34 protein-coding genes, 1 tRNA gene and 3 pseudogenes (1 of these 38 running past the window's edge) are annotated in these 57,671 nt (G+C 67.7%); 23 read left to right on the top strand and 15 right to left on the bottom strand.

Annotation, left to right across the window (positions count from 1 at the left end; genetic code table 11):
- The 3 genes from ACJ8AT_RS20675 to ACJ8AT_RS20665 all read left to right on the top strand — a co-directional run.
- Positions 1 to 171, top strand: the 3' end of a protein-coding gene (locus ACJ8AT_RS20675) for a CheR family methyltransferase (RefSeq protein WP_407739499.1). 723 nt of this gene lie to the left of the window's left edge; only the last 171 of its 894 coding nucleotides appear in the window; its start codon lies off the left edge, out of view; it ends in the stop codon at positions 169 to 171.
- Between the two features lie 126 nt (positions 172 to 297).
- A complete protein-coding gene (locus ACJ8AT_RS20670) occupies positions 298 to 837 on the top strand; it encodes a hypothetical protein (RefSeq protein WP_407739498.1) in 540 nt (179 codons plus the stop codon).
- Between the two features lie 161 nt (positions 838 to 998).
- Positions 999 to 3,368: an FdhF/YdeP family oxidoreductase gene (locus ACJ8AT_RS20665; RefSeq protein ID WP_407739497.1), complete on the top strand. Its 2,370-nt coding sequence runs from the start codon at positions 999 to 1,001 to the stop codon at positions 3,366 to 3,368.
- A 59-nt stretch (positions 3,369 to 3,427) separates the two neighbouring features.
- Here ACJ8AT_RS20665 and ACJ8AT_RS20660 read toward each other — a convergent pair whose 3' ends face one another.
- The 3 genes from ACJ8AT_RS20660 to ACJ8AT_RS20650 form a co-directional block, all read right to left on the bottom strand.
- Positions 3,428 to 4,270 carry a BON domain-containing protein gene (locus tag ACJ8AT_RS20660; RefSeq protein ID WP_407739496.1) on the bottom strand — a complete coding sequence of 281 codons (843 nt, stop codon included), beginning with the start codon at positions 4,268 to 4,270 and terminating at the stop codon, positions 3,428 to 3,430.
- A 318-nt stretch (positions 4,271 to 4,588) separates the two neighbouring features.
- On the bottom strand, positions 4,589 to 5,974 hold the full coding sequence (locus tag ACJ8AT_RS20655; protein ID WP_407739495.1) for an MBL fold metallo-hydrolase RNA specificity domain-containing protein: 1,386 nt from the start codon (positions 5,972 to 5,974) through the stop codon (positions 4,589 to 4,591).
- A gap of 9 nt (positions 5,975 to 5,983) precedes the next feature.
- A complete protein-coding gene (locus tag ACJ8AT_RS20650) occupies positions 5,984 to 6,214 on the bottom strand; it encodes a helix-turn-helix domain-containing protein (RefSeq protein ID WP_407739494.1) in 231 nt (76 codons plus the stop codon).
- Between the two features lie 153 nt (positions 6,215 to 6,367).
- Between ACJ8AT_RS20650 and ACJ8AT_RS20645 the strand changes: the two genes are divergently transcribed.
- From ACJ8AT_RS20645 to ACJ8AT_RS20610, 8 genes are all read left to right on the top strand, one after another.
- Positions 6,368 to 7,597, top strand: a complete 1,230-nt coding sequence (locus ACJ8AT_RS20645) for a serine/threonine protein kinase (RefSeq protein ID WP_407739493.1) — start codon at positions 6,368 to 6,370, stop codon at positions 7,595 to 7,597.
- Between the two features lie 119 nt (positions 7,598 to 7,716).
- Positions 7,717 to 8,124, top strand: coding sequence for a (deoxy)nucleoside triphosphate pyrophosphohydrolase (locus tag ACJ8AT_RS20640; RefSeq protein WP_407739492.1), 408 nt, complete (start codon positions 7,717 to 7,719; stop codon positions 8,122 to 8,124).
- 1 nt (position 8,125) lies between these two features.
- On the top strand, positions 8,126 to 9,061 hold the full coding sequence (locus ACJ8AT_RS20635; RefSeq protein ID WP_407739491.1) for a hypothetical protein: 936 nt from the start codon (positions 8,126 to 8,128) through the stop codon (positions 9,059 to 9,061).
- A gap of 134 nt (positions 9,062 to 9,195) precedes the next feature.
- Complete coding sequence (gene ftsH / locus ACJ8AT_RS20630) at positions 9,196 to 11,247, top strand: ATP-dependent zinc metalloprotease FtsH (protein WP_407739504.1); 2,052 nt, start codon at positions 9,196 to 9,198, stop codon at positions 11,245 to 11,247.
- Between the two features lie 94 nt (positions 11,248 to 11,341).
- Positions 11,342 to 11,587, top strand: a complete 246-nt coding sequence (locus ACJ8AT_RS20625; RefSeq protein ID WP_407739490.1) for a hypothetical protein — start codon at positions 11,342 to 11,344, stop codon at positions 11,585 to 11,587.
- 102 nt (positions 11,588 to 11,689) lie between these two features.
- The gene (locus tag ACJ8AT_RS20620) at positions 11,690 to 12,313 is read left to right on the top strand and encodes a nucleotide exchange factor GrpE (protein WP_407739489.1); all 624 of its coding nucleotides are present in this window, start codon (positions 11,690 to 11,692) and stop codon (positions 12,311 to 12,313) included.
- A gap of 52 nt (positions 12,314 to 12,365) precedes the next feature.
- The gene (locus tag ACJ8AT_RS20615) at positions 12,366 to 13,805 is read left to right on the top strand and encodes a trypsin-like peptidase domain-containing protein (RefSeq protein ID WP_407739488.1); all 1,440 of its coding nucleotides are present in this window, start codon (positions 12,366 to 12,368) and stop codon (positions 13,803 to 13,805) included.
- A 36-nt stretch (positions 13,806 to 13,841) separates the two neighbouring features.
- On the top strand, positions 13,842 to 16,559 hold the full coding sequence (locus ACJ8AT_RS20610) for a carboxypeptidase regulatory-like domain-containing protein (protein WP_407739487.1): 2,718 nt from the start codon (positions 13,842 to 13,844) through the stop codon (positions 16,557 to 16,559).
- Positions 16,560 to 16,581: 22 nt separating this feature from the next.
- Here ACJ8AT_RS20610 and ACJ8AT_RS20605 read toward each other — a convergent pair whose 3' ends face one another.
- Complete coding sequence (locus ACJ8AT_RS20605) at positions 16,582 to 17,220, bottom strand: DUF6066 family protein (RefSeq protein WP_407739486.1); 639 nt, start codon at positions 17,218 to 17,220, stop codon at positions 16,582 to 16,584.
- Between the two features lie 163 nt (positions 17,221 to 17,383).
- On the opposite strand from ACJ8AT_RS20605, the gene ACJ8AT_RS20600 reads away from it, so the two are divergent.
- Entirely contained in the window at positions 17,384 to 17,731 is a 348-nt protein-coding gene (locus ACJ8AT_RS20600; RefSeq protein WP_407739485.1) for a PilZ domain-containing protein, read from the top strand.
- Positions 17,732 to 17,810: 79 nt separating this feature from the next.
- Here ACJ8AT_RS20600 and ACJ8AT_RS20595 read toward each other — a convergent pair whose 3' ends face one another.
- Positions 17,811 to 19,361, bottom strand: coding sequence for a Glu/Leu/Phe/Val family dehydrogenase (locus ACJ8AT_RS20595; RefSeq protein ID WP_407739484.1), 1,551 nt, complete (start codon positions 19,359 to 19,361; stop codon positions 17,811 to 17,813).
- Between the two features lie 239 nt (positions 19,362 to 19,600).
- Here ACJ8AT_RS20595 and ACJ8AT_RS20590 point away from each other — a divergent pair.
- A tRNA-Thr gene (locus tag ACJ8AT_RS20590) sits at positions 19,601 to 19,676 on the top strand.
- 76 nt (positions 19,677 to 19,752) lie between these two features.
- On the opposite strand, the gene ACJ8AT_RS20585 is transcribed toward ACJ8AT_RS20590, so the two are convergent.
- The 3 genes from ACJ8AT_RS20585 to ACJ8AT_RS20575 form a co-directional block, all read right to left on the bottom strand.
- Positions 19,753 to 20,163, bottom strand: a complete 411-nt coding sequence (locus ACJ8AT_RS20585; RefSeq protein ID WP_407739483.1) for a response regulator — start codon at positions 20,161 to 20,163, stop codon at positions 19,753 to 19,755.
- A 16-nt stretch (positions 20,164 to 20,179) separates the two neighbouring features.
- Positions 20,180 to 21,979 carry a PAS domain-containing protein gene (locus ACJ8AT_RS20580; protein WP_407739482.1) on the bottom strand — a complete coding sequence of 600 codons (1,800 nt, stop codon included), beginning with the start codon at positions 21,977 to 21,979 and terminating at the stop codon, positions 20,180 to 20,182.
- Positions 21,980 to 22,122: 143 nt separating this feature from the next.
- The gene (locus ACJ8AT_RS20575; protein ID WP_407739503.1) at positions 22,123 to 32,244 is read right to left on the bottom strand and encodes an amino acid adenylation domain-containing protein; all 10,122 of its coding nucleotides are present in this window, start codon (positions 32,242 to 32,244) and stop codon (positions 22,123 to 22,125) included.
- A 343-nt stretch (positions 32,245 to 32,587) separates the two neighbouring features.
- Here ACJ8AT_RS20575 and ACJ8AT_RS20570 point away from each other — a divergent pair, with 343 nt between their 5' ends.
- The 6 genes and pseudogenes from ACJ8AT_RS20570 to ACJ8AT_RS20545 all read left to right on the top strand — a co-directional run bounded on the left by ACJ8AT_RS20570 (position 32,588) and on the right by ACJ8AT_RS20545 (position 38,892).
- Complete coding sequence (locus tag ACJ8AT_RS20570; protein ID WP_407739481.1) at positions 32,588 to 33,766, top strand: sensor histidine kinase; 1,179 nt, start codon at positions 32,588 to 32,590, stop codon at positions 33,764 to 33,766.
- Positions 33,763 to 34,305 (top strand): annotated as a pseudogene (locus ACJ8AT_RS20565) (histidine kinase dimerization/phospho-acceptor domain-containing protein); the annotation flags it as partial. The gene ACJ8AT_RS20570 and the pseudogene ACJ8AT_RS20565, both read left to right, overlap by 4 nt.
- Before the next feature lie 31 nt (positions 34,306 to 34,336).
- A pseudogene (locus tag ACJ8AT_RS20560) lies at positions 34,337 to 34,408 on the top strand (hypothetical protein); the annotation flags it as partial.
- The gene (locus tag ACJ8AT_RS20555; protein ID WP_407739502.1) at positions 34,375 to 34,845 is read left to right on the top strand and encodes a two-component system response regulator; all 471 of its coding nucleotides are present in this window, start codon (positions 34,375 to 34,377) and stop codon (positions 34,843 to 34,845) included. The pseudogene ACJ8AT_RS20560 and the gene ACJ8AT_RS20555, both read left to right, overlap by 34 nt.
- Entirely contained in the window at positions 34,829 to 37,891 is a 3,063-nt protein-coding gene (locus tag ACJ8AT_RS20550) for a patatin-like phospholipase family protein (protein WP_407739480.1), read from the top strand. The genes ACJ8AT_RS20555 and ACJ8AT_RS20550 overlap by 17 nt, the downstream gene beginning before the upstream one ends.
- A gap of 95 nt (positions 37,892 to 37,986) precedes the next feature.
- Positions 37,987 to 38,892 carry an SMP-30/gluconolactonase/LRE family protein gene (locus ACJ8AT_RS20545; protein ID WP_407739479.1) on the top strand — a complete coding sequence of 302 codons (906 nt, stop codon included), beginning with the start codon at positions 37,987 to 37,989 and terminating at the stop codon, positions 38,890 to 38,892.
- A gap of 2 nt (positions 38,893 to 38,894) precedes the next feature.
- On the opposite strand, the gene ACJ8AT_RS20540 is transcribed toward ACJ8AT_RS20545, so the two are convergent.
- Entirely contained in the window at positions 38,895 to 40,877 is a 1,983-nt protein-coding gene (locus ACJ8AT_RS20540; protein ID WP_407739478.1) for a cyclic nucleotide-binding and patatin-like phospholipase domain-containing protein, read from the bottom strand.
- A 492-nt stretch (positions 40,878 to 41,369) separates the two neighbouring features.
- Here ACJ8AT_RS20540 and ACJ8AT_RS20535 point away from each other — a divergent pair, with 492 nt between their 5' ends.
- The 3 genes from ACJ8AT_RS20535 to ACJ8AT_RS20525 are packed head-to-tail and all read left to right on the top strand — an operon-like array spanning position 41,370 to position 43,860.
- Positions 41,370 to 42,263 (top strand): 3-oxoacyl-ACP synthase III family protein, encoded by an 894-nt coding sequence (locus ACJ8AT_RS20535; RefSeq protein ID WP_407739477.1) that lies wholly within the window; start codon positions 41,370 to 41,372, stop codon positions 42,261 to 42,263.
- Positions 42,260 to 43,021 (top strand): lysophospholipid acyltransferase family protein, encoded by a 762-nt coding sequence (locus tag ACJ8AT_RS20530; protein WP_407739476.1) that lies wholly within the window; start codon positions 42,260 to 42,262, stop codon positions 43,019 to 43,021. The genes ACJ8AT_RS20535 and ACJ8AT_RS20530 overlap by 4 nt, the downstream gene beginning before the upstream one ends.
- Positions 43,018 to 43,860: an SDR family NAD(P)-dependent oxidoreductase gene (locus ACJ8AT_RS20525; RefSeq protein WP_407739475.1), complete on the top strand. Its 843-nt coding sequence runs from the start codon at positions 43,018 to 43,020 to the stop codon at positions 43,858 to 43,860. Before ACJ8AT_RS20530 ends, ACJ8AT_RS20525 begins: the two co-directional genes overlap by 4 nt.
- A gap of 6 nt (positions 43,861 to 43,866) precedes the next feature.
- Here ACJ8AT_RS20525 and ACJ8AT_RS20520 read toward each other — a convergent pair whose 3' ends face one another.
- The 6 genes from ACJ8AT_RS20520 to ACJ8AT_RS20495 all read right to left on the bottom strand — a co-directional run bounded on the left by ACJ8AT_RS20520 (position 43,867) and on the right by ACJ8AT_RS20495 (position 56,236).
- Positions 43,867 to 44,736 (bottom strand): methyltransferase domain-containing protein, encoded by an 870-nt coding sequence (locus tag ACJ8AT_RS20520; protein WP_407739474.1) that lies wholly within the window; start codon positions 44,734 to 44,736, stop codon positions 43,867 to 43,869.
- A gap of 56 nt (positions 44,737 to 44,792) precedes the next feature.
- Positions 44,793 to 50,129 carry an AAA family ATPase gene (locus ACJ8AT_RS20515; protein WP_407739473.1) on the bottom strand — a complete coding sequence of 1,779 codons (5,337 nt, stop codon included), beginning with the start codon at positions 50,127 to 50,129 and terminating at the stop codon, positions 44,793 to 44,795.
- A 65-nt stretch (positions 50,130 to 50,194) separates the two neighbouring features.
- Complete coding sequence (locus tag ACJ8AT_RS20510) at positions 50,195 to 50,845, bottom strand: Coq4 family protein (protein WP_407739472.1); 651 nt, start codon at positions 50,843 to 50,845, stop codon at positions 50,195 to 50,197.
- Positions 50,846 to 50,909: 64 nt separating this feature from the next.
- Positions 50,910 to 52,526, bottom strand: a complete 1,617-nt coding sequence (hutH, locus tag ACJ8AT_RS20505; protein ID WP_407739471.1) for a histidine ammonia-lyase — start codon at positions 52,524 to 52,526, stop codon at positions 50,910 to 50,912.
- 43 nt (positions 52,527 to 52,569) lie between these two features.
- The gene (locus tag ACJ8AT_RS20500) at positions 52,570 to 54,315 is read right to left on the bottom strand and encodes a feruloyl-CoA synthase (protein ID WP_407739470.1); all 1,746 of its coding nucleotides are present in this window, start codon (positions 54,313 to 54,315) and stop codon (positions 52,570 to 52,572) included.
- A gap of 166 nt (positions 54,316 to 54,481) precedes the next feature.
- Positions 54,482 to 56,236 carry a sigma-54-dependent transcriptional regulator gene (locus ACJ8AT_RS20495; RefSeq protein WP_407739469.1) on the bottom strand — a complete coding sequence of 585 codons (1,755 nt, stop codon included), beginning with the start codon at positions 56,234 to 56,236 and terminating at the stop codon, positions 54,482 to 54,484.
- A gap of 167 nt (positions 56,237 to 56,403) precedes the next feature.
- Between ACJ8AT_RS20495 and ACJ8AT_RS20490 the strand changes: the two are divergent.
- Positions 56,404 to 57,671: pseudogene (locus ACJ8AT_RS20490) on the top strand (hypothetical protein); the annotation flags it as partial.

Raw genomic sequence — 57,671 nt, 5'->3', positions numbered from 1 at the left:
GTCTTCATCTACTTCGATGCCGCCTCCAAGGCCCGGGCCCTCGAGCGGCTCGTGGAGCACCTCTGCCCCCAGGGGTTCCTCTTCGTGGGCCATGCCGAGAGCCTCGGCGCCGTGACCCAGCGCGTCCGCCTCCTCCAGTCCACCATCTACACCCCGGGCTCCGCTGGGTAGGCGGCTTTTGCCTGCTTCACACGTCCCACGTGAAATGCAGGTTGGGCTTGATGCTCCTGTAAAATTCGGTTACCATCGAATTGTTCAACGTCGGGAATTGAGTCCCCCCGCTCACAGGAGCCCCGGATGAAGCCTCTTCCGCTGCTGTCCCTCTGCCTGCTTGTCACCCTTGGGGTTGGTTGTAGCAATCCGTCCCAGGAGAACGCACCGGCTCCTACCGCGAAGACGCAGCTCAAGAAGCGCTCTCAAGCGTTGACCAACGTCTCGCTGGTGGAGGTCGCGGTCAGCCCCGCGGTGCAGGCCGCCGCGGGCGGCAATGCCACCGTGCGCGCCTTCGAGATCAGCTCGGCAGACGGCAGCTTCACCCGGGACGACGTGGTGGCGGCGGCGTTGGAGCAGGGCGCCTCGGATCCGGTGAACCTGCCCTGGCATGCGGGCGTCACGCGGGACCGGCTGGAGACGCTCTCGACGCTGCGGTACCTGAACAATCTGATGCCGGCCATCGAGGCCGAGGTGGGCACGGGCGAGGAGTTCCAGTCCGGCTACTACCACTGGTTCCAGCAGCGTGCGGAGGACTCGTGCGGTCTGGGCGATCTCTACATCCCGGTCTTCGAGCAGTCGCGCAAGGTGTACGTCATCGAGGCCACGGGCTCTACCGAGTGCTGAGCCGCTGGCTCTGACATCCGATCCTGGCGAGTTGCAGAACGATCGCCAGGGCAACAAGCGTGCGAGAGGAGGACTTGCAGAGCATTGGGTCTTGGAGGCGGGCACTATAGCCTCAGTGCTCGAAGCGGGCATGGGTGCCCGCACCTTCAGGAGTGGTAGCCATGGCGGACGCGCGGAGCAGGGAACAGGGAGCGCCGGAGCAGCCCGCTCGGTCTTCGGTGTCGCTCGCCCAGGGGCTCCCCAGCGCGCAGCCGCCCGTGGAACCCAAACCCCCGGACGTGGGCCCCGTGCAGGAGGTGGCCGGCGGAGTGCCCGCGGTGCTGGCCTCCATCCAGCACGCCTGGGGCGAGATGGGGCCGATTCGCGGCACCCAACTGCTGCTCCAGTTGAACCAGAAGGATGGCTTCGACTGCCCCGGCTGCGCCTGGCCGGATCCCGACGGCGAGCGCTCCGTGGCGGAGTTCTGTGAGAACGGGGCCAAGGCGGTGGCGGAGGAGGGCACCCAAGCGCGTGTGACGCCGGAGTTCTTCCGCCGGTACAGCGTGGCGGAGTTGGCCCAGCAGCCGGATCTGTGGCTGGGCAAGCAGGGGCGGCTTACGCACCCCATGGTGCTGCGCGAGGACTCCACGCACTACGAGCCCCTCTCGTGGGACGAGGCCTTCGCGCTGGTGGCGGAGGAGCTGAACGCGCTCGGCTCGCCGGACGAGGCGTGCTTCTACACCTCCGGGCGCACGAGCAACGAGGCCGCGTTTCTCTACCAGCTCTTCGTGCGGCAGTTCGGGACCAACAACCTGCCGGACTGCTCGAATCTGTGCCACGAGTCCAGCGGCGCGGCGCTCAAGGAGACCCTCGGCATCGGCAAGGGCACGGTGACCTTGGAGGACTTCGAGAAGGCCGAGGCCATCTTCGTCATCGGCCAGAACCCGGGCACCAACCACCCCCGCATGCTCACGTCGCTGCAGGCGGCGGCGCGCCGAGGGTGCCAGATCGTCAGCATCAACCCGCTGCCGGAGACGGGGCTCAACCGCTTCAAGCACCCTCAGGAGCTGATCCAGCTCATCGGCCCGGGCACGGCCATCAACCGCCTGTGGCTGCCGGTGCGCATCAACGGGGATGTGGCGCTGCTCAAGGGGCTGGGCAAGGCGCTGCTGGAGGAGGAGGCGCGGCGGCCGGGCCGGGTGCTGGACAAGCAGTTCATCCAGCAGCGGACCACGGGCTTCGAGGAGTACGTGCAAGCGTTGCGCGCCGTCTCATGGGACGAGGTGGTGGAGCAGAGCGGCGTGGCGCAGGAGCAGATCCGCGCCGCGGCGGAGATCCTGGCGAGCTCGGAGCGGATCATCTTCTGCTGGGCGATGGGGCTCACCCAGCACCAGAACGCGGTGGCCAACATCCAGGAGATCGTCAACGTGGCGCTGCTGCGAGGCAGCGTCGGCAAGCCGGGCGCGGGGTTGTGCCCGGTGCGCGGCCACAGCAACGTCCAGGGCGATCGGACCATGGGCATCGTGGAGAAGCCGAGCCCCGCGTTCCTGGACTCCCTGCAGCGGGAGTTCCGCTTCGAGCCTCCCCGGGCGCACGGCCTGGACACGGTGGCCACGATCCGGGGCATGCACGAGGGCAAGGTGAAGGTGCTCTTTGCCCTGGGCGGCAACTTCCTGTCGGCCACGCCGGACACCGAGTTCACCGCCGAGGCCCTGCGCCGCACGCGCCTCACCGCGCACGTGTCCACCAAGCTGAACCGGGCGCACCTGGTTCACGGGCGGCGTGCGCTGATCCTCCCGTGCCTTGGCCGCACCGAGCGGGACGTGAGGGCGAGCGGGGCGCAGTTCGTCACGGTGGAGAACTCGATGGGCGTGGTGCACGCCTCGCGTGGCGCGGTGGAGCCCGCCTCCGAGCACCTGCGCAGCGAGCCGGACATCGTCGCGGGGCTGGCGCGGGCCGTGCTCGGCTCGAAGAGCCAGGTGGACTGGCAGGGGCTGGTGGAGGACTACGATCGCATCCGGGAGTGCATCTCCCGCGTCGTCCCCGGCTTCGAGCGCTTCAACCCGCGCGTCCGCGAGCCCGGCGGCTTCTACCTGCCCAACGGGCCGCGCGAGGGGCACTTCACCACGCCGGACAGCAAGGCGCACTTCACGGTCCACCCGCTGCCGCGAATCGAGCTAGGCCCTGGCCAGCTCCTGATGATGACCATCCGCAGCCACGATCAGTACAACACCACGCTGTACGGGCTGGATGACCGCTACCGAGGCATCCGCAACGGGCGGCGGGTGGTGCTGCTGAACCCGGAGGACCTGCGTGCGCTCGGGCTCACCGAGGGACAGGTGGTGGACCTGACGAGCCACTTCCGGGGTGAGACGCGCGTGGCGCGGCGCTTCGTGGTGGTGCCGTATCGGATTCCCCGCCGGTGCGCGGCGACGTACTTCCCCGAGACCAACGTGCTGGTGGCGATCGACAACTTCGCGGAGAAGAGCCGCACGCCGGCCTCCAAGTCCGTGGTCATCAGCGTGACGCCCTCGGATGGGGCGAGGAGCTGAGCCTTCAGCCCGCGTGAGGGGAGGGCGCTGCCACCGTGGACAGCGCCCTCGGATTCACCTCACGAGTGCAGCGACGTGTCCCCTGGCTGCGGCGCGGACGTCTGCTCCTGGTCCTTCGCCCGTCGCTCCTGGTCTCGTCCCTGCTGGCTCTGCGCCTGAGGCCGATCCTTGAGGTTCTGGGTCTGCGGGAGCTGCTCGGGACGTGCCTCGGCGCGAACCTGATCGGCGCGCTCGAGCCGCAGCGCGTTGGTGATGTCCTTCACCCCGAGCACGGACTCGGCGAGCGCCTCGATGGCGCGCTTCTCATCCCGGCTCTTCACCGTGCCCTGGAGCGTGACTTCACCGGCTCGCACGATGACGTCGACGTTCTCGGCGTTCATCCAGCTCACCATCAGCCGGTCGCAGATGTCCTCGCGGATGCGGTCATCCGAGCGCTGGTAACCCTTCGGCCCTCGCCCCGAGGGCTGCGGCGAGCCCGCGCGGTAGGTATCTCCCATGAAGCCGCCGTGGCCCATCTCCCGGTCCGAGCTGGTCCGGCGAGTCATGCTCGTGCCGTAGCCCAGCCGAGGAGACTCCATGTTCTCGATCCCCGGGCCGTGGCCGTAGTGCGGCTCATAGTCTCGTGGGTGGCGGTGCTCGTGGTAGCGCTCCCGAAGCTCGGACAGGTCGTCCAGATCATGCAGGCCCGTGAGGTTGTAGTGACGGTGCCGCCCCTCCCGATCAATCACCTCGCCGAACCCTCGACCGCTCGGGCTGGCGCGCAGATCCTCTCGATCCCTGTCGCGGTAGCCATGATCCTCCCGCTCGCGATCGAAGTCCGCGTACTGGCGCACGTCCCGGCCCGTGTCGCGGAAGCGCTCCTCGCTCCCTCGGCCGCCGCGAACGAAGCGCTCTTCGTCCACGCTGTGAAGGCGCTCACCTCGGCCCAGGCGCTCGGCTCCCTCCAGATCTCCTCGCTCCCAGTCACGGCCCAGGTGTTCGCCGCCTCCGTAGCCTCGTTCGTCCGAGCCCCGGTAGATGTCAGCCCGTCGCTCGATCCGCCGCTCCCTCTCTGGGTCCCGCCGTTCACCTCTGTATTGGTCCCGTTCGTCGCGCTTGTCCGCCATCACAGCCTCCCAAGAGCTTGCACGCAGCCCGCTCATGAAAGGTCGTGACCCCAAGGACGCCCGGCAACGCTCCCTCGATTGCCCGAGGGGGAGCCGGGAGGGCTCAGGTGAAGCTCACCGAGCCAGCTCGACGCGCTCCAGGTGGTGGGGCACGGCGGCCTTCCACCCCTGGGCCTCGACGCGGGCCTTGAGCGCCTGGAGCGCATCCGGCTCACCGTGGACCAGCAGCGTCTGACGGGGTGGGGACTCGAAGCCCTTCATCCAGCGCAGCGTCTCGGTCCAGTCCGCGTGCGCGGAGAAGCCGCTCACCACGCGGATCTCCGCCTCCACCGGGATCAGCTGCCCGTGGATCTTGAGCTCCTTCTCCCCGTCCAGCAGGCGCCGTCCGCGCGTGCCCTCGGACTGGTAGCCCACGAAGAGCACGGTGTTGCGCGCGTCTGGCAGCCGGTGCTTGAGGTGGTGCAGCACGCGCCCGCCCGTGGCCATCCCCGACGCCGAGATGATGATCCCCGGCCCCTCGATCAGGTTGAGCCGCTTGCTGTCATTCGGCGAGGTGACGAAGTGCGTACGCCGTGTGGCCAGCGGCGTCTTCCCACGCGCCAACAGCTCCTTCATCGCCAGGTCGTGCTCCTCGGGGTGCGCCAGGTAGATGGGCGTCGCGTCACACGCCATGGGCGAGTCCACGTACACATCCACCTCGGGGATGCGGCGGGCCTCCTCCAGGTTGCGCAGGTGATACAGCAGCTCCTGGGTGCGCCCGATGGCGAAGGCGGGGATGATCACCATGCCCCGGCGATCGAACGCGCGCTTCACCGCGTTGCACAGCGCCTCCTCCGGCTGGGTTTCACCGTGCTCCCGGTTGCCGTAGGTGCTCTCCACCACCAGCGTGGTGGCCGACTTCACGCCCTGTGGATCCCTCAGGATGGGCGCGTTGTAGCGGCCCAGATCCCCGCTGAACACCACGCGCTGGCCCGTGCTCTTCAGGTCGAACACGCACACCGCCGAGCCGAGGATGTGGCCCGCTCGGTAGAAGGTGAGGGTGATGCCCGGGAGGATCTCCTTGGAGCGCTCGTAGCTGAACGTCTCCATCAGCTTCACCGCGCGCTCGGCGTCCTCCACCCCGTAGAGCGGCAGCGCCGGTTGGTGCCGGGAGAAGTGCTCCTTGTTGGCGTAGCGCGCCTCTTCCTCCTGCAGGTGCGCCGAGTCCGGCAGCAGCAGCGCCGACAAGTCCCGCGTCCCGGACGTGCAGTAGACCGGGCCGTCGTAGCCCGCATGCACCACGCGCGGCAGCCCGCCCGTATGATCGATGTGAGCGTGCGTCAGGACGATCGCATGCAGGCTCGGCACCGGGACGGGCAGGGGCTCCCAGTTGAGCTGCCGCAGCTCCTTCTTTCCCTGAAACAGTCCGCAGTCGACGAGCACGCGCCGGCCCTCATGCTCCAGCAGGAACTTCGAGCCCGTGACGGTGCCCGCGGCACCGAGGAATTGAATGGAGGCCATGGGCCAATCCTAGTCGCGCACGTCCCTCAAGTCCGGAAGTGTGTCCGGATCGAGCTTCAGCGCGATGCAGATCCGCGTCAGCGTGGAGATGCTGGGCAGCAGCCGGCCGCGCTCGATGCCACCGTAGGTCATCGGGTGCAGCTCGATCTGGTGGGCCACCTCTTCCTGAGTCAGCCCCGTCTTTTCCCGAGCCGCTCGGATGGCGGCCCCGAGGGCGATGGCCCGCTGTCTCTGGCTCATGAGGCGCCCAGCCTATGCCAGGACGGCGCGGCGCGTCTTTCACTCGTTCTTCCACTCCCGGGCTACTCTCGACGTAGAGTCGCCGAAAATTTACCCTTTGGGTTGTCCGTGGGGCGCGTCCCCACCCTTCCGAATGAAATGAGGAGCCCCTTCATGCCGAGCACCCCCTCGGACCGCACTCCGGCCTCAGGTCCTGTGCTCCTGCAGTCTGGCCGCACCACGTATGAGCTCATCCGTCCGCTGGAGCAGACCTGGCACGGAGAGCTGCTGCTCGCCCGCAGGCGCTTCGACACGAACACTGGGGACTATGTCGTGCTCAAGCGCCTGGCGCGCGACTGCCGCGAGGAGGACTACCGCCGGCTCATGGAGGAGGTGGCCATCACCTCGTGGCTGCGGCACCCCGGCATCGCAGGCATGCATGATCTCGAGGGCACCGCGGGAGATCCCTACCTCGTGCTGGAGTACGTGGAGGGGCACCGGCTGGATGCCATCCTCGAGTTCTCGGCCCAGGCGGGCAAGCCGCTGTCCGAGGCGTTCGCGTGCTACCTGGGGGCCGAAGTGGCCGCCGCGCTTCACCACGCGCATATGCTCACCACCGAGAAGGGGCGCTGGCTGCGGCTGGTCCACCGCAACGTGTCGCCGCGCACCATCATGGTGGGCACCCGGGGCGAGGTGAAGCTCACCGACTTCGGGGCCGTGTGGGCCTCGCTCCCGGAGCGCCAGCCCACCGAGGATGACGTGCTGCCCGGCAACCTCGCCTATGCCTCGCCCGAGCTGACGCGCAAGGGGTCGATCGACGGGCGCAGCGATCAGTTCTCGCTGGCCGCGGTGATGCTGCACCTGCTCACCGGCCGGCCGCTGATCGAGGGCTCGGATCGCGTCACCCAGGAGCTGAGCGAGCTCCGCCGGCGCGTGGATGAGGCGACGGCGTTGGGCCGCGGAGACAGGGCCGCGGCCGCGCTCGTGCTGGAGCTCCGGGCGCAGATCCGCAAGCTCACCTGGGGCTTCGTGGAGAAGATCCGGGAGCTCACCACGGGGGATGTCGAGGAGGCGACGCGCAACCTGTCCACGGGGCTGCGTCCCATCCTCCGCCGCGCCCTGGCGCCACGCCGCACGGATCGCTACACCTCGTGCGAGGAGTTCAGCCACGAGCTGCGCCTGCACCTGTGGCGCATCGGACAGCTCTATGGCCGCCAAGAGGCCGAGCGCGAGGTCGCGGCCCTGGTTCGCGCCACGGCACGGGGCAAGGCGAAGGGCTCGCACGCCCGAGGGGCCACCTCCGCGGAGGGGCCCCGCCCGTCGCGAGGAGGCCGAGGGCAGTCGGGCCGCCGAGGGGCCTCCTCGGGGGAGGGGCGCCGCAAGAAAGAGTCTCCTTCCCGGTAGGCCGCAGGGCAGGCAGGGCTGGCACCCCTGGCGGACCGTGTGCAGCCTTGTCGGTGATTGGCGACGGGCGGGCGCTTGTGTTAGGCCGCCCCTCCCCCTCCGATGAGACAGGAGAACGTATGGGTCGCCGTCAGATCCGCGTGGTCGGCGCGATGCTGCAGAACGACGCAGGGCGCTACCTCATCACCCAGCGCCCGCCGAAGGCGTCGCTGCCGCTGCTCTGGGAGTTCCCCGGCGGTCGCGTGGAAGAGGGCGAGTCCGATGCCCAGGCGCTCGCGCGGGAGATCCGCGAGGAGATGGGCGTCGACGTCACCGTGCTCGAGCAGGCCATGCACACGCACCACGAGTATCCGAAGTACGACATCGACTTCCGCGTCTTCCACTGCCGCCTGAAGGACGCCAAGGCCACCATCCAGCACCTGCGCGTGCACGATCACCGCTGGGTGGCGCTCGAAGAGATGGCGCAGTACCAGTTCCCCGACGCGGACGCGAAGACGCTGGCGAAGCTGCTCAACCTGGAAGGTTGACGTGCGGCGCCTGGCCCCGGTTCTGCTCGCGGGCCTGTGGTGTGCCTGCTCGAGTCCCAAGCCCGTCACGGCGCAGCAGCAGGTTCCGCCAGATGCGGGAGGGCTCTATCCCCCCGCCACCAGTGTGCCCGGCTGCACCCTCTATGGTGATGCGCGGCAGACGGGCACCGTGCCCGCCGGGCTGAGCGAGCTGTCCGGGCTGGCCGCCAGCGCTCGGCACCCAGGCGTCTTCTGGGCCCATAACGACTCGGACAACGCCTTCCGGCTGTATGCGATGGAGGACAGCGGGAAGATCCGCGCCACCTTCACGCTGACGGGCGCCACGGCGAAGGACCTCGAGGACATCGCCGTGGGCCCATGCGAGCCCCGGGCCGAGGCTCCGCCGTGCGTCTACCTGGCGGACATTGGAGACAACTTCCAGCAGCGGGAGCAGGTCCGCCTCTTCCGGCTCGCGGAGCCCGAGCAGCTCGCGGACGCCTCCCTGCCGGTCGAGACGCTGGCGTTCACCTACCCGGACGGCCCCCACAACGCCGAGTCCCTGATCATCGACGCCCGCACGGGCCGGCTGGCCGTGATCACCAAGACCCCGGACTCGCTGGGGGACGTGTACGCGCTGGACGGCCTGCGCCCCAACGAGCAGGTGAAGGCGAAGAAGCTGGGCACGCTCCATGCGCCGCAGGATGTCGATCGGTTGACGACGGGCGCGGACTTGAACCCCTCGGGCGAGCGGCTGCTGCTGCGCACCTATACGCGAGTCTGGGAGGTGCGGCGCCCGCAGGCCCAGCGCCTGGAGGATCTGATCGCGGGGCAGGTGGCCGAAGTACCCAGCGCCAGCCAGGCCCAGGCGGAGGCCATTGCCTTCACTCCGGGTGGGCGTGGCTATCTGCTGGGCTCCGAGTTCGCGGGCCAACCTTTATATCGGACAGAGTGCCGATGAACCGGCGTTCTGATGACAACAACACGCAGGGTACGTCGGGTTGACGGGCTGGCGGTGGTGACCATCTTTGCCCGGCAGGTGTGACGCCTCGCCACATGGGAGCGAGGCTTGGGGGAGGGGCGAGCGTGCCGACGATGAAGCAGCAGGATCCAACACCTTCTGGAGGGACTGGCCCCCGCGCCAGGAAGCCCGAGAAGCCAACGACGCCGGGCAAGGGGTTCAAGCTGGGCTCACCCATCGGCTACATCCTGCTGTTGGTGCTGGGCTTCCTGCTGTTCCGTAACGTCTTCCAGGATGCGGGCGTTCGCCGGGTCACCTACAGCGAGTTCCGCCAGAAGGTGGAGAGCGATCAGTTCAACAAGGTGCAGATCTCTCCCGAGTGGGTGAAGGGCTTCCTCAAGGCGGGCTCCACGCAGCCCGCGCCGCAGCCGGGCCAGGAGCGGGCGCTGCGCGGGGAGCTCAATGAGCTGCCGTTGATGGCCTACAAGGTTCCCGGGGACGACAAGCTCGTGGATCTGCTCGAGCAGAAGGGCATCGCGTACGAGGCGGTGCCCCAGTCCGGCCTGTCCGAGATGGTGTGGATCTGGCTGGTCCCCATGGGGCTGGTGCTCCTGTTCTGGAGCTTCATGATGCGCCGGGTGACGGGCGGCATCGGCCAGGGCCCGCAGAGCGTGATGAGCTTCGGCAAGACACGCGCGAAGGTGCAGGCCGAGGCTGACACCGGCGTGGGCTTCAAGGACGTGGCCGGCGTGGACGAGGCCGTGGACGAGCTGCGCGAGATCGTCGAGTTCCTCAAGACGCCGGAGAAGTTCCGCCGCCTGGGGGGCCGCATCCCCAAGGGCGTGCTGTTGGTGGGCCCGCCGGGCACCGGCAAGACGCTGCTGGCCCGCGCCGTGGCCGGTGAGGCGGGCGTGCCGTTCTTCAGCCTCTCCGGCTCCGAGTTCGTGGAGATGTTCGTGGGCGTGGGTGCCGCGCGAGTCCGGGACTTGTTCGCTCAGGCCAACGCCAAGGCGCCGTGCATCATCTTCATCGACGAGCTGGACGCCATCGGCAAGAGCCGCAACGCGGGCGTGGCTGGCGGCCATGACGAGCGCGAGCAGACGCTCAACCAGCTGCTGGCGGAGATGGACGGCTTCGATGGGCGCACGGGCCTGATCATCCTCGCGGCCACCAACCGGCCGGAGATCCTGGACAGCGCGCTGATGCGCCCGGGCCGCTTCGATCGCCAGGTGCTGGTGGACCGGCCGGACAAGCGGGGCCGCGAGCAGGTGCTGGTGATCCACTCGCGCAACGTGAAGCTGGGGCCGGACGTGGACCTCAAGGGCATCGCCGCGCGCACGCCGGGCTTCGCGGGCGCGGACCTGGCCAACGTGGTGAACGAGGCGGCGCTGCTGGCCGCCCGGCGCAACCGCGACTTCGTGATGCGCGCGGACTTCGAGGAGGCCATCGAGCGCGTGGTGGCGGGCCTGGAGAAGAAGAACCGCCGCATGAACGAGCGCGAGAAGGAGATCGTCGCGCACCACGAGGCCGGCCACGCCGTGGTGGGCTGGATGCTGCCTCACGCCGAGCGGGTGACGAAGGTCTCCATCATCCCTCGAGGCCTCGCCGCGCTGGGCTACACCATGTCCCTGCCGCTGGAGGACCGCTACCTCATGTCGCTGGAGGAGCTGCGCGACAAGATGGCCGGGATGATGGGCGGCCGCGCCGCGGAGGAGCTCTTCATCGGGGAGATCTCCACCGGCGCCTCCAACGACATCAAGCAGGCCACGGAGATCGCCCGGCTGATGGTGCGCGACTACGGCATGAGCTCGCTGGGGCCGGTGGCGCTCGGCAGCGATTCGGGCGCGGCCTTCCTGCGCTCGGCGGGCCTGCCCGAGTCCCGGTCCTACTCCGAGCAGACGGCGCGCTTGGTGGATGATGAGGTCCGCAAGCTCGTGAGCGAGGCGCTCGACCGGGCCCGCGAGGTGCTCAACACCAACCGCGACAAGGTGCATGCCCTGGCCGCGCGCCTGCTCGCCATCGAGGTGGTGGAGGAGGAGGCCATGGTGGCCCTGCTGGGGCCCAAGGTGCTCGCCGATCGCGGGCTCATCCACCCGGAGGCACGCCAGGTTGTCGCCGCTCACCCTGCCGGCGAGCAGGAAGGGAATCCTACTACCCAGCACGCCAGCAGCTCCTCTGACGTCTGAGCGCCTGCTTCCCTCGGGGGCAGGCGTCGGAACGGCCCGCGTCCTGCAGCGTCAAAAAGAAGAATTACCTTTGGACGAACAGGAGGCGGCGGTCGTGGAGAACAGGATCGGAAAGAGCTACATGGCCCGGAAGGAGCTCTTCGCGAAGGGGTTGCGCGACGGGCGGCTGACGGTGCAGGAAATCGAGACTGCGCTGCCTGCTGGGACGCTCACAGCAGCCGAGCGGTGGTTGCTGTACTACTCGCTCCGCGCCGCCCAGGTGGAGATCATCGACGAGGTGACTGGCCAGGTGGACCACGGGTTCCTTCCCGAAGAGGAGCCCGCTCCCTCCGAGCACTAATCCCAGGTCGCGCGTTGACAGACCTGGGACGGCGGTTACGTTCGGTCTGTTCAGGGATGTAGGAAGTGGACCACACCCACCACGGCGCGTACTCCCGCGTCAATGGATCGACGCAGGTTCGACATGGACGGCAATCCCCGTACTCCGGAAAGCACCCAGGATCAGGCTCGCCCCGCTGAGGCGGCGGCTTCGCAGCAGGCCCAGGCCGAAGGCGCGGCGCCCGAGGGGGCGGCGGATGCGGAGCGCCAGCGCTTGGAGGCCGAGCTGGAGGCCACCCGCCGCCGGGTGGATGAGCTGGCGCGGGCCTACCAGGCGGTGAACAAGGACCGCGAGGAGTTCAAGCAGCGGCTCACCCGCGAGCGCGAGCGGATGATGGACGTGGAGCGCGGCAACGTGGCCGTCTCGCTCCTGGAGGCCATCGACGAGCTGGATCGCTGCCTCACCATGAGCGGGCAGGAGGCCAGCTCGTCGCTGGGGCAGGGCGTGAAGATGATCCGCGACGGGCTGCTCTCCAAGGTCCAGTCCCTGGGCATCGAGCGCCTCCAGCTGGTGGGGCAGCCGTTTGATCCCAACACGGCCGAGGCCTCCGACATGGAGATCACCCCCCAGCCGGAGGAGGATCAGCGGGTGGTCGCCGAGGTGCGGGCGGGCTACCGCATGAAGGACCGGATCATCCGCCCGGCCCGGGTCAAGGTGGCCAAGTACGTGCCCCCAGCTCAGGCTTGACCGGCTGCCCGGTGGGAAATAGGCGAGGGGGGTGTCTGTTGCCTCCGTCGCCATGTCCCGTTTGATGTACTCCTTCGGCTCGCCTCGCTGCCTGTTGCTGCTCACCCTGGTGCTCGCCACCTCGGCGAGCGCCGACTCGGGGCTGGAGGCCTGGCTCCAGGCCCGGGCTCGCGAACAGGCGGCCTACCTCAACGCTCAGGGGGAGAAGACCCCAGGGAGCTCCGGGGCGCTCGGGCTGTGGCGCGAGCGCAAGGCGGGGGACCCGGGCATTCCTCACTTCGTCGCACCCACCTCGCTGGCTCCGTTGATCCACGCGGTGGAGGCGGGCGTCGTCAACATCACCACGGTGAATGCACCGGACCGGATGGGGGCCTCGGGGCGCTCGACGGGCTCGGGCTTCGTGCTCACGCCGGATGGGCTGGTGGTGACGAACAACCACGTGGTGGCCAAGGCCCAGCAGATCGTCGTGCGGCTGGCGGACGGGCGCGAGTTCGACGCCGAGGTGGTGGGGCGGGACGCGTCCACGGACGTGGCGCTGCTGCGCCTGGGGGATGTGGGGCCAGCGAACCTGCCGGCGGTGTACCTGGGCGACTCGGATCGGCTCGAGGTGGGGGACTGGGTGGCCGCGATCGGCAACCCGTTCGGGCTGGATCACTCGGTGTCGCACGGGATGATCTCCGCCAAGGAGCGGGTGCTGGGCGTGGGGGTGTTCGATGACTTCATCCAGACGGACGCGCTGATCAACCCGGGCAACTCCGGCGGCCCGCTCTTCAACATGCGCGGCGAGGTGGTGGGGGTGAACACCGCCATCATGAGCCAGGGGCAGGGGATTGGCTTCGCGGTGCCCATCAACATGGTGAAGGATCTGCTGCCCAACCTGCGCGAGAACGGCCGGCTGGAGCGCGGGTGGCTCGGGGTGTACATCGACGATGCGGTCCCGGTCGAGGATGGGCGCCCCCTGATGGTGAAGGAGGTCTTCCGCCGCAGCCCCGCCGCCAACGCGGGCATCCGCCCGGGGGATCGCGTGGTGGCCGTGAACGGCAAGCCCATTGGCTCGTACTTGCAGTTGATGCGCAAGGTGGCGCTGCTGGCGCCCGGCACCGAGACGAAGCTGACGCTGATGCGCGGCACCGAGACGAAGGAGGTGTCGGTGAAGCTGGCCGCGCGCCCGGCGCAGGAGACGCTGCAGGCGCTGGACAGCCCGGGCAACGTGGACGAGCTGGGGCTGGTGCTGAGGGATCTCTCGCCGGATGTGGCCAGTCAGATGGGATACGAGCCCTACGCGGGGGCGCTGGTGACGGGCATCGTCCCGCGCAGCCCGGCGGAGCAGGCGGGCCTGACTGTCGGAGACATCGTCACCGAGGTGAACCGCCACCGGGTGAAGGACGTGGCGGGCGTGCGCAGCGCGCTGGAGAAGGGCGGGGCGGGCTCCCATGTGCTGCTGCGTGTGCAGCGTGGCGATGTGCAACAGTACGTGGCGCTCTCCCCCTGAGCCCTGGCGCCTGGCGCCGCGTTCCTGTGAATCGATATGCGCAAGCTCATCATCGCGGCGATCCTGGTGGCAGTGGGGCTGGTGCTCGTATTCCTTTGGCGCCAGGCAGGCTCCGATGGGGCCTCGTCCGCGGGCCCTGCGCAGACTGCTGAGTCGAGACAGGCACCGGCGGGGCGGGGCGGCACGGCGCCGCAGAACGAGAGCCCCGAGGACCTCGGCGCGCGAGGCGGTGCGGACGCGGGCAGCACTCCGGCGCTGGCAAAGGCTCCCACCGAGCAGGACGGAGTGCTGGAGGTGGAGGTGTTCGCGGGCGAGCGGCCCGTGCCCGGCGCCAACGTGCGGTTGTACTGGCGCGGCGCGCGAGATCCGAACCTCGGCGAAATCTCGTGGCGGCTGGCGAGCGCGGGCATCACGGATGCGCAGGGGCACGCACGGCTCGCCTCGAGGCCCGGGGGCTACCTGGCCGCGGTGCACGCACAGGGCTACGCGCCGCTGCTGCGCGACGTGGTGCGCCCGTACGGCGAGGCGCGCACAGCCCTGCGCCTGAGCGTGGAGACGGGCCAGTCCCTCACGGGCCGCACGGTGGCGAAGGGCTCGGAGGAGCCGGTGCCGCTGGTGGAGCTCGTCCTCACGGCGCACGGCCACAAGCTGGAGACCTTCCAGCGCGCGGAGGCCCCCGCCGAGGAGCGGGTGTACGCCTCGAGCGACGAGCGGGGAAACTTCCGCGTGGAGGGGCTGGCGGCGGGAGAGTACGCGCTGGAGGCGCACGCGCCGGGACATGCACAAGCCTTCCTGCGGAGCGTGAAGGTGCCCGCGACGGGGCTCACGGTGGCCTTGCAGGAGGCCGCCGTCATCGAGGGCTTCGTGGTGGATGCGCAGGGCACCCCCGCCTCGGGCGCCGAGGTCCAGGTGAGCGGGCACGTGCCCCAGGTGGCCACCACCGGCCAGGGCGGCGGGTTCTCCGTCGAGGTGGAGCCCGGGCAGTACACCGTGTCCGCGCGGCGTGGCGACGAGGCGGGCTCGCTGGACAGGCCCGTGAGCGTGGCGGCGGGGAAGACGGTGCGGGATGTCCGGGTGAAGCTCGGCCAGGGCGCGGTACTGGAGGGCCGCGTGGTGGCGCGGTCCACGGGAGCGGCAGTCTCTGGAGCCAGTGTCGACGTCAGCCCCTATGGCAACAACGGGGACTCCGGACGCGCGGTGACGGACGGCTCGGGCCACTTCTCCGTGGGAGGCCTGGCCCCCGGCAGTTACGATCTCGTCGTGAGTGCCCCGGGCTTCTCGACCGTGCAGCGGCGGGCGCTGACGGTGTCCTCGGGCGATCGCTTCCCGCTGGAGCTCCAGCTCGCGGGCACCGGCGCGGTGGAGGGCCAGGTGAAGGACGGCGCGGGCCAGCCGCTTCAGGACGTGCAGGTGTCAGGAGGCAGCACCTGGGGGGGCTCGCTCGGCGAGACCATGGCCCAGTCCCGCACCGATGCCGAGGGCCACTATCGGATTGAGGGGCTGGCCGCAGGCTCCTTGTCGCTCTCCGCCACGAGGCAGGGCGCGACGCTCGGGGCGCGTCAGCGGGTGGAGGTGAAGGAGGGCGGCACGGCCCACGCGGACTTCACGCTGGAGGAAACCGGCACCGTGGAGGGCGTGGTACGTCCGGCCACCGGGAGCTTGCCCGCCGATCTGCTGACCGTGATGACCTTCCCGATCGGAGGCATGCGCTTCCGTATCGGCGGAGCGGACCTGTCTCAGACCCAGGTGGATGCAGCCGGCAACTTCCGGATGATGCTGCCGCCGGGCCGGTACTCGCTGCATGTGGTGCCCAAGGAGAGGGACCGCGGAGTGCCTCGAGCGCGGGAGATGAACTCGGTTCAGGTGGAGGCGGGGAAGACCGCCCACGTGGAGCTGACCTGGGAGGACGAACAACCCTCGGCTGACACGATCCAAGGCGTCGTCCTCGAGCCGGATGGCACGCCTTCTCCCAACACCTTCGTGACGGTGTCCGCCGACGTGGGGCGAGGCCCGCGCAACATGGCCGAGACGGACGGTGAGGGGCACTTCTCCGTCGCCCTGCCTCCCAACCCCACGCCCAACGCCCCCACGGGCAGCCTGAAGGTGAGAGCCAGCAACGGGGGGCGCAGCGGCGAGGTCCAGGGCGTGAAGCCGGGAGAGCGCGAAGTCGTGGTGAAGCTCCAGCCCGCGGCCTCGGTGCGCGGCCGGGTGGTGCGCGCCAGCGGGGGCGCTCCCGTGCAGGGCTTCACCCTCTCCGTCGAGCTCCAGCGCTATGGCCCCTTCATGCTGGGCGGCAGCTCCTGGGAGTTCCCCGGCGATCGCTTCGAGCTGCCAGACGTGCCCACCGAGCCCTTGAACCTGGTGGTGCGCACGGCGGACGGAGCACGCGGAGAGGCCACGGCGTCTCCGGCTTCGGGAGCCACGGCGGAGGTGGAGATCTCCGTGAAGTCCGCGGCGGGCGTACGCGGCCGCTTGGTGGATGCCACCACGAAGGCGCCGATCACCGAGGCCCTCGTGATGGTGGAAGGCGAGAACCCTCGCACCTTGGACGATGAGGTGGCAGCCGATGGGCACTTTGCCTTGCAGGGGCTGAGTCCAGGCGAGCACACGCTGCTCATCATGGCCCGCCCCCGAGGCATGGAGCGCCGGCCGGTGACGCTGGTGGAAGGGCAGGTGCTGGATCTGGGGGACATCGCCCTCAGCGCCGCGCCCCGGCCTCCTCCCGGCTTCGAGGAGCACGCGGTCCCCCGGTGAGCCTGCCGCCGCGGCGCGGGCGCTACTTCTTCTTCTTGTTCGCGTCCTTGCCGTCCAGCCAGAGCCCCAGCTCCTGGCCGGTGCGCCCCTCCGTGAGGAGGATGGCCTCCACGCGGGCGGACACGCCGAACGACTTGCCGCCGCCGGGCTTGGACAGGCTCCAGATGTCCAGCGGCGTGAAGACGACCTGCACGCGGATGCCCCTGGACGAGAACAGCCGCGCGAACATGCCGCCGTTCCACCCCTCGGGCGTGGTGCCGGACACGCTCAGCAGCGGGAGGATGGGGTTGCCCTGCGCGTCCGCCTTCTTCGGCGTGCCGTGCGTCAGCGCGTACTTCCCGGCCGGGAAGAAGGGCAGGATGTTGATGATGTAGTCGCCCGAGAGCGGCTGGTACGGGCCGGGGGACACCATCGTCGCCACATCCTCGGTGATGATCATGTAGAGCTTCTTGCCCTTGTACGTCTTGCGGAACTCATCCGCCTTGGTGCGGCAGTCCTGGCTGGCGAGCATGTCTCCGCACTCGCCGATGTAGCGGTTGAGGAAGGCGCTCAGGCCTCCCAGCGGCTCGGCGGCGTCTCGCAGCCGGGCAAAGCGTTGATCCACATCCGCCAGGGCGATCGCGGGCAGCAGCAGGGCAAGGGTGACGAGGCATCGGTTCACGGTGGACAGGCTCCCGGGAAGGGTGGGCGGCGGATCGTGGCCACTCCCCAGCCCTTCCGCCACACCTTTGCCAAGGGTACGTGGAGGTAGCGAGGAGTAGATATTTTGACTACATGAAACCACCATGTAGTTTGTGGGCCTCACCTCTTGGAGGCACCACCGAGTGAACGAGCGCCGGGCACATCTTCGGTTCGACAAGGTCTTCACCGTGTACCTGAGCACGCAGGACGGGATGACACGCGGTATCGGGCGCAACATCAGCGCGCGGGGCTTGTTCGTGGAGACGCGCGAGCCGCTGCCGCTGGGAGAGAAGCTGAAGATCACCTTCGCGGGCGAGGACGGCACGGAGATGACGTGCCTGTGCGAGGTCCGCTACCAGGTGGCGCTGTCGTACGGGAAGCAGGACGGGCGCGAGGGCAACAGCCGGGGCGTGGGCCTGCGGATCGTCGCGTACGAGACACAGGACGACGCGCCGCTGCTGCTGGTGGATCGCGAGCGGGTGATGCACTGAGCAGGCGGTGGAAACACGAAGGGCCCGGCTCCGCGAGGGAGACCGGGCCCTGGGGCTCACGCCGGGAGGCGCGGGCGGGTTACTGCGAGAAGCCCTCGAGCAGGTAGTGGGCCTCGATGCGCTTGAGCGCGAGGATCATCGCGGCGCAGCGCGGGTCCACCGTCTTGCCGACGCAGTAGCTGCGGCTGTCGTGCATCTCCGTCTTGCGCGGCTGGTTGCGGGAGATGTCGCGGATGATGCGGTAGTTGCGCTTCATCGCCTTCTCGAGGCGCTGATCCACCTCGGTCTCGCTCCAGCGCTCCATGCGCTTGTTCTGGATCCACTCGTAGTAGCTCACCGTCACGCCGCCGGCGTTGGCGATGATGTCCGGGATGAGATCAATGCCGCGCTTCTGCAGCACGCGGTCGGCCTCGGGAGTGGTGGGGCCGTTGGCGCCCTCGGCGATGAGCTTGACCTTGAGGCGCTCGGCCACATCGGCGGTGATCTCGCCACCGAGCGCGGCGGGGATGAGCATGTCCGCCTGGATGTCCCAGAGGTCCTTCTTCTCGATCCGCTGGGCGCCGGGGAAGCCGGCCACGCTCTTCTTGAGGTTCTTCGGATCGTTGACGTAGGCCATGAGGGAGGGCACGTCGATGCCGTCCCCGTTGAAGATGGAGCCGTCCGCGTCGTTGACGGCCAGCAGGCGGGCGCCCATCTGCGCGAGGATCGCGGCGCCGTGGCTGCCCACGTTGCCGAAGCCCTGGAGGGTGAACGTCTTGCCCTTCACCGTCTCGCCTCGGTCGGCGAAGTAGTCCTCGATGCAGTAGGCGACGCCCTGGCCGGTGGCCTTCACGCGGCCCTCGGAGCCGCCGATGCGCACGTCCTTGCCGGTGACGATGCCGCGCATGTTGTGGCGCTCGCGCTCACCGTCCGAGTACTCGCGGAGCATGAGGGCCATGATGTCCCCGTTGGTGCCCACGTCCGGGGCGGGGATGTCGATGTTGGGGCCGATCAGGCTCTTGAGCTTGTACATGAAGCGCAGGGTGATGTTCTCCAGCTCCTCGCGGCCGTACTGGCGCGGATCGATCTGGATGCCACCCTTGCCGCCGCCGAACGGAACCTCGGAGATGGCCGTCTTCCAGGTCATCTCCGCGGCCAGGGCCTTGAAGAGATCCAGAGACACCTCGCGGTGGTAGCGGATACCGCCCTTGTAGGGGCCGCGGGCCTGGTTGTGCTGGACGCGGTAGGCCTTGAAGCGCTGGGACTCGCCGGGGACCAGCTGGTACACGCCGCCGTCCGGCAGGCGCAGGTGGCCGCGGCGGATGGAGACGTCCGAGCCGAGCAGGGCGCGCCCATTGAGGATGATCTTCCCATCGGCCAGGCGCTCAAGTCCCTCGGGGTTGCGGACCTGGGTGACGGAGAGATCAGAGAAGGCCTTGGCCTCCTCGGGGGCGAGCGGGACCAGCCGGTCCTTAAGCTTGGTGGTGACGTAGAAGATGTGCTCGTAGTCAGGCTCTTCCAGCTCCAGCTTGACGCGCTTGTCGAGTCCGATGATGTCGGCGGCGCGGTGGAAGATCTCCATCGCCTCCGTGTAGATGGTGCGCTTGGGAGAGGGCGCGGGGGCGCGCATGAAGTTCTCTTCGCTAGCCATGTGCTGACGTGCTCCTTGCGTGAGGCGAAGGGGGTAAAGCCGGTGCCCTTATGCTCACAGGCTCTTTGGGGAATCAACCTGCGGCCGGGCCCCCTTCTTATGGAAAACAGGAGAAATCTCGGGCACTTAGCCGACGCACTGTGTCACGAGTGACCGCACGACCGGTCGGTAGGCGAGAGGGCTGGAAGAAAAGGCGTTGCCCCCCCTGGGGGTGCGTGGTATTCGCCCCTCCATGTCGTGCCGACATAGCTCAGTCGGTAGAGCAACTGATTCGTAATCAGTAGGTCCCCAGTTCAAATCTGGGTGTCGGCTCCAAAGAAAACAGGTACTTAGAGGGTCGGTTGCGAGAGCAGCCGGCCCTTTTTCTTGGGCCTGTCTGGCCCCCGGGGGCTCAGGGCATCTCCACCAGCATCCAGTACTTGTTGAGGGCCAGCATCAACTCCACGAAGGAGTTGAAGGTCACCGGCTTGAGCAGGTAGCCCGCCACGTTGAGCTCGAAGCTCTCCATCCGGTCTTTGTCGTCGTTGGAGGTGGTGAGCACCACCACCGGGCTCGTGCGCAGCGCGGGATCCGCGCGCAAGGCCCGCAGGAACTCGATGCCATTCATCTTCGGCATGTTGATGTCCAGCAGGATGAGCCGGTTCTGCCCGGGCACCGCGCCGCTCCTCAGCATCTCCAGCGCCTCGACGCCATTGCCCGCGACGTAGAGGGGATTGCTGATGTTGTTCTTCTTGAAGGACCGCTGGACATTCATCACGTCCACTTCGTCGTCTTCCACGAGCAGGATGTTCAGGGTTCGCATGATTCAGGTTCTCAGTTCATTTCTTCGGGGTGGATCGGGGCCAGGTGAAGAAGAAGGTGGCTCCCTGGCCTGCCGCGGACTCCACCCGCACGGATCCTCCGCGGGTCTCCACGATCTTCTGGACCACGGACAGGCCAATGCCTGTCCCCTCGATCTCATCCCGCGCCTTCAGCGTCTGGAAGATGCCCCAGATTCGCTCGTGGTACTCGGGAGCGATCCCGGGGCCATTGTCGGAGACGGAGAACTCCCAGCCATTGCTCGTCTCCGTGCCGCGCACCCTCACGAGCGCATCCGGGCGCTGGGCGTGCTTGAGCCCGTTGCCCATGAGGTTGAGGAAGACCTGCTGAAGGGGCACCCGCTCGCAGTGCAGCACGGGCATCGGGGTTTCCACCCGGATGGAGGCGGGAGGCGTTGGGGACAGCAGCTCGATCGTCTCAGTCAGGAGCGCTCCCACGTCGACGCTCTCGGCCTGGGCATGCGCCCGGCCGGCACGGCTGTAGGCGAGGATGCCGTTGATGAGCGCCTCCATCCGGTGGACTCGTCCCGTCAGCAACCGCATCTGCTGGCGGGTCTCGTCGGTCATGATGTCCTTCAGGTCATCCCCAATCCATTGCGCCAGGTTGGTGATGCCCCGCAGGGGGGCCTTGAGATCGTGGCTCGCGACATAGGCGAACTGATCGAGCTCCCGGTTGCTGCGCTCGAGCGCGGCAATGAGCCGATCGCGCTCGGCCTCGGCGCGCTTGCGGTGCGAGATATCCAGGATCACGATCACCACACCCACGCTGTGGCCATCCGGTGTGCGCACGGGCGCCGTGCACGCCAGCCAGGTGCCCACCTCGTCGGAGGCCTGTGACTTGCCGGTGCTCTCGAAGGTGATCGTCTCTCCCGTGGTGAGGACCTTGCGGAAGAGGTCTTCTGGATGGGGGTCCAGGTTCGGGAACAGCTCGCGCGGCGTGTGCCCGAGGTGGGCCTCGACAGCCAGGCCGTTCATGTCCGCCAGGGGGCGGTTGATGCGCACGTAGCGCAGCTGCTCGTCGAAGAGCGCCATGCCCGCGGGGACGGCATCGAAGAAGGTATCAAGCGCCGCGCGCACCTGCTCCGACTTGCGGCGCTCCTCCTCCGCCCCCTCGACGGCGGCTCGGCTCTCCTGGATATCCATGCTGCAGCCGAGCCAGGAGAGGATGCGGCCTTCGGCATCGCGCAACGGGAAGCCTCGAGTGCGGTGCCAGATCCAGGCTCCATCGTGCCGCCGGTACCGGCACTCCAGCTCGTAGGGCTCGCCGGTGGCCAGGTGGTGGCGCCTTTTTTGGAGAAGGCCGGGGAGATCCTCCGGATGGATGACTTGCTGCCACGAATCGGGGTCCGTCTGGCTCGGAGAGCGGCCCGTGAACCGGTACCAGAACCGGTTGAGGTACTCGGGCGTGCCGTCCGGCTTCATGGTCCAGAAGATCAGCGGCAGGTTCTCGAACAGCGCGCGGAACCGGGCGAGCTCCGTCTCGAGTTGCCGCATCCGTTCCCGCGGCGCCTGATCCTGCTCGACCGGCATGAGCGTCACGGCCACATGAGGCGGGCCGCCCTCACGAGTCAGCAGTGGCTGGGCGCTGACTCGCAGCAGGGCCTCACCCACGGCGAGGTTCTGGGAGGCGGCCCGTCCCGTCTGCTGGGCCTGCCGGACCAGGGACAGGGCGGGGTTGCCCGAGGAGAGGGGGAGCTCCTCATACGCACGGCCGAGGAGCGCCTGGGGTTTCTCTCCGAGCAACAGAGCGAACTCGGTGCTGCACTCGGTCAGCCGCCCAGAGGAGTCAAAGATCGCCATTCCTTCTTGAGCGGGCGGGCCGCTGGGGGACGAGAGCGCTGCCGGAAGGGTCATGCCGCGGGACCTTATTACAGGCAGGTCCCGCGCGCCTTTCCCGGGCCGCGGCCCGGCTGATCAGGAAAGACTTGAGAATCGCTCAATCCCTAGCGAACTCCTTCACCGGTTCGTGCTCCCTCGCTGGGCAGGTAGGGCCTCTCTCCCCCCTCCACGAGGTTCTGGCGTATGAGGCGGGCCACAGCCGCGACATGGGCTGGCTCCATCATGGTGAAGTGATTGCCGGGAACGCCGTGCATGGAGAATCCACCGTCTGTGTGGTCCATCCACCAGCGCTCGGCGTGGCGATCCAACATCTCATTTCGCTCCCGGGCGCGGAGATAGACCAGGGGGAGCTGGCTGCGTTTGGGCGCGTAGGCGGCCAAGGCATGGGCGTGCACCAGGAGGAGCTCCCGGAAGGGGGAGTCTTTTGCGACGGCGCTCGCGAAACCCTCCCAGGCCGCGGGGGCCCGCTCGCGGAAAGGATCCACCAGGCGCAGCAGATCCTCGGGGTGGTTGACCTGGAGTTGGCTCAGGGGCAGAGGCGGCGTGTCCATGAGCACCACGGAAGAGACCTCCAGGCCTCGCTGGACGAGCTGGCGGGCCATTTCGTAGGCCACGGCACCTCCAGAGGAATGCCCGCCCAGCTGGAAAGGCCCTTGGGGCTGGCGCTCCAGCAGCTCGGCGATGTTATACGCGGCCATGGTCGGCACGTCGGGATGGATGGGTTCGCCCGGCTCGATGCCCGAGGCTCGGAAGGCATACACCGGCTGCTGAGGACCGAGCTGTCGGGCCAGACTCATGTATGTGTAGACCGTGCCACCAATGGGCTGGACCAGGTAGAGGGGAGGGGTTTTGGCATCCCCAGCCTGAAGGCAGACCAACAGGCGTCCCCGCGGCGCGGCCGGCACCTTGGGCGAGGCTGTGGAGGCTGTGAGCGTTGCCCAGACCGCCTCCACCAGCTGAGCAAACCTGGGGTTCTCTACCAGCGCGTGGACAGGCAGTGCCACGCCGAGCCGCTCTTTCAGCCGGGTGCGAAGCTGCAAGGCAATGAGCGAGGATCCGCCGACGTCGATGAAGTGATCATTCGGCCGGATGGAATGGACGCCGAGCACTTCGCTCCAGAGTTTCGCCACGGCCTGCTCGATCGCGCCTCGGCCAGTAGGGGGAGCCTTCATGATGGGAACGGGGGGAGGCTGGACGCTCTGGGAGTCTGGTTCGGAAGCCACGGGTGAGCCCCGTGCCGCGGAAGGCGGGCGCGGTCTCCCCAAGGGTTGCTCGGCGGCTGCCACCGCGAGGAGGTGCTCGCGCCCCTCGAACGGGTAGGTAGGCAGGGGCACGCGCTGCCGCCGCTCTGCGCGAGAGAAGGCTGCCCAGTCGACTTCGCCTCCCACACACCAGAGCTTCCCCACCGCGCCCAGCAGGGATTCCAGATCGCCGCGGTCAGCGTGGACAGTGGACAAGGTACTCGTCACCAGGCGTGCCTTCCCTGCCTGCGGATGGAAGCGCGTCAGGGAGGACAGCACCCTGCCTGGCCCCACCTCGATGAGCACGGGCGCTGGCAGCGCCAGCAAGGTCGAGAGCCCGTCGGCGAACCGCACCGTTCCTCGCAGGTGGCGGGCCCAGTAAGAGGGATCGAGCGCATCCGCCTCGCTCATCCAGGTGCCCGTGAGGTTGGAGACGAGCGGGATGGCAGGGGCCTGGAACTTCATCGAGGCCGCGCGCTCCGTGAGGCGGGCCGCGAAGGGTTCCACCAGCGGCGAGTGGGAGGCTCCCGCCAGCGACAGACGCTGGGTCTCGACGCCCCCAGCGCGCAGCGTCGCCTCCATCCGCTCGATCTCCTCCTTGCGGCCCGCGACCACGCAGTGAGCGGGCCCATTAACCGCCGCGAGAGAGACTCCCTGGGCCCATTTGCCAGAGAGCGCCGCCTCTGGCAGCGGCACGCTCAACATGGCGGACTCGGGCATCGTGTCACACAGCCGCCCGCGCAGGGCCACCAGGGCCACCGCGTCCTCGAGCGACAGCACGCCGGCGAGCGTGGCGGCTGTGTATTCGCCCAGGCTGTGTCCGGTCAGCGCGGAGGGACGCAGCCCCCAGGAGAGCAGCAGCTGCGCCAGCGCGTACTCGGTGCAGAAGATGGAGGCCATGTTGAGCGAAGGGCGCAGGAGCTGGGACGTGGCCTCGGCGTGCTGCGCCTCCTCGGCGAACAGCAGCGGGCGCAGGTCGCACCCCAGCTCCCGGCCAAAGAGACTGGCACAGCGGTCGAGCGCCTCTCGGTAGACGGGCTCGCCCTGGTAGAGCTCTCGCCCCATCCCCACGTGTTGGGTGCCCCCGCCCGGGAACATGAAGATCACCTGGGGCGGCTGCGGCTGGACGGCTCCATCGAAGACCTTCGCGCTCTCGCGTGAAGCCAGCGCGGAGGCCGCGGCCTCATGGCTCTCGCAGACCACGACCCGGCGGTGCTCGAAGGCCGCTCGTCCCTGCTGGAGGGTGAACGCCACATCCGGCAGCGGCAGCGCTGGCTGTTGCCGCAAGTGCTCGCTCAGCCTGTCGGTGGCCGTCTCGAGCGCCGTGGCGGTGCGGCCGGACAACGTCAGCAACTGCCAGGAGCGCGAAGGGCCAGACGGCGGGCGCGGGGGAGCCTCTTCCAGGATGGCATGGGCATTGGTTCCACCGATGCCGAAGGCGCTCACGGCGGCGCGGCGCGGGCGCTCTCCACGCGGCCATGGGAGCGGCTGGGCATTCACGAAGAAGGGACTGTCCTCGAGCGCGAGCTCCGGGTTGGGGCGGTGGAAGTGCCGGGTGGCGGGGATGAGCTGGTGCTCGAGGGAGAGGGCCACCTTGAGCAGGCCTGCCACCCCAGCCGCCGCGTCCAGGTGTCCCAGGTTGCTCTTGAGCGAGCCGAGGGCGCAGGACTGCTTCGGGACCGGGGCACGGTTGAACGCCTTCGTGAGGGCCGCGACCTCGATGGGATCTCCCAGCGGTGTGCCCGTCCCGTGCGCTTCGACGTAGCTCAGGGTCTCAGGGGTCACTCCCGCCGCGTCCTGGGCTTTGACGATGACCTCGGCCTGTCCCTCGATGCTGGGGGCGGTGTAGCCGATCTTCTGTGCGCCGTCGTTGTTGATGGCCGAGCCGAGGATGACGGCATGGATGGTGTCGCCATTCGCCAGCGCGTCCTCCAGCCGCTTGAGCACCACCACGGCCACTCCACTGCTGGGAACAGTCCCTCGGGCCTGCTCATCGAAGGGGCGGCAAGAGCCATCGGGAGAGAGGATCCCGCCCTCCTCGTAGGGATAGCCAGAGGGGCCAAGCGAGAACAGCGACACACCGCCGGCCAGCGCCATGTCGCACTGGCGGGACAGAAGATTCTGGCAGGCCAGGTGGATGGCAACGAGCGAAGTCGAGCAGGCCGTCTGCAAGCTCAGCGCGGGGCCACGCAGTCCCAGCTTGTAGGCCACCCGCGTCGCCAGGAAGTCGTTGCCATTGCCGACAATCGCCCGATAGTCGCTCGAGCTGCCCTGCGCGGGAGCCAGCGAGGCCACTTGCTGCAACCAGTAGCGCGGCACCCCCGCGCCGCCGAACACGCCGATGCCGCCAGGGTAGCGGCGTGGGTCGTAGCCGCTGTCCTCCAGGGCCTCCCAGCAGCTCTCGAGGAAGAGGCGCTGCTGAGGATCGGTGAGCTGTGCCTCCTGGGGTGAGTACCCGAAGAAGGCGGCATCGAAGCGGGCGGCATCCTCGAGCATGCCCAGGGACGGGACGAAAGAGGGAGCCTGTAGGAGCTCCGGCGGCACGTCGGAATCTTGGAGCGCCTCACGGGTGAAGTGGCTCAGCCCTTCGCGGCCCTCGCTCAACAGCTCCCACAGCGCCTGTGGGTTCCGGGCCCCCGGGAAGCGGCCGGCCATGCCGATGATGGCAATGGCGTGCTCCCGTCGCGCGGGCGCGGAGCCCGTCTTCTCCTGGACGGCCGAGACCCTGGGCACTTCCCGCTCACCGGGACTCAGGTGGGCGGCGAGCTGGCGGATCGTGGGGTACTGGAAGAGCGTCACCATCCCGATGTCCCGCCCCAGCCGCTCGCGGATCCGTGCTCGGACCTGTGCCAGCAGCAGCGAGTGGCCACCGAGCTCGAAGAAGGGATCCTCGACGCTGACGCGCTCCACGCCCAGCACCTCTCGCCAGATGGCTCCCAGCGCGTGCTCGAGCTCCGAGCGCGGAGCCACGAAGCTCTGCTCGGTTCCAGGCCGGGACGTGCTGGGAGCAGGCAGCGCCCTGCGCTCGATCTTTCCGGTGAGCGTGAGGGGGAGCGCCTCGAGCCGCACGAGCGCCGAAGGCAGCATGTACCTGGGCAAGCGCTCCGTGAGGTGGGCGCGCAGCGCGGTCATGTCCAGCTCGGGCGGAGCCACGACGTAGCCCACCAGGCGCTTCTGCCCGGGGGAGTCCTCGCGTGCCACCGCCACCGCCTTGGACACCGAGGGGAAGGCGAGCAGGGCGGTCTCCACCTCCGAGAGTTCGATCCGATAGCCTCTCACCTTCACCTGGGTGTCCAGGCGGCCGAGGAACTCGAGGGTGCCATCGCTCCGCCAGCGGACTCGATCTCCGGTCCGGTAGAGGCGGCCCTCGGGCTCGGTGCCGAAGGGATCGGCCACGAAGCGCTCCGCGGTGAGCGCAGGCTGGCCCACGTAGCCGCGAGCCAATCCATCCCCGCCGAGATAGAGCTCGCCCGCCACTCCGATCGGCACCGGCTGCATGTGCCTATCCAGGATGTAGACGGTGGTGTTGGAGATGGGATGACCCAGCGGCACCGGGTCCTCCACGCGGGAGTGGGGCTCCATGCAGCAGGCCACCGCGAAGGTGGTGCACTCAGTGGGGCCGTAGCCGTTGGTTATGGCCACTCCCAGCTCCACCATGCGGCGCACGTGGGGGGCGGACAGCACATCTCCGCCGACGATGATGCGGCGCACGCTCGCCAGTTGCTGGGCCGCCACGTCCACTGCCTGGCTGAAGAGCCCGGACGACAGATAGAGGCAGGTCACTCCATGGCGAGCGAGCACCTCGGCCAGCTCCAGCGGATCCGCGGGAGGGTGGGGCGGGAAGACGGCGAGGCGGGCCCCCGTGAGCAGGCTGCCCCAGAGCTCGAGGGTGGAGGCGTCGAAGGAGAGGGGCGAGGCCAGCAGGAGCGTCTCCGCTGGGCCCAGCGTGGCGTAGCGGATGTTCTTGACCAACCGCAGCACCGAGCGGTGCTCGATGCAGACTCCCTTGGGCCGGCCGGTGGAGCCTGAAGTGAAGTCGATGTACGCGAGGTTGCGAGCCGTCACTCCCGAGTCCGGGGCGGAGGAAGGTTCCTCTTCCAGCCGGGCCTCGTCCACGAGCAGCTGAGGCAGCCCCTGGGCGGGGATCTTCGGCAGCAAGGCCGTGGTGGTGACGAGGGCATCGGGCCGCGCATCCTCGAGCATGAGGGCCAGGCGCTCGCGAGGGTATTCGGTGTCGAGAGGGACGTAGGCGCCGCCTGCCTTGAGAATGCCCACCAGGGCGATGACGAGCTCCAGAGAGCGCTCCATGGCAATCGCCACGCGCGAGTCCGGGCCCACGCCCATGCGGCGCAACCGCCAGGCGAGCTGGTTGGCGCGCAGGTCCAGTTGCCGGTAGGTGAGCTGCTGCGAGCCGAACTGCACGGCCACGGACTCCGGAGCCCTGAGGACTTGTTCGGCGAAGGCTTCAGGAATCGTGGAATCCCGGGGGTAGGTGGCGGCGGTGTCATTCCACTGCACCAGCAGTTGCTGCCGCTCTTCGTCTCCCAGCATTGGCAGCGCCGAGAGCCTGGCATCCGGCTGCTGGAGGGCCCTCTCCAGGAGTCTGCACAGGTGCCCCGCCATACGCTCGAGGGTGCTCCGCTCGAAGAGGGCCGTGGAGTACTCCCATTGGCCCGCGAGCGTGTCGGACTCCTCCCAGGAGAAGAGGGTGAGATCGAAGGTAGCTCGACCCGGATCCACCCCGAGCGGTTCCACTCCCAGCCCAGGCAGCTTCAGCCGTCCCAGCTTGGAGACCTGAGGGGCGAACATCACCTGCACCAACGGGAGCGTGCTGAGGTCTCGCTCGGGCCGCAACGCCTTCACCAGGCGCTCGAAGGGGACCTCCGCGTGCTCATGCGCGCCCAGGCTCGTCTCTCGTACGCGGGCCAGCAGCGTCCGGAAAGACGGCTCCCCCGAGAGATCGGCCCGCATCGGCAGGGTGTTGACGAAGAAGCCCACCACCCCCGCCATCTCTGGCCGATCCCGGTTGGCATGAGGCATGCCGACGAGGAACTCCTCCTGGCCGGTGTAGCGGTGGAGCAACGCCTGGAACGCGGCGAGCAGCACCATCGTAGGCGTGACGCGCTCCTGGGCTGCCAGGGCCCGCAGCGCCGCGGAGGTCTCCCGGCCCACCCGGAAGGGCACGAGTGCGCCGCGGAAATCCTGGACCGGGGGCCGAGGCCGATCCGTTGGCAACTCCAGGACCGGGGGCACCCCCGCGAGCTGCTGCTTCCACCAGGTGAGCTGCTCCTCCAGCGCTGGAGTCTCGGCCCACTGCCGCTGCCAGACCGCATAATCGGCATACTGCAGCGCAAGCGCCGGCAGGGCGGGAGGCTGACCCCTGGCCAGGCCACCATAAAGGGCCTCCAGCTCAGCGTAGAGCACGTCCATGGACCACCCGTCCGTGACCGAGTGGTGGAGGTTGATCAGCAGCACGTGCGCGTCGTCCCCCAGCGTCAGGAGGCTCGCTCGCAGCAGGGGCGCCCGAAGGAGGTCGAAGGGGCGTCTTGCATCATCCTCAGCGCGTCGCTGGACTTCCCGCCGCTGCTCTTCGGGCGGCAGGCCCCGCAGGTCGAAGCGCTCGAGGTGCAGCGGCAGGTGCGCCGCAATCACTTGCACAGGCTGGCCATCGATCTCGGAGAAGTGAGTTCGCAGGGACTCGTGACGGGAGACGAGCGCCTGGAGACTCTTCTCCAGAGCATCGGCGTCGAGCGGCCCGTGTACCCGGAAGAACGCCGGGTAGTTGTACGCGGCGCTCGCCGGGGCCAACTGCTGAAGGAACCAGAGCCGCTCCTGACCGAAGGAGAGCGGCACGATGGCGCCACGGGACGCGGAGGTGATGGAGGAGGGGGTCTGCTCCCCGCCTCGGGCCTGGCTCAGCAGGTCCACCAGCCCGGCCAGCGTGGGATGGGAGAAGAAGGAGCGCAGGGGAACATCCACCTGGAAGTGCTGGCGTATCCGCGCCGTCACCTGCAGGGCGCGCAGCGAGTGCCCTCCCAGCGCGAAGAAGTCGTCGTGGAGCCCGACACGGTCCAGGGAGAGGCACTCCTTCCAGATGGCCGCCAGCGCCTGCTCCGTGGGAGTGCGCGGGGCCACGAACTCCTGCGCCAGCTCCGGACGCGTCCCATCGGGGACTGGCAGGGCGCGACGGTCCACCTTGCCATTGGGATTCAAGGGCAGGGCATCCAGCATGACGAAGAAGGCCGGCACCATGTAGGCCGGCAGCTTCCGCGCCAGGTACTCCCGCAAGTCCGTGATGGAGGGAGGCGGACTCGCCTGCGGGACGATGTAGGCCACGAGCTGCTTGTCAGCTTGTCCCAGCGCGCGTGCCGCGACGACGACCTGCCTCACCGCCGGGTGATCGCCCAGCACGGCTTCGATCTCTCCGAGTTCGATCCGGAAGCCTCGGACCTTGACCTGATGATCGATCCGCCCGAGGAAGTCGAGCAGTCCTCCCGGGAGATATCGGACGAGGTCCCCCGTCCTGTAGAGCCGGGCTTCGGGTTCGGGCGAGAAGGGATGGGGGATGAAGCGCTCCGCCGTGAGATCCTGTCGGCGCCAATACCCTCGGGCCAGTCCTTCTCCGCCGAGATACAGCTCGCCTGGCACGCCCCGAGGAACCGGTCGCAGATGGCGATCGAGCACGTAGGCCTGCACATTCGGCATGGGCCGTCCGATCGGGACGGAAGTGGCACCCTCCGCTACCTCCGTGATGGGGTGGAGGAGGGCGTAGACGGTGGCCTCGGTAGGACCGTACGCGTTGAAGAACTGCGGGTGCCCCTCCCCGAGAGCCACGCGGACCCAGTTGGGATCCAGGGCCTCGCCAGCGAGGAGCACAGCCCGGAGGGGCCGGAAGAGCGATGGCGCTTGCCGGACCAGGTTGTTGAACACCGCGGGGGTCAGGCAGCACACGGTGATGGCCTGACGACGCAGCTCTTCCCCGAGCGCCTGAGGAGACAGGGTGAGGTCTCGCGCGCCGACGACGACACGGGCTCCGTTGAGGAGCGCGCCCCATATCTCATACACCGACACGTCGAATGAGTAGGTGGTGCTCTGCAGGACGCGATCGTCCGGGCTCACGTCAGCGTGGAAGGCAAGCTGGACCACGGAGCGCTGGGTAATGGCGACACCTTTCGGAGTGCCCGTCGAGCCCGAGGTGTAGAGGACATAGGCCAGATGGCCGCTGCGGGCCTCGTTCGGCAGCGGGGCCAGCTCCTCGCCAGCAGGAGAACCTTCCGCTGCCTCGACCCGGAGGAGTTCAAGGCCCTCCAGCGGAAGAGGGAGCGGGGACGAGCCCACCGCCACCACCACCCGGGCTTGGGCGTCCTCGATCATCCAGGCCAGCCGCTCGGCGGGGAGCTCTGGGTCGAGGGGCACATAGGCACCGCCTGCCTTGAGAATGGCGAGCATGGCGATGATCGTCTCGGGCGAGCGCTGGGTGAAGAGGGCCACTCGGTCCTCGGACCTCAGCCCCCGCTGGCGGAGGGCACAGGCGATCCGATGGGCCTGGCGATCCAGCTCGCGGTACGTGAGCTGCCGGTCGCCAAAGACCAAGGCCACCGTCTCTGGGGCGCGACGGACCTGGGTCTGGAAGGCCTCCTGTATGGTTATATCCTCCGGATAATCCGCCCGCGTCTGGTTCCATTCGTACAGGAGTTGATGCTCCTCCTCGGTGGAAAGCAGTGAAATCTCAGAGAGCCGCTGCTCCGGCGTCTCGAGGGCACCGCGCAGCAGCGTCTCCCAATGCCCGAGCAGCTGGGCAGCGAACTCCGGCAGGAACAGCTCACTGTTGTATTCGAGCTTCAAGCTCAGGCCCGCCCCCAGGTCTCGGGCGGACGCCATGAGCTCATATGCGACAAATGGCAACTCGATATCAACGGGTGTGAGGGTGAGGGCCGGGCTCGTGAGGTGGGAGGGCCATGGATCTCTCAGGGCGAAAAGCACCTGAAAGAGCGGAGGCCGGCTCAAGTCTCTCGCGGGTGCCAACGCTTCGACGAGATCCTTGAAAGACAGCTCTCCGTGAGCCTGGGCTTGGATGAAGCCTTGCTGGGTCCGGTGGACGAACTCACGGAAAGAAGGATCATCCCCCACGCGCCCGCGCAACACGACAGGATTGCCAAAATAGCCCAAGAGGTGTCGCACACCGGCGAGTTGCCGCCCCGCCAGGGGAGTCCCCACAGGGATGTCATCCTGGTGGGTGTAGCGGTAAAGCACGGCCTGCAGGCCCGAGAGCAGCACCGCGAAAAGCGAGACATCCTCTCGTTCCGCCAGGGCTCTCGCGGCTTGTGCAAGCTTGGAAGATACAGCCCGCTCCGCTGTTTTTCCTGCAAAGACTTGTATGGCGGGGCGAGGCCGATCCACTGGCAGGTCCAGCGCCGGAGACATCCCCTGGAGCTGTTCCCGCCACCAGGCGAGCTGCCGAGCAATCTTCTCTCCCCGCAGATGCTCGCGCTGCCAGAGCGCATGGTCCCGATATTGGAGCTCGAGGGGCGGGACGTCCGCCGCTCGCCCCTCAAGGCGCGCCATATAGAGGGAAAAGATCTCGGAGAAGAGCAGGCCCAGGGTCCAGTCTCCATCCGAGATGAGATGATGCATCGTCACCACGAGCAGATGCCGCTGCAAATCCAGACGCACCAGACAGACCCGCCAGAGGAGACCGTGCTCCAAATCGAAAGGACGGGAGACCTCCTCGCGAGCCAGGGATAGTGCCTTCTCCTCGATCCCTCGCGCTTCTTCCTCGCGCCAGGGGAGCTCAATCTCGGGAGCGATTCGTTGCGCAGGCTGTCCGCCAATCTCGACAAAGGTCGTACGAAGACTCTCATGTCGCTGTGCGATTTCAACGAATGCTTGTTTCAACGAGTGCACGTCGAGTTGCCCGTTGATCCAGGCTCCCGCGCGCTCGTGGAAGGCCGGTGCAGCGCCATGGAGCTTGGACAGGAACCACATGCGTTCCTGCTCGAACGAAAGAGGGAAGAGAGAGAAATGTTTCATGATCAAGGCTGTGGGTTCGGAGTTGATACCAGTATTCTAACTCATGGTAGGACTTGCTTGCTGTAATAGCTTGCGCGTTTCATTTCTCGTGCAGCGCGGACGTGAAAAAGCCACCGAGGTTCACTTTCCGTGCGCAGAAGGTGCTCCAGCGGCGGACAGCTGGGGAGACTCGGGCACGCCGCGTTCCTGTTCGAGGTGACCGGCCCCCTGGAAGAACGCGGCCCCAGAGCGTCATCTTCATGACAGTTGTGCAGGGGCTGGCGTATATTGGGAGGGCATCCTGGCTCCTTGAGAGGTCATGCCACACCCCAAACACAGCGAAGATCTCTTCCAGGTCCAGCAACAGGGACTCCTTCTATCGGCCCTGAGCACCCTCTCCGAAGGCGTCTCCATCGCCGATGCCAGGGGAACCATCGTCTATTCCAGTCCCTTTGCCGGCCAGCTGTTCGGCGTCGGCGGCCTGGACACCGCGGCCTCGCAAGGCAATGCCCTCGGGCTCTTCCACCCGGATGAGCAGACACCCTTCCCAGTCGATCAGCACCCCCTCCTGCGGGCGGTGAAGGGAGAGGAAGTCGGGGATGTGGACCTGTTCATCCGCAACGAGAACGTGCCGCAAGGCAGGCACATCCGGTGCAATGGCATTCCGCTGCGAGATGCGCAGGGGCTGCTCATTGGGGGCATGTCGCTCGTGAAGAGCCTGGACAAGGCCCTCCGGAGCGAAGAGGAGAAGAGCCGCAAGCTCAATGAAGAGACCGCGCGGCGCATCGTCGAGCGCACCGCCCAGCTCGAGTCCGCCAACCGTGAGCTGGAGTCCTTTGCCTACTCCGTGGCTCACGATCTGCGCGCCCCGCTGCGCGGCATCATCAGCTTCTGCGATGCGATGACGGAGGACTGCGCCGGCCAGCTGGATGCCATGGGCCAGGACTACTTGAGGCGCATCCGCGGTGGGACCCAGCGCATGTCCAAGCTGATCGACGGCATCCTGGCGCTCTCGCGGGTCCACCGCGCGACGGTGGTGTCCAGCCAGTGCGATCTGTCAGCCCTGGCGCGAGCCATCTCCGGGCAGCTCCAGGCCCAGTCCCCCGGGCGCACCGGGCGCTTCACCCTCCAGGAGGGATTGGTGGACCAGGGCGACCCGCAGCTGCTGCGCTCGCTCCTGGAGATCCTGCTGGACAATGCCTGGAAGTTCACGCGCGAGCGCCCCACGGCGGAGATCGAGTTCGGCGCGACGCAGGAGCCCGGGGGCCGCACCTACTTCGTGAAGGACAACGGCGCCGGCTTCGAGATGGCGTACCAGCACAAGCTGTTTGGCGTCTTCCAGCGGCTGCACTCGCAGTCGGAGTTCGAGGGCAACGGCGTAGGCCTGGCAACTGCGCAGCGCATCATCCGCCGCCATGGAGGGCGCATCTGGGGTGAGGGCCAGCCAGGCCAAGGCGCCTGCTTCTTCTTCACCCTGAACGAGCGAGGCGAGGGATGAGTGCACAGCCCTTGCGGCTGCTCCTCGTGGAGGACTCCGAGGACGATGCCACCCTGTTGCTGCGCGAGCTGCTGCGCAGCGGCTATGCCGTCACCCACTTCGACGGTCTGAGCGCGTTCTCCCTGGTGCGGCAGCGAGGGCTGGATGTGCCGTTCCTCATCGTGTCGGGGACGATCGGCGAGGATGTGGCGGTGGCCGCGATGAAGGCGGGCGTCCACGACTTCGTGCTCAAGGATCGGCTGGGACGGCTGGGCCCCGCCGTGGCCCGCGAGCTGCGCGAGGCCGAGCTGCGCGCCGAGCGCCGCAAGATGCGGGAGCAGCTGATGCTGTCGGATCGGCTGGCCTCGCTGGGCATGCTCGCGGCCAGCGTGGCGCATGAGCTCAACAACCCGCTCGCCTCGTTGATGATGAACCTGGAGTATGGCTTGAACCGCCTCGAGGAGCCGGGAGACTCCCGGGAGCCCCTGCAAGCGCTGCGCGAGGCATTCTCGTGCGCTGGGCTCATCCGGGACATCATCCGCGACATCAAGATCTTCTCTCGCCCCGAGGGGCAGCACTTCGGCCCGACGGATGTGCACCGGGTTAGGCACGGGGCTGGGGCTGTCCATCTGCCGCCGCCTCGTCAGCGAGATGGACGGCACCCTCGGCGTGGACAGCGAGCCAGGCCAGGGCAGCGCGTTCTGGATCCAGCTGCGCGTGGCCCAGGAGCAGGTGGTCGCGCAAGATTTCAAGACGAAGCACTCCCGCCAGGGGCTGGGAGTGCTCGTGCTCGACGACGAGGCGGCCGTGGGCAAGGCCTTGCGCAGGCTGCTGAGCACGACGCCATTCTCTGCGATCTGATGATGCCGGAGATGAGCGGGGCCCAGTTCCATCACGAGCTGGAGCGGCTGGCTCCGGAGCAGGCCGAGCGGGTCATCTTCATGACGGGAGGGGCCTTCACGGAAGAGACGCGCGCCTTCTTGAGCACGGCGCGCAACCCCTGCATGGACAAGCCCATCGACATTCAGCGGTTGTTCTCGATGTTGGAGGCGCTGCCAGCCGCTGGCTCCTTACAAGGTACCCATGAACCATCCGCTTGACCCCCATCTGCGGCTCACCCACCCTGAGCTGGAGCCCTTCGCTCATCTCGCCCAGCACCTGACGGCGCTGGCCACCCTGCGCCTGTCTGAGGACTCCACGGTGAGCACGATGGTGGAGAAGGACCCGGCGGAATACGACAAGGTCTGTCGAGACGATCGATTCATCACAGCGGCGGCGTTAGCTCTGCACCCGGTGCTTGACGCCAGGGCGAAGGGGGGCATGAAGGGCAAACTGCTCCAGTTCAAGGCTGGGGCGAGATGTCTCGAATATGCCTCCCCGGAGCGCCAGAGCGACCTCCCGGCAGGACTTCACCTGCTCATCTCAGGCAACATGAGGCTGCTGGCCATCACGCATCAAGGCACTCGCCATGAACGTCGCCAGGAGATCGTCCAGTACCGGCCTGGTCAATGGATGGGGTTTCCGCAGCTGCTCTGGCGCGTGCGAGAACTCGAGCAAGAGTGGCCCTCCTTCGACAAGATCACCCTGGAGGCTGTCGCCAGCGGCGACGTCCGGACGCATCACATCCCCGAAGACAAGGCGCTCGAGCTCCTGGAGAGTGAGAGCTTTCTTCGGTTCGTGAGGCAGCAGGTGCTCGTCCGCTTCGCGCGGCGCGAGGAGATCCTCGGTCTGTTCAGGTCAAACCCTGTCTTGAGGCTCCTCCCACCGCCGGATCGCGAATACCTGATGCAGCTCGGGGCGCTCTGCCGCGTGAGGGACCATGGCACGGGCTTCAGATACCTGAAGGCCGGAGAGCCTTCGTTCCGGACCGCGCTGATTCTCCAGGGCTCGGCTCGCGCGCATATCCCTGGCACCGCGGGGCTCGTCGCCAGGTTCGGCCAGGGCGACCTCCTTGGGCACGAGGCCATCTCGAATGCTCATCTCGAGCTCGATGATACAGACAGAGAGAAGGTCAAAGCGCTCGAACTCGAGCTTGGCAATGACAAAGTCATTTCCGAACACACGATCGAGGATCTGGTCGATCAGATCTACCGGCGCGACGGAGAGAAGACGCTCAACAAGACGAGCCTGCCGGCGTTCAAGCTCCGTGAGCCGGCTCGTGTCACCGAGGTCCGGCTGGCACCCGATACGGAATTCCTCGAGTTCAATTGGTACGCGCTCCGCTGGACGCTCGACGACACCGAGGCGCTGTGGTCGCGGGTGGAGAGTGTGCTCAGCCCAGACGCGAATGCTTCCACGCCGCCGCCCAAGATAGTCTGTGTCCAGGGCGCGCACGGGAGTGATGCGTATGACACCGACCTGCTGGCTTATGGTCTGGCAGCGGCGCTCGCGCTCGACACCGGCGAGGTGGTTCAACTCGTCGATGTCCATGGCGAGGAGAACCTCACCACCTGGTTTGGTTCGGGCCTGCTCCAGGAAGCGCACGAGGCGAGCCGGTCTCCGGCCCGGCAATGGCGCATCGGGCGTTGGCCGCCCTCCGAAGACGACCAGATGATGTTCAGCTTCAAGGCCACCCAGCCCATCGCCGTGGGCAAGGGCAAGCTCCAGATCTTCTGCCCGAGCAAACTGGCGAGTGAGGGTATCAAGAAGATCGTGGACTACGCCTGCTCGAAGAAGGATGTCAGGTACGTCGTCGTCTCCAGCCACCGGCATGGAAGGGATACAGCCCAGGATGAAGCGGTGGCTGCGTTGGCCCGGAGCCTGAACGGAATCAGTCACGAGGTCTTCTATGTGACCGATGACGCCGACGCGAAGTACGGCTTCAGCGATGATGAGGAGAAGGGCTCCCTCAAGCTGGAGCCTCCCTCCCTGACGTGGGTCTACTGGATGAGCTCCAGGTACGTCTCGCGCGAGAGGAAGCGCGCGGTGAGGGAGCGCATCGACTGGGGGCTGAAGAACATGCTCTTCACCCCGGAGAAAGATCTGCATGCCGTCCCCGTCAGGCAGCAGGTTCGCATCCCACCCGACGAGGTGAGCCTCGCCACCTTCAGCAACGCGCTCGCACGCCAGCTCCACCGCTCCAAGGAGAAGGGCTCCTCGCAACAGCCCCAGGACGAGAACGGCTCCCTCGTCGACTTCCTGGGTGGCCTGCCCGGGCCGTATCCCCACGCGGCGGCGCCGGTCGCGGAGAAGTGGCGCCCCCAGAACCTGTCACCCCTGGCTCGCGCCTTCCGCAGGATGGCGCGCGTGGTGGAGCGCCGCACCGTGGGACTCGCGCTCAGCGGGGGAGGCGCTTGGGGCTTCGCCCATGTCGCGCTCATCCATGAGCTGGAGCAGTCCGGCATTCCCATCGACTACGTCGCCGGCGCCTCGATCGGTTCGATCATCGGGTCGATCTATGTCAGTGGTGGGCGGCGTGCGCTCGACCAACTGGTGGAGAGCAACACCGCCAGCTCCTGGCTGGGTGCGGTCACCCAGGACAGCCTGCTCCGCGCCGTCCACCTGTCCTCCCTCTCGTCCCTGGCCCTCGAGCGCTACATCGACTCCCACATCCGGGAATGGACCCAGAGCGTCGACGTGCCATGTCTCTCGACCACGGAGATTCCGTTCTTCCCGGTGGGCACGGATCTCTCGACGCATCGGTCCGTCTACGACCTGAGGACGACCATGGGCTGGGGCGTCCGGATGTCGGGGAGCTTTCCTCCGCTGGTGGCGAGCCTTCCGGTGGGCGAGCACAACCTCGTGGACGGTGCCTTCTCGGACAACGTGCCGTGCAGGATCCTGCGCGAGGTGGGAGCTGACTACGTCATCGCCTCGAACGTGGTTCCATCGGCGCCGCCCCAGGTATTCGGCCAAGGCTCACCGATCGCTCGTTTGCGCAAGGTGGGCCGCCTGTTCTTCGGCCGTCTGGAGGACTCGCTCCGGGCCAACTTCGTCCTGGGCTATGTCGCGGGAAACGACCAGGGCCAGCTCGCAGCCGACTACCTCGTCAACCTCAAGGCGGGAGACGTCCAGCTCTTCGCGATGTGGAAGGGCCCGGAGATCATCCAGACGGCCCGGGATCATCTCAGGGAGAGCATGGGAAAGAAGGGCTCGATCCTGAAGCACTGGAGCGCTTTCCACCCCCCCGCCGCCGCGGAGGAGTAGGCCAGGGCGCTCAGGCTCTTGATCCACGGGTCTGTTCACTTTTTAGCGCTGGCTGCTTATCGTTGGGGTCTGTTGGGCTCTAGCGGGGTGCTGGCATGAACGTTGAGGTCGAGGCCGTCGGTGGGAGCGATCTTCTGGGTGAGGGGCCGTTCTGGGACGTCGCCGGACAGCGCTTGCTCTGGTCCGATGTGAAGTCGCAGACGATCCACGAATACGCTCCCGCTGCGGGCCGGCGGGGCGTCGTCACCTCCACGGTGATGGCGTTCAGCCTGGTGCTCAACCGTGATGGCGCGCTCCTCACCACGGGCCCCTTCGGTCTCCACTATTACCGTCCGGGGAAAGAGCCGGTCTCCCTGCTGCGCGAGCACCAGGGCGAAGCGCTGTTCTTGAACGATGTGATCGCCGATCCTCGCGGCCGCGTCTACGCCGGGACGGTGTACTATGGGGCGAACGGGCTCGAGAAGACCGGGAAGCTCTATCTCATCGACGGGCAGGGCCCGGCCCGGGTGGTGGACGAGGGCATCCAGATGTCGAACGGGCTGGGCTTCAGCCCGGATGACCGGACGCTCTACTACACCGATACGCTGGCTCGCGTGATCTATGCGTATGCCGTGGACCCGGAGACCGGCGCGCTGTCGAACAAGCGGGTGCTGGCGCGCATCCCGGCTGAGGACGGCATGCCGGACGGGATGACGGTGGACGCGGAGGGCTTCATCTGGAGCGCGCAGTGGTACGGCAGCCAGGTGATTCGCTTCGATCCCGAGGGGAAAGTGGAGCGGCGGATCAAGCTGCCGGTTCGCCAGGTCGCGAGCGTGATGTTCGGCGGCCGTGATCTCGACGAGCTCTACATCACCACTGCGTCCGACCGCTTCATCAGCACATACGCGCCGCCGGGCTACAATCACGACGACACGTCAAACGTCGGAGGTTCGCTCTACCGTGTCCGCCCGGGCGTGCGGGGCCGCCCGGAGCACCTCGGCAACCTCCGTCCTACGCCATAGGATCAACGGGGGAGGCTGAGGGCTTCGCCGACCTCCCTGAGCGTAGAGACTGTGGCTGCCTCCCCTGGCGTGGTGCCTCGCCGCTGGAGGCATCTCCACTGACGCTCGAACTCGTCGATTTTCGCGTTGAGCCCCTCGTCGGTGGCCGCGGACTCCACCATCTCCGAAGTCCGGTAGAAGTTGATGGTGGTCAGGTAGGTCAAGTCGATTGGCGTGCTGAAGTCCCACGAGACCTGCGCCCGTTCTCCCTCGAGCGCACCTGCCAATGAGCCGAGCGTGTTGAAGGCGGTCGCGAAGTCCAGCATGCGGTTGATCGGGCCCATGCTGAACAGGGACTGCAGCGCTTGCGGCAGGATGGACTCTGGCCGTCGTGCCACCGGAAACGTATTCACGGCGAAGGTCAGCGTCGCGTTGAAATACGAGAGGGATTGGACGGGTACGTTGTTGGAGAAGGCGCCGTCGACGAAGCGCTGGCGCTGATTGATGGTGGCGGCCACCACGGGGACGGAAGAGCTGGAGGCGGCGATGGCCTTGCTGAGCGGCCCACTCACCAAGGCAACTCCCTGGCCCTGCGTGATGTTCGTGGAGGCGGGATAGAACTCGAGGTCGAGCAGCTCGAGGCACTGAGGGCCCAGGGTCTGCTCAAAGAACAGGCTCATCACCTTGGGCGAGGTGGCCACGGTCAGCAGCGCCATGGCGTCCAGCTTGCCGCTGTTTGCTTGCTCCACGAGCAGGTCGAGGCCGTCGAGTCCCTTGGTGGCGTAATAGGCGCTGAGCATCGAGCTGGCGCTGCTGGCGGTGATCACGTCGACAGGCACGTTCCGCCGGTGCAGCTCCCTGAGGACATGAATCGCCTGCATTGACCACACACCGCCGCCCGCCAGCGCGAGCCCTGTGCGGCGCTGGGTCACGGCGCGCGCCCAGGCGGCGATGCTCCGCCGCATCGTAGGCCCGATGACGAGGGGGGCTGTGGCTGGGTCCCAGTTCGTTGAGAGTGCCCGCAGCGTCGGCAGGTCCAGGCGGAGGCGGGCCGTCTGCACGATCTCATTGGGCTGCCAGTTCGACCCTACCCAGCCCAGGTCGCAGCCGCAGGGGCGCGACTGCTCTGTGAGTACCACGGTCTGGAGCAGCGCCGGTTGCTGCACATAGGCGGGCAGGTATTCGCGCTCCCGGTCCGGCGTACCACTCAGGAGGCTCACCACCAGAGTGGGGGCGTCGTAGCTGACTCCGTCGAGGAAGACGTAGTCGAACAGGCGGGCAAGCTGCTGCAAATACTCGGGCGGTCCGCTGGCGATAGCGAGCCGGGGCAGCCCTGGCACCCGCATGAGCTGGGGTGGCTCCAGCCCTCCTTGCCGGAAGATGACAACGCTGTCGCCCGGAAACTGCCTGACGATCTCCTGGCCGAGGAGGTAGATGAGCAGGGGGAGGGGCAGGCCGGGTACCAGGGAGACGAACTGGGCGATCGTGCCGGGCTGGCGGGGCCCCCCGATGGTTGGAGCGCTCACGGCCTCCACCGTGACGGGAGTGCTCACGGCCTTCACCGCGGCGGACCGCATTTGCAGAAGCTGTTGCATGGACTGCCGGAATGCCGACGATCTGTCCATGAGCGCGTAGAAGTCATCGGCCAGGATGGTCAGATACCTGCCCGGGCCCGTCGCGGTGACCTTGGCAGCGTAATTCCCGCTCCTGTTCGGTTCGAGCAGGGGCTCCAATCCGATGATTCCGCCGCCGGCCTGGCCACAGCCCAGGAAGTGACTTTCACTTCCGGGCTTGCGCTCAATCTCGTAGATACCGTCCATCAGCACGTAGAAGGCGGTCGCTCGCTGGCCCTGCTCGCAGAGCGTCTTCTGCGCGCTGGCATCGCACGACTTCGCGGTGCTCAACAGCCAGCCCAGATCGTGGGGGCTCGCCATCGAGAAGATCGGGTTTCGCAGGAGCAGGCTCAGCGGACTGCGGTAGCCGGGCAACATCGGGGTCGGGTTCATGACAGCGTTCTCGGGTGATGAGGACAAAAAGCATGCTGCATGCAACAGGCACTCGCCAGCTATAGAACCGGATGAAACAGCTGACGCGCGCCCGCCACCACGCTGTCAACGGCTGCGTCTTGAGGACGTACGAGAAAGCAGGGGCCGTCGTGGTCGGGGCAGAGGGGAGCCGGGCGTCGCCCTGCTTAAGTCAACCAGCAGTTGCGCGCAACAGGCAGCACCCTGGCGGTGGGGCGGCGGGCTCGGGCCCCTTGACCCTCCCGCGCGCGGTAACGCACACTCGCTGGCCGCGGCGAGCGCCAGCAGCGGACATTGCGAGGAAGTGTCTCGAGACATGCAGCGGATGTCACCAATCCCCACGGCAGCTTTCCTGCCCGAAGACGTTTCGGGCACCTCCAAAGGACGCACCTCATGATCCCGGCTCGGATTCTGGGAACGGGAAGTCATCTCACTGGCCGCCGCGTCCCGACCCGCGAGTTGATCGAGCGGGCGATGCCCAACCGCGACCCCGTGGAGACGGAGCGCCGCATCGGCGTCGCCACGCGGTACTGGGTCGAGCCCGGCACCACCGCGGCAGAGATTGCCGCCGAAGCGCTCTCACGCGCGCTCGAGAATGCCGGCCTCGCCGCCTCCGAGCTGCGCCGGGTGATCTTCGTCAGCTCTACCGGCGGCGACATGCTGATCCCAGGCACCGCGCACTTCGTATGCGAGCGGCTTGGGCTCGATGACACCTGCGACGCCTTCGACCTCAATAATTCCTGCGCGGGTTTCCTCACCGCGCTCGATACGGCGGCGCGAGCGGTGGCCACCGGGTACGGCCCCGTGGGTGTGGTCGCGGGAGAGATCTTCTCGCGCTACCTGCCAGTCGATAAGCCACGCCCGTACCTCGTGATGGGGGACGCGGCGGCGGCGGCGGTGGTGGGGCCAGGGCGCGCCGGTGAGGGGCTGCTCGCCTCCTGGCTGAGGAGCGCGGCCGAGCTGCGGCTCCAGGTGACCATGAACCACCCTGGCCGGACGGGCGTTGCACCGCACCTCCAGTTTGATGCCTCCTACGACACGCTGACGAACCAGGCCGTGGAGGCGCTCCTCAAGAGCTCGCGCGCGGTGGTGGCCGAGGCGGGGATCGAGCTGCGCGACGTGGAATGGATCCTCCCGCACCAGCCCAACGGGCGGATGCTCGAGATCATCCTGGACAAGATGGGCTTTCCGCTGGAGCGCACGATCTCGGTGGTCGAGGAGATCGGCAGCGTGGGCTCGGCCTCCATCCCAGTGAGCCTGGACCGCCTGATGCGCAGCGGGAAGGTACGCCCGGGGGATCGCATCCTGATGACCGCCGTCGGAGCCGGGACGGGCTACGGCGCCCTCCTCTTCCGGGCAGGGACATGACGCTCGGTCCCGTCATCGCTGGCACGGCGTGGTCCAGCTACTGGAACCTGATGCGCCGCTACCACCGCTTCGAGGTGCACGGCCTCGAGCACCTGGATCCCGACAGAAGCTCGCTCATCGTCGGCTATCACGGGCGGGCGATGGCGCATGACATGTGCATGTTGATGGAGCACATGCGCGAGCAGCGCATGCGCATCCGCGCCGTGATGCACCGGACCGCGGCACTCATTCCAGGCATCAACTGGATGGTGGAGGGGTTGGGCTTCGTCACGGGCGACGGTGAGGACACCGAGGCGGCGCTCGCGCGCGGCGAGTCCCTGATGGTGACGCCCGGGGGCTCCATGGAGGGCTGCCGCAGCTTCCGCGACCGCTACACGGTCCGTTGGGGGAACCGGTACGGCTACCTGCGGCTGGCGCTCAAGTACAAGCTGCCGATCATCCCCACCGCGGGGACCGGCGTGGACGACACGTTCATCGGGTTGAATGACGGCTACGCCCTGGGAAAGCGCCTGCGCCTGCCGGGCTCGCTCCCGCTGTGGCTTGCGTTCGGGATGACCGGCCCCTGGCCGTTCACGCTGCCGTTCCCGGTCAAGATCACCTGCCATATCGGCGAGCCCATCCACCTGGGAGATGTGGACCCCGGCGATCGCTCCGCGCTGGAGCGGCTCCACGTCCGGGTGTCGAGCGCGGTGCAGGGGCTCCTCGAGGAGGCGCGTGGCAGGCAACCCATTCCCAAACAGGGGGCATTACCGGCATGAGCGCGAAGGGCGTTGAGGGAAAGTGGGCAGTGGTCTTGGGGGCCTCCTGCGGCACCGGGGGGGCCATCGCGCGGGCGCTCGCGAAGGAGCCAGGGCTGAACGTCTTCGGCATCCACCGTGGGAACCATCCGGAGGACGCGGCGGCGACCGAGCAGGACATTCGCGCGCTGGGCCGGCGGGTTCATTTCCGGCTGGGCGACGCCGGTCATTACGAGGGGGTACAGCAGGGCGCAGCGGAGCTGCTCGAGGTAGCGGGACCGCGCAGTGTATCCATCCTCGTGCACTCGCTCGCCAACGCGTCCGTGGGGCTGCTGGCCACTGGCGGCAAGAAGCGGGTGGCGCCGAAGCAGATCCAGAAGACCTTCGAGTCGATGGCGCACTCGTTCCTCTACTGGACCCAGGAGCTGCTCGATCGCGATCTGCTGGCTCCCGGCGCGCAGCTGCTTGGGCTGTCGAACTGGATGGAGGACTCGGTGCTGCGCGGCGCAGGGCTCATCGCCGCCACCAAGGCCACGCTCGGCATCTACGTGCGCCACCTGGCGCGCGAGCTGGGGCCGCTCGGCTACAAGGTGAACCTGATCAAGTTCGGCGGTGTGTTCACGCCCGCGGTGGAGAAGACGTTCGGCCAGGACAGGCTCGCGCGGCTGCAGAACGTGCTCGTCCGGGCGTCCGCGCATCAGCGCGTCTCCACCGTCGAGGAGGTGGGGCGGTTCGTCTCGTTCATGGCGAGTGATGCGGCCAGCCGCTTCAATGGCGCCAACATCGACTTCACCGGGGGCGAGTCCCAGGCGCTCTTCGACGTGCTGATGAATCAGGATCCGAGCCGCGAGGAGCCGTGAGGCCCGCTACACCCGCGGCTTCCCCGGCACTGGCATCTTGAAGCTGAGGCAGAAGAAGAACAGGCTGAGCTGATCCTGGGTGATGTCCACCGCGCCGGGCGGCACCGCCTCCACCGGGCAGTGCGGATCGTCGTCGTACCAGGTCACCAGCTTGAACATCGCGCGGTGATACAGGTTCGGATCTCGCGCGGGATCCAGGTGCTCATCGACGACGACGATGGGCGTCCCCGGCTTCGCCACACGCGCCATCTCCTCCATGGCCAACGCCGGATCTCGGAAGCCGTTGATGCCGCCCACATGGAAGACGCGATCGAACGAGTGATCCGGGAAGGGCAGGGCGTGCGCATCGCCGAAGAGCAGCCGGATGTCGCGCTCTCCCCGCCGGCGCAGCTCACGGCGGAGCACGTGCAACATCCCAGCGCTGAGGTCGCAGCCCCAGATCTCCACGGGGACTCCGGCTGGCAGCTCGCGCCGGAGCCACGGCAGGTTGGCGCCTGCTCCGATGCCCACCTCGAGGATCCGCAGCGGTTGTTCGCCGGGAGAATGCTGGAGCGCGCCCAGCTCCAGCCGAGGCATGTAGCCGCCGCGGAACTCGTCTTCCGTGCCCTGCTGGAACACCGGCAGCAACACCCGCACCGCCAGGTTGTGCAGCGGCGCCATGCCATTGTAGACGACGCGCATCAGCCGGTCGCTGCCGCGCACCTCCTCGTCTCGATAGAGGTGGGCCAGTCCGTCCTCGACCCGGAAGTGGGCGCCGCAGCCGTAACAGGAGATCCCGCCGCGCCCGAGCCGGCGATTGCGCGTCTGCCCCCGGAAGCGGAGCGTCCCCCGGCAGCGCGGGCAGGCAAGGCGAGAGAGATCGTCGACGCTGAGCAACGTGCGGCTCCTATGGGTGTTGAGTGGGGAGAAGAAAGCCCGAGGCGAGGCGACGGTCAACGCCTCCGGGACGCCTTGCGCGGCAGTGTGATGATGAACTCGGTGAACTCGCCTTCGGCGCTCTCGACCTTCAGCTCACCCTGGTGCGCGTCGACGATGATTCCGTGGCTGATCGACAGGCCGAGTCCCGTCCCCTCGCCGGGGGGCTTGGTGGTGAAGAACGGCATGTAGATCTTGTCGATGATCTCCTGCGGGATGCCGGTGCCATTGTCGCGGATGCGCACTTCGACACGGTCGCCCCGGCGACGGGTGGTGATCTGGATCCGCGGCGAGAAGTCCGACGCTGGCTGGAGCTTGCGCTTCTGGGCGACAGCGTAGATGGCGTTGCCAATCATGTTGAGGAAGACACGCCCGAGGTCGGGGGCCATCGCTTCGATGGTGCCGAGGGTTGGATCGTACTCGGTCTGCAGATCGACCTTCAGCGAGGGGTTCCGGAGGCGCGCGCCGTCAATGGCCAGGGTGCAGCTCTCTGCGAGCAGCGCGTTCAGATCCGTCTGGGTGCGCTCCCCCGTGGTCTTGTGGGAGAGCTGCAGCATGCCGCCGATGATCTGGTTCGCGCGTTTCCCGTGCTCGTTGATCTTCACCGCGTTCTGACGGATGAAGCCGAGCAGCTGGTCGGTAGTCTCGCTCGCTTCGGTGGAGCGGAGCTTCAGCTCGGCGGAGAGCTCCTGGGTGAGCTCGACGGTGATCTCAGCGAAATTGGTGACGAAGTTGAGCGGGTTCTTCAGCTCATGGGCGATGCCGGCGGTGACCGCGCCGAGCGAGGCCAGCTTCTCCTGGGTGACGAGCTGCCTCTGGGTGCGTTGCAGCTCCTCGTTCTTCTCGCGTAGCTCGCGCGTCCGTTCGCTGACCTTGTGCTCCAGCGTGGCATAGAGCGTGGCGTTGTGGATGGACAGCGCGGCCTGCCCGGAGAGCAGCTGGAGCACCTCCAGGCGGTCGGCGGTGAAGGCTCCCGCGGTGAGGTTGTTCTCGAGGTAGATGACGGCCAGCAGCTTGCCCTGGTTGAGCAGTGGCGCGCAGAGGACCGATTTGGGGCGGTGCCGGATGACGTACGGGTCCTTGGTAAAGAGCCCCGCTTGGGTGGCATTGGCGAGTACGACGCTCTCGCCGGTGCGGACGGCATAGTGGACGATCGAGCTGGAGAGCGGCCCGTCGCTCTCGCCGATGGAGGTCTCGGTCCGCTCGATGACCTCGGACTGGCCCGCCGCCCACTCCGCCTTGATCACCAGCTGGCCATCCTTGTCCAGGAGCAGCAGGCCGCGCTGAGCGCCGGCGTTCTCCACCATGATGCTCAGCAGTGACTGCACCAGGCGGTCCAACATGATCTCGCCCGAGATGGCCTGTGCCGCCTTCATCATGGAGCTCAGCTCCAGGACGGCACCGCCGGAGGACGACGTGCTGGACAGGTGTCCGTTGACCAGGCGCTTGCCGGTGGTCCCCACGCTCGAGAGCAGCGCGGGGAACTGCCGCTCCAGCGCCGCCACCTTCGCGTGCGCGCCCCAGCGCAGGTATGCGGAGTGGGCCTCGACGAGATAGGTCTCGGCCGCGCGCTCCCATCCCAGTGAGCGGCAGAGATCGGCGCAGCGCTCGTTGGCGATGGCCTCCTCGGCAAGGTAGCGATGCTCGGCGGCGCCACGGATGGCCTGCTCATAGAGCGTCATGGCCTGGATGGGCCGGTCCAGCACGCGTGCCTTCTCGGCCTCGACGAGCCTCCACCGGTGCAGGAAGTTCATGGGCGCGTTCTGCGCCCAGTGCGCCAGCTCCGCCTGGTTCCGCTCCACTCGCTTCATCCAGCGGGTGCGCTCCTCCTCGGACGCCTCTGGCCAGGCCGCGAGCAACGGCAGGGACTGGTAGAGGTTGGCCAGCACCGACGTCGGAAGGCCCACGAGCGCCTGCTCGTAGGACTCTGTCCGATTGGCCCACTCCACCGCCTTGCCGTAGTCACCAAAGAGGTAGGCCAGCATGGCCTTCAGGGCATAGAACACCCCCGCTGACGTGAAGTTCTTCGCCAGCACCTCGGGCAGGCTCTCGTCCTCGTCGAAGCACTCGCCCTTCAGCATCAGCGGGTCTCGCCCGTGGCCCAGGAGGTTGTGGGCCCACTGGCGGATGATGCTGCTGTACAGCCGCAGGAACGTCTGCTTGTGGCGTGTATGAAACTCGACGACCCGGGTCACCGTCTCGAACAGCGGCTCCAGCGGCTCGCCGCCGACGACGCTCGAGTGACCGAGGTGAGAGCCGCAGCGATGGGCGTACTGGAGGTCACCGGTTTCGATCCCGGCCTGCATGCCCTCGCGCAGAAGATCGAACGTCTCCCGGATGTGCACCTTCCAGGAGCGGATGAACGCGGAGAGGAGCAGGTGCACCTCGGCCTTCGCCTCGCGTGCATTCAGCCTCTCCATCACCCTCCGCGCCACGTCGCCGTAACCCGTGGCGGTGTCGAGATCCTTGAGCATGGTGGCGTGGAGCCCGCCGTACTTCACATAGCTCCCCGGGGCATAGCGCGAGTTCCCGTGGCGCACCGTCAGGTAGAACTGCTCGCTCGCGATGAGCATGTACAGATGGGGATTGATGACGAAGGAGGGCGAGCTGAGGTGGGCAAGGATTCGCTGTGCCGCGAGCTGCTCCGGAGTGGTGCACTCAGGCAGATCGATCAGCTCCTCGAGCTCACGATCCGCGAGCAACGTGCGGTCACGGGCCAGCGCGGACTGGACGTGCTCCGGCGTGGCGTCGAAGGGCAGGCGCACCCCGAGCATCTCCAGCGCCTCCAGCCCGATGCGGAGGGTCTCCTCGAGCTGGTTGCGCGAGAGGCTGAAGAGGATCCGCGTCTCGGCGACCTTCACCTTCTCCAGCACGGTCCTCGCGTGGGCCATGGCGACGAGCGCCAGTGCCTCCGCGCGCTCCATGTTGGCGTTGAGGTATTCGGCCTCGGAGCCCTCGATGTGCAGGGCGAACGCCAGCTCGTGCCGCTCGTCGAACGCGCCTTCCGGCAGCAGCTGGATGCCCGTCATGTAATAGCGGAGGGCGGGCTCGAACGCCGCCGAGGCCTTCGCCTTCTGGCCCGCCATCAAGCTGAGCCGGGCGACCTCATAGCGCTCCTCGGGCGAGCTGATCCGCTCCAGCCCGAGCACGAACTGATTGACGATGTCGACGATCCGTTCGTCCAGCTTCTCGGGGGGCGTGCTGGCGAGCAGCAAGCCGCCCAGCTCCGCGTGAATGGCCTTTCGCTGATCCTCCTCGATGAGCGAGTAGGCGGCTTGGTGCACGCGATCATGGAGGAACTTGAACGAGGCGCTGGGGGCCTCGCCGCCCAGCTCCGCCAGCCGCGCTGGCGCCGCGACGTGGTACGCGTCGCCGACGGGCAGCAGGAGCCCTTCTGTGAGCGCGTCCCAGAAGCCCGCCGCCGTCTCCGCTGGCGAGCGCCGCTCCAGGATGGAGAGCGTCTGCAGATCGAAGCAGGTGCCAATGCAGGCCGCCAGCTTGAGCGCCTGCTGCGTCGCCGCTGGCAGCTTCTGGATCTTGGCCGCCATGAACTCGACGATGCCACCGGTAAGGCCTCGCGCACGGATGGCGTCCAGATCCCAGCGCCACTCCCCGGCGTCGCTGTCGAACTCGATCACCCGCTCATCGAAGAGCGCGCCCAGGAGCTGGTTGAGGAAGAACGGGTTGCCCTCCGTCCTCCGCAGCAGGAGCGCCGCCAGAGGCTCGGCCCGCTCGCGGCCGCAGTGGAACGTGTCGTCGAGGAGCTGGAGGGTATCCGCGAGCTCGAGCGGTTTGAGCCGCAGCGTGGTGACCGGTGTCCCCGCTCGCTGGATCGCGTCCAGCGTGATGGACAGCGGGTGGGTGGGATCTACCTCGTTGTCGCGGTACGCGCCGATGATGCACAGGTGGCGCAGCTCTGGATCCGTCATCAGCACGTGGATCAGGTCCCGTGACGGAGCGTCCGCCCACTGGAGGTCATCGAGGAAGAGCACCAGCGGGTGCTCCGGCGAGCTGAGCGTGCGCACGAAGCGCTGGAACACGAAGTGGAAGCGGTTCTGCGACTGCGCGGCGGCGAGCTGGGGGGCCGGCGGCAGCTTGCCAACGATCAGCTCCACCGCCGGGATGACCTCGGCGATGACGGAGGCGTTGGGACCGAGCGCGTCCTCGAGCTTCTTGCGCCACAGGGCGAGCTGCTCTTCGCTCTCGGCGAGCAGCTGACGGATGAGCTCCTGGAACGCCTCGATGAGCGAGGCGTAGGGGATGTTGCGCTTCAGGGGATCGAACTTGCCGGAGGCGAAATAGCCGCGCGACTGCACCAGCGACTTGTGGATCTCGTGGACGAGCGCGCTCTTGCCCATGCCGGAGTAGCCGGTCACGAGGATCAGCTCCCGGGTGCCCTGGCAGATGCGCTCGAAGGCCGCGTGCATGGCCTGGCTGTCCGCCTCGCGGCCGTAGAGCTTCTGAGGGATCTGCAGGCGGTCGGAGGCGTCATGGCGCCCGAGGAGGAACGTGTCCACCTGGCCCGAGGCGCGCAGCTGCGCACGGCACTCGGCGAGATCCTCGGCGATGCCCTGGCCGCTCTGGTAGCGCTCCTCCGCCGTCTTGGCCAGGAGCTTCATCACGATGTCGCAGACGGGGCGCGGAATCTCCGGGCGGAGCTGGTGGAGCGGTGGCGGCGCGAGCGCGATGTGGCAATGGATCAGCTCCAGCGGATCCTGGCTCTCGAACGGCGGCGCGCCAGCGAGCAGCTCGTAGAGCGTCGCGCCGAGCGAGTAGAAGTCGGTGCGGTAGTCGATGGCACGGTTCATCCGCCCTGTCTGCTCGGGCGAGATGTAGCGGAGCGTTCCCTCGAGCAGGTTCGGGCTGTTGATCGAGGGGCGCTCGCGCGACAGCGTGGTCGAGATATCGAAGTCGATGAGCTTGACCTGCTGGGTCTCGGGGTTGATGACGACGTTGGAGGGGTTGACGTCCTTGTGCACGACATGGCGCTGGTGAATGCGCGCGAGCGTGGAGGCCAGCTGGACGCCGATGGTCAGGATCTCGTCCAGCGTGAACCGCTTTTGGGCGATCAGCGTGGACAACGACACGGCGCCGAAGTCCTCCATGATCAGCGCCACGCGGCTCTTGTAGCGGGCCAGGGCAAACGCCCGGATGACGCCCTCAATGTCGAGGCTCTTGGCGATCTCGAATTCGCGGCGGAGCCGATCCAGCTCCGCCGGTGTGGAGTGCTCCCGCTGCTGGACCTTGATGATGCACGGCGAATGGTCCAACCGACGGTGAGCACGATAGACGATCGTTCGAGTGCTCTGGCTGATCCGCTCGCCTAGCTCGTACTCCGACAGGAAGCTGTCCATTGCCAGGGCATCATACACGTGCACCCTGGGTGCCCCTCAGTCCCGAGCGTCCCGCCTCCAGGCCGTCAGGTTCCGGAGCGCGCGGCCAGGACTTGGAGTATGGGTCGCCGCCTGCGAAAGCCGAGGTGGGCGCGCACGTCCTGGTAGTCCCAGTCCCACATCTCCTCGAACGGGACGAAGAAGAGGTTCTCCGTGGCGCCGCCGAGCTTCCAGCCCCGCAGGATCTCGCGAAGCATTTCCAGCGGTTGCCCATAGCGCAGGATCATGTACGGCGTCCCAGCCACGGCCATGATGCCGTAAGGCTCGCGGAGGTTGCGAGCGTCGAACATCTGCAGGCCCATCTCCCCGGGGACGGTGGTACCGAAGCCTACCACCGCGTGGAGGATGTCGTGGATCTTGAAGAACCGCTGCGTCACCCAATCCTGCTCGAAGGTCTCCTGGAGCTGGGGAACGGCTTTGACGTGGCCGTTGGCGACGATGTGGTGCTCGGCGCAGAACTTATGAAACCTGTAGCCCAACGTGTTCTGCGGCAGGCTGCCCAGCGCGCCCGGGTCGAGCGGCTGGCGCGTGAGCTCACGGAGGTGATCGAGCACACTCGCCGGCACCTTCTTGATGAGCCGACGGTACCACCACTGGACAGGCCAGGACAGCGACACCGCGTCCGTCATCTCGTTGAGCGCGACGAACTCGAACGGTTCGCGGATCAGGACCGACATGGCGCCAAGCGCTTGACGATACTTGAGCATACGCTGGCGGATCCTAGGAGGCTGGGCAGGCAAATCAACCTGTACGGGTGGCCCCTGGACGTACAGGCCAGGGAATCTCACGGTTCTCGATCAGCCGGCACACCGCGGCGATGTCACTGTCCAGCGCGCGGTCGGTGTCCACGAACCGGCTCACGGTCCGCACCGTCCGGTAGATGCGGCCCGTTCCCGCCCCCATGCGCTCGGCGCCTTCCCGCAAGTCGATGGCTTGGACCACCGAGAGCAGGGTAATGGCCACCGTGTTGCGCATCAGCCGCACGACGTCCATGGCGGTGAGGGCCGCATGGGTTCCCAGGCTCACCACGTCCTGGTTGTACTGCTCCGTGGGCAGCGTGTGGATCATGCTGGGGGAGCACCAGTGCCGGATGGCCGTCACCAGGCTGCTGTGGACCAGCTGCATCCCCTTGAAGCCTTGATAGACGCCGGCCTTGGGGCTCAGCGACGGTGGCAGGCCGTTCGAGAACCGGCTGTCCATCAGCAGCGCCATCATGGAGTGCAGCCAGTTGGCGAGGTTGGCCATGTCAATCTTGAGTCCGTCCATGGCGCGCGCCACGTGAGCGCCGTAGAAGTTGCCGGTGTGGTGGATGTGGTCCGACGCCGGATCGATCAGGGGGTTGTCATTCACGGAGTTGGCTTCGCGCTCGATGATGGCGCGGGTCTGCTCGAGGGTCTCGTGCATGGGACCGAGACCTTGAGGGGCACAGCGCAGGGAGTAGGGCGCCTGGATGGATTCCTCGACGGCTACGACCTGGTGGTGTTCAGAGGCGGCCCTGCCAGCCCTCTCCGCGCGGCGGCGGATCTCGTCGAGAGGTACGGCCAGCGTCGACTCGGCCAGCAGCCCGGTGAGCGCCTCCGCTACCGCCACCTGCCCGGGGTGGTGCTTGGCGAGGTGGATGGCGGGGTGGAAGTAATCCGGTGATGAGTGCAGGGCCTCCACGACCATGGCCACGGCCCCGAGGCAGAGGCGAAAGAGGTACGCGGCCTCATCCACTACCAGGGCGGCGATGCCGGTCATGACCGTCGTGCCGTTGAGCAGCGCGAGCCCCTCCTTGGCTTGCAGGCGGAGCGGGTCGATGCGCGCGCTGGCGAGCGCCGCCGCGGCCGACGTGCGGGAGCCTTGATAGGAGACCTCTCCGCGGCCCAGCATGGCGCGCGCGATGTACGCGGAGGGGCATAGGTCGCCGCTGGCCCCCACGGAACCGAAGCGCGGAACCACGGGGGTGATGCGGTGGTTCAACAGATCGAGCAGCCGCTCGATCACCCCGATACGGACTCCTGAGAGCCCGCGCGCCAACGCGTTCGCACGCAGCAGGATGGCCGCCCGCACGGCGTCCTCGGGGAGCGGTTCTCCTACTCCGCAGGACAGGAACTCCAGCAGGTTCTCTTGATGGTGCGCGAGCTCGTCGCCGGGAATGACCAACCGGGCATTGCCGCCGAAGCCTGTGTTGGCCCCGTAGATGATCTCACCTTGGACGAGCTTGCGTTCGAGGGTGCGGCGGCTTTCTTCGATGAGGTGGCGGAAGTCAGGGTTGGAGCTGAGTTCGACAGGGTGGCCGTGGCGCGCTACGGCAACAATGTCTTCCAGGGTCAGGAATTCGTGGGAGAGGCAGACAGCTTGGGGTGGGGTCGTCAAGGAGGAGGTCAAGGTGGCCACGGCGAGCTTTATATTCCGTAGGTCATGAAGTGACCCGGATTACCACTGCTGCTGGTGTCTCGGCATACAGCGCGTCGACGAAGGGGCGGCGCGACTCGAGTACCGCCTGCTGGTTGAGATATCCCTTGTCGGTGATCTCTCCGAGGTCCAGCCGCGGAGCTTCCTCGAGCACCAGGGCCCGCCCGATCCGAGTCGAGCTTCCGCCCCCTCCAGCCGCGAGCCGGCGCAGCGCCTCGCGGATCCTCGAGCGGATCTCTTCGGCAGGAAGCCCGGAGGCCGCGACCGGGTTGAGGAACAGCAACGCGCCGACCTCGTCGCGGTCATGGCCGGTGATGACCGCGTCCTGGACCAACGGGTCGGCCGCGGCGATCAGCGCTACCCTCAGCGCGCCCACGTGCACCCAGGTGCCGTTGGACAGCTTGAAGTCCTCGGCGACTCGCCCATCAAAAGCCACTCCGCGGGCCGGATCGGAGGGATCCTCGAACTTGAGAGCGTCGCCAATCCGGTAGAAGCCCTCCTCATCGAAGGCCGCCGCCGTCAGGTCTGCCCGGTGGAGGTAGCCGGGCATGACGTTCGGTCCTCGGACCCGGGCCTCGAGCTTCCCCGCGGTCGGCACCAGCTTCAGCTCGCAGCCAGGGACCGGCAACCCGATGCAGCCAGCCTTTTGGATAGGCCAATGCACCGCGGTGGCCAGCGGCGCCGTCTCGGTCGAGCCCCAGGCCGACACCAGCAGCACGTTGCCGTCGCGCTCGGCCCGCGCCAGCTTCTCGAACCGGTCCCACAGGTTCTGCGACAAGGCCGCGGCTGCGTAGAAGACGAACTTGCAGCGCGAGAAGAAGTTGCGTCGCAGCTCGGCGTCGCGCTCCAGGAACGAGAGCAGCAGGTCGAAGCCGCGAGGCACGTTGAAGTACAGGTTGGGTGCGATCTCGCGGAGGTTGCGCACCGTCGTGTCGATCAGGCCAGGTACCGGCTTGCCGCCATCGATATACATCGTACCGCCGTTGCGCAGCACCAGCCCGAAGGTGAAGTTGCCGCCAAAGGTGTGGTTCCAGGGCAGCCAGTCGACGAGCACGGGAGGCTCGTCCTCCATGAACGGCCAGGCTTGCACGATCTGGGTCTGGTTGGCCGTCAGCATCCGGTGCGTGGTGATCACTCCCTTGGGAGTACCCGTGGAACCCGAGGTGAATAGGATCTTCGCGACCGTGTCTGGCATCAGGCGAGCGAAGGCCTCGTCAACCTGGGGGTTGGCGGGCGCCGCGGTGAGTTCGCCGATCGCCGTCACGGATGCACCGACCGCGGCCAGCGCTGGCGCGAAGCGCTTCGGGTCCGCGGTCCAGACGAGGCCCGGCCGGAGCAGCTCGAACACCGCCCGCAGCTTCGCGAAGTCCGACGACATCAGGGAATAGGCTGGCGAGATCGGCGCGACCGGCACGCCCACGTGCATCGCGCCCAGCGCGAGCAGCGCGTGATCGATGGAGTTGTCCGAAAGGATGGCAACAGGCCGTTCCGGGCCGAGGCCGCGATCCAGCAGCGACTGGCCGATCCGGCGCACCGCGTCGAGCGTCTGCGCGTAGCTCGACGTCCGCCATTCGTTATTCACACGCTCGGCGAGGAACAGCCGGTCCGGTGTCTTGGCTGCCCAGTGGATCAGCCACTCGCCGACGGCGCGGGCATGCGGCCCCAGCGGCTGGCGTGATCGCAGCACGAGGCTGCCGTCGCCGCGCCGGTCCAGTTCGACGTCGCGCGGGGCCAGTCGCAGGGGTTGCATGGGAGTGGGAGGCATCGCGCGGTTGTCCTGATCGGTTCGTATGGGCTGAGCGTCCCGTGCCAGTCAATCGGCTTGGGGCCCGAACCTGATACTACCTGACCAGTTGTATGAAGTAAGACGTCGCTAATGCCTTGCTCGCGCGGGAAGGGGTACCCGTTAGGCCACCTCAGGCCGCTTCGTCCTCGGCCAGCAGCGTGCCGAACGGAGAGGCGCTCTCGCCCAGCTCCTTGTAGAGGGCCTCCACTTTCTCCAGCTCGCGCTTGAGCACCTTGTGGTGGTTGCGGTTCTTCAGCAGGTTCTCGCGCCCCAGCAGCCGGAAGGCCTCCTCGCGGCCCATCTGTTGTACAGCCTGCCCCAGCACCATGCCCACCAGGGACTCGGCCAGCCCCAGATCCAGCGGGGTGCCGCGGCGCTTGGCCTCGGCGATGAAGGCGGTGGCCGCCGCGCGGAAGGCCTCCGTCAGCGAGTGGGACGCCTTCTCGCCCGCCTCGCTCGTGCCCACCTCGTACTCGAGCGCCCGCGCGATGTGCCCATCCGCCAGCGTCAGCTCCGGCGTGGCCCCGTGCTCCACCAGCGCCAGCGTGTAGGCCCGGCGGATGATGTTGTCGAGCTGCCGCAGGTTCCCCGGCCACGTGCGCCGGCTCAGCGCCTGCTCGGCCTCGGGCGTCAGCCGCGCCTGGCCCTGGGGGAACTGCTCCTTGTGCCGCCGGTTCACCATGTAGTTGGACCAGAGCGGGATCTCATCCCGGCGCTCGTCCAGGGAGGGCACTCGGAGCGGCAGCACGTTGATGCGGTAGTACAGGTCCTCACGGAAGCGCCCGGCGCGCACCGCCTCGCGCAGGTCCACGTTCGTGCCGATGATGAACCGCACGTCCGCGCCGCGATCTCCCACCCCGTCTCCCAGCACCCGGTAGGAGCGCTCCTCCAGCACCCGGAGCAGGCCTGCCTGCGCCTTGAGCGACAGCTTGTCGATCTCGTCGATGAAGAGCGTGCCGCCTTCGGCCCTGCCGATGCTGCCCGGGCTGTCCTTCACCGCGCCGGTGAACGCGCCCTTCTTCCACCCGAAGAGCTCCGCCATCTGCAGATCCTCGGGCACGGCGATCAGATCCAGCACCTCGAAGGGGCCCTTGCGCCGGCTCGAGCGCGCGTGCACCCAGCGCGCCAGCCGCGACTTGCCCGCGCCCGTCGCTCCGCTGATGAGGATGCTCTCCTCCTGTTGGGCGAACACGTTCAGGATGGGCAGCAGGTTCGCCATGGACGAGCCCACCACGGGCAGGAACTCGTCCACCTCCACCTGGGGCGCCGGGCGGAAGGGCAGGCCGGTGAGGTAGGGCGCCGCGATCTCCGCGATCGTCTGCAGCTGCTCCACGCACTCGCGCCACACGAAGTCCTGGCCCATCGCCGTGGGGCTGTCCGCCTCCAGCGAGATCATCCCGCCGATCCCCGAGCCCAGCGTGCGCAGCGGAATCACGCACACGTGCGAGGCCTGCCGGCTCAGGAAGCTCTGCCGGCTCTCCTGGCTGCTGAAGCTGCCCGGCAGCAGCTCCTCGATCTTGTTCGGGGACTGCGGCGAGTACGGCCGCAGCGTCCCCAGGGTGACGTCGATGAAGACCGGGCACGCGTGCTGCACCACCGAGCGCCACGCCGTGGCGGACACCAGGCTCGGAGCTCCGCGAGGCCCGGCGCTGCCAGCCGACTGCACCGCGGTGGCGCCTTGCTCCAGGATGGCCAGCCTCAGGTAGCCGCCCGAGGGCCGCAGGTGCACCATGCCTCGGAGCACCCGGCCATGCCCGGCGAACTTGCTGGCGGCGATCGTCCGCTCCGTGCGGAGCATCAGGCTTGCCAGGGTCCGGGTGGCTGCATCCTCGAAATCCCCCGACTTCGACAGCGCCACCACCAGCGAGGACAGATCTTCTTGCATGGAGTCACCCAAGTCCTGGAATTTCCGTGCGTGAGGCGGGGGGCCGCTCCGCCGAGCACCCGTGCATCCTCTCAGAGCCGGGGGGCTCCGTGAAAGCGTCTCGCGGTTGCTCGCCGTGCGTTCAACCGCTCCGCCGCACCCGGCGTCGTAGTAAAGGAGGAGACCCCATGACGAGCGAGCGCACCGCGGCCGAGGCTCCGGACGTACCGGATACGAGCATTCCCCCGCTGCACTTCGGGCCTCTGCGCCGGTGGTTGGAGTCCCACCCGGAGCAGGTCCAGCAGCACTTCGAGACGAAGGTCTTCCCTCGGGAGACCCGGCTCTTCCCCAGCCAGGAGCTGAGCGGCGACGGGACGCCGAGGCTCATGATCGTCCTCTCGGGGGAGCTGTCCCTGCTCCAGGTCTTCCCCGGGGCGCTGGCGCCGCATCGGACCCTCTATCGCGGGGACGTGTGGGTCAACCCGAATCCGGCCGCCGAGCGGCTGCGTGTCGCGCGAGCCGCCCTCCGTCTCGAGTCCGTGTCCGCCAGCCGGGTGCTGCTGCTGACCGAGCGGGGGCTGCGCTCCCTGCCGGAGCAGGAGGCGGGGGCGCTGGAGCAGATCCTCGACGATCAGACGGAGCTCCACCGCTCCCGGCGCACCTTCTTCAACGGGCTCCGCAGCATGGTGCAGTTCCAGCAGGCCGGGGTGCGGCACCTGCACGCCCTGCTCGACACGGCGGATGTGCTCCCCTTCGAGCGCAGCCAGAACGCGGATCCGGTCATCATCCCGCAGGGGAGTACGGACCATCAGCACAAGGGGGTCTTCCTGGTGCTGGAGGGCATGCTGGGGGAGTGGCGGGAGCCGCAAGGGTCCGAGAGCCAGCCGGTCCTCACCCGAGCGCTCTACCCGGGGAGCCTCTTCGGCGACGTGGTGCTCCACAGTGATGCGCCGGCGCCGAGCACGGTGAAGGTCCACTCGGACTCCGCGCGGGTGGCCGTCCTGCCCCAGCGGAGCAGTGAGCTGTTGATTCGCAGCTCCCCGCTCTTCGCGAGCTCCGTCGCCTCGTCTCCAGCGGAGGTCTGGCAGCGGATCGCGCAGGGGTTGTCCCAGCTGGCGCCGCCGCCCGAGGTGGTGCTGTTCCGGACGGATGCCTCCGATGTGGTGCTGGAGGGACTGATCCAGAACGTGGCCGAGGCCACTCACCAGAGCTATCAGGACCACATCCTCCGGGTGGAGCTGGTCGCGTCCGCGCAGCCAAGCCCGCCGGAGCCCGTGCCGGAGTTCCGCCGCGGGGAGGTGCCGTCCTATCGCCTCCAGGCTCCCAACGGCCCGGCCGCGGCCCAGGCGCTCCAGCAGCTGGCGCAGGAACTCCGGGGCAAGTGGGACTACCTCTTCGTGCAGGTGGATCCCCGCTTGTGGCAGGGGCTCGTGCCTCCCGAGGGGAGCGCCTCGGG

It is taken from the genome of Hyalangium sp. (assembly GCF_045802625.1).
In the GTDB taxonomy this organism is placed as follows: Bacteria; Myxococcota; Myxococcia; order Myxococcales; family Myxococcaceae; genus Hyalangium.
This window is presented reverse-complemented; position numbering and strand designations above follow the sequence as displayed.

What these genes read in the sequence shown, in the direction of transcription:
- ACJ8AT_RS20665 (WP_407739497.1), top strand. Translation starts at nt 999, where the DNA reads ATGGCGGACGCGCGGAGCAGGGAACAGGGAGCGCCGGAGCAGCCCGCT.
- ACJ8AT_RS20620 (WP_407739489.1), top strand. Translation starts at nt 11,690, where the DNA reads ATGGATCGACGCAGGTTCGACATGGACGGCAATCCCCGTACTCCGGAA.
- ACJ8AT_RS20645 (WP_407739493.1), top strand. Translation starts at nt 6,368, where the DNA reads ATGCCGAGCACCCCCTCGGACCGCACTCCGGCCTCAGGTCCTGTGCTC.
- ACJ8AT_RS20610 (WP_407739487.1), top strand. Translation starts at nt 13,842, where the DNA reads ATGCGCAAGCTCATCATCGCGGCGATCCTGGTGGCAGTGGGGCTGGTG.
- ACJ8AT_RS20495 (WP_407739469.1), bottom strand. Translation starts at nt 56,236, where the DNA reads ATGCAAGAAGATCTGTCCTCGCTGGTGGTGGCGCTGTCGAAGTCGGGG.
- ACJ8AT_RS20585 (WP_407739483.1), bottom strand. Translation starts at nt 20,163, where the DNA reads ATGCGAACCCTGAACATCCTGCTCGTGGAAGACGACGAAGTGGACGTG.
- ACJ8AT_RS20500 (WP_407739470.1), bottom strand. Translation starts at nt 54,315, where the DNA reads ATGCAACCCCTGCGACTGGCCCCGCGCGACGTCGAACTGGACCGGCGC.
- ACJ8AT_RS20550 (WP_407739480.1), top strand. Translation starts at nt 34,829, where the DNA reads ATGAACCATCCGCTTGACCCCCATCTGCGGCTCACCCACCCTGAGCTG.
- ACJ8AT_RS20595 (WP_407739484.1), bottom strand. Translation starts at nt 19,361, where the DNA reads ATGGCTAGCGAAGAGAACTTCATGCGCGCCCCCGCGCCCTCTCCCAAG.
- ACJ8AT_RS20515 (WP_407739473.1), bottom strand. Translation starts at nt 50,129, where the DNA reads ATGGACAGCTTCCTGTCGGAGTACGAGCTAGGCGAGCGGATCAGCCAG.
- ACJ8AT_RS20510 (WP_407739472.1), bottom strand. Translation starts at nt 50,845, where the DNA reads ATGTCGGTCCTGATCCGCGAACCGTTCGAGTTCGTCGCGCTCAACGAG.
- ACJ8AT_RS20530 (WP_407739476.1), top strand. Translation starts at nt 42,260, where the DNA reads ATGACGCTCGGTCCCGTCATCGCTGGCACGGCGTGGTCCAGCTACTGG.
- ACJ8AT_RS20650 (WP_407739494.1), bottom strand. Translation starts at nt 6,214, where the DNA reads ATGAGCCAGAGACAGCGGGCCATCGCCCTCGGGGCCGCCATCCGAGCG.
- ACJ8AT_RS20535 (WP_407739477.1), top strand. Translation starts at nt 41,370, where the DNA reads ATGCCCAACCGCGACCCCGTGGAGACGGAGCGCCGCATCGGCGTCGCC.
- ACJ8AT_RS20670 (WP_407739498.1), top strand. Translation starts at nt 298, where the DNA reads ATGAAGCCTCTTCCGCTGCTGTCCCTCTGCCTGCTTGTCACCCTTGGG.
- ACJ8AT_RS20655 (WP_407739495.1), bottom strand. Translation starts at nt 5,974, where the DNA reads ATGGCCTCCATTCAATTCCTCGGTGCCGCGGGCACCGTCACGGGCTCG.
- ACJ8AT_RS20545 (WP_407739479.1), top strand. Translation starts at nt 37,987, where the DNA reads ATGAACGTTGAGGTCGAGGCCGTCGGTGGGAGCGATCTTCTGGGTGAG.
- ACJ8AT_RS20640 (WP_407739492.1), top strand. Translation starts at nt 7,717, where the DNA reads ATGGGTCGCCGTCAGATCCGCGTGGTCGGCGCGATGCTGCAGAACGAC.
- ACJ8AT_RS20540 (WP_407739478.1), bottom strand. Translation starts at nt 40,877, where the DNA reads ATGAACCCGACCCCGATGTTGCCCGGCTACCGCAGTCCGCTGAGCCTG.
- ACJ8AT_RS20575 (WP_407739503.1), bottom strand. Translation starts at nt 32,244, where the DNA reads ATGTGGTTCCTGTCCAAGCTCCATGGCGCTGCACCGGCCTTCCACGAG.
- ACJ8AT_RS20570 (WP_407739481.1), top strand. Translation starts at nt 32,588, where the DNA reads ATGCCACACCCCAAACACAGCGAAGATCTCTTCCAGGTCCAGCAACAG.
- ftsH (WP_407739504.1), top strand. Translation starts at nt 9,196, where the DNA reads ATGAAGCAGCAGGATCCAACACCTTCTGGAGGGACTGGCCCCCGCGCC.
- ACJ8AT_RS20525 (WP_407739475.1), top strand. Translation starts at nt 43,018, where the DNA reads ATGAGCGCGAAGGGCGTTGAGGGAAAGTGGGCAGTGGTCTTGGGGGCC.
- ACJ8AT_RS20615 (WP_407739488.1), top strand. Translation starts at nt 12,366, where the DNA reads ATGTCCCGTTTGATGTACTCCTTCGGCTCGCCTCGCTGCCTGTTGCTG.
- ACJ8AT_RS20580 (WP_407739482.1), bottom strand. Translation starts at nt 21,979, where the DNA reads ATGGCGATCTTTGACTCCTCTGGGCGGCTGACCGAGTGCAGCACCGAG.